Source organism: Bradyrhizobium sp. Ash2021 (genome assembly GCF_031202265.1).
Lineage (GTDB): Bacteria > Pseudomonadota > Alphaproteobacteria > Rhizobiales > Xanthobacteraceae > Bradyrhizobium.
In genome coordinates this window covers 5350692-5408362 of record NZ_CP100604.1, presented here as the reverse complement: position 1 = coordinate 5408362, position 57671 = coordinate 5350692, and the positions used below count along the sequence as shown (strand labels likewise).

Genomic DNA, 57671 nt, shown 5'->3' with positions numbered 1-57671 from the left:
CTGGTCAATAAACGTCACCTCGACCGAAGCCAAATTGCTGCGTGACGGCACCTATACGGTGACGGCTGACGTTTCGGATTCGGCCGGCAATCCGGCGCCAGAAGCAACGCAAGCGATCGCGGTCGACGAGACGCTGCCGACAGTGACCTGGTTGCCGCCGGCTGAGAGCGGCATCGAGGGCACGGCGATCGCATTGGGCACGATCACGGCGACCGTGAACAGCCTGCCGGGCCACAGCAACAGCGTGCAGTCGCTAGTGGTGAGCGGCATCCCGGTCGGAGCAGTGCTCACCGACGGCGCGAACAACTTCATGGCGACGAGCGGTAACACCTCGATCGACGTGAAGAGCTGGAATCTCTCGAACCTGAAGATCACTCCGCCGAACGACACCAATTTCATCCTGACCATCACGGCGACCGACCAGGATGCCAACACGGCGAGTACAAGCGAGCTGGTGACGGTCGTCCCCCTGGCGCCCGACCTTCACCCGGTCGCCGCGCAGGGCAATGAGGACACGGCGATTGCGCTGAACCTTGGCGTGACGGTCACGAGCCTGCAGGGCGTCAACGGCGACGCGTCCCTGAACAGCCTCAATACGCTTGTCGTGAGCGACATCCCTGTGGGTGCTACGCTGAGCGACGGCACCGGCTTGCCCGGTCATAGCTTTACGGCGGCCGCGGATAACACCTCGTTCGACGTGGCCAACTGGAACCTGTCGAGCTTGAAGATCACGCCCCCGGCGGAATTCGAAGGAAGCTTCACGCTGACGATTGCGGCGACCGAGCACGATTCGGAAGGCAATATCAGCGCGACGGTGACGGCAACCGAGGTCGTGACGGTCGCCCCGGTTGCCGAGCCGCCGACGGCAAGCGCGCCGGCGACGCTGGCGCTCAACGAGAACGCCACCGGCGCGGCGGTTGCCGGGGTGAACGTCGGGCCGCTGGCGGAGGACAATGACGACACGGTGAGTGCGACGCTGACGGTATCGCATGGGACGCTGCGCGTCGCCAGCCTGAGCGGGGTGACGGTGAGCGGCGACGACAGTGCGACGCTGACGCTGTCGGGGAGCGCGGCGGCCGTGAACATGCTGCTGGCGGGGCTGACCTATACGCCGACCGTGGGCTACGAAGGCTCCGACACGCTGCATCTGTCAGTGACGTCGAGCGACGGCTCCAACACCTCCCCGACGGCGGCCACCGCCTCGACCGCGATCACGGTGAACCCGATTGCCGAGTCGCCGACGGCAAGCGCGCCGGCGACGCTGGCGCTCAACGAGAACGCCACCGGCGCGGCGGTTGCCGGGGTGAACGTTGGGCCGCTGGCGGAGGACAACGACGACACGGTGAGTGCGACGCTGACGGTATCGCATGGGACGCTGCGCGTCGCCAGCCTGAGCGGGGTGACGGTGAGCGGCGACGACAGTGCAACGCTGACGCTGTCGGGGAGCGCGGCGGCCGTGAACACGCTGTTGGCGGGGCTGACCTATACGCCGACCGTGGACTACGAAGGCGCCGACACGCTGCATCTGTCAGTGACGTCGAGCGACGGCTCCAACACCTTCCCGACGGTGGCCACCGCCTCGACCGCGATCACGGTGAACCCGATTGCCGAGTCGCCGACGGCAAGCGCGCCGCCGACGCTGGCGCTCAACGAGAACGCCGCCGGCGCGGCGGTTGCCGGGGTGAACGTTGGGCCGCTGGCGGAGGACAATGACGACACGGTGAGTGCGACGCTGACGGTATCGCATGGGACGCTGCGCGTCGCCAGCCTGAGCGGGGTGACGGTGAGCGGCGACGACAGTGCGACGCTGACGCTGTCGGGGAGCGCGGCGGCCGTGAACACGCTGTTGGCGGGGCTGACCTATACGCCGACCGTGGACTACGAAGGCTCCGACACGCTGCATCTGTCAGTGACGTCGAGCGACGGCTCCAACACCTACCCGACGGCGGCCACCGCCTCGACCGCGATCACGGTGAACCCGGTTGCCGAGCCGCCGACGGCAAGCGCGCCGGCGAGGGCCACCACCGCCGTGAACACCGCGATCGACATCAGCGGCGTCGTCGTGGGTCCGGCCGCGGAAGATGCCGACGATACGGTAATCGTACTGCTGACCGTCGCGCACGGGGCATTGGCGGTGAGCCCCGTGGCGGGCGTCACGGAGACCGTGAATGGCCTGGGATCGCTGACGGTGTCGGGGACGGCGAGCGACGTCAACACCGCGCTGGCGAGCCTGGTCTACACGCCCATCACGCATTTCATCGGGAGCGACACGCTGAACGTTTCCGTGACGTCCCAGGATGGCAGTGAGACCTACCCGACGCAGGCGACCGCGGCGACGGCGATAGCAGTCACCCTGAATTCGGAGTCGTTGATAGTTGGCGGGCCGGGGCCAACGCTCGACTGGAACGACCCGGACAATTGGAGCGGCGGCGTTGTTCCCACCTTGAGCATCAACGCAACCATCAATGCGCCTTCCAATTACAAGGTCATCATCACGGGCACACCGGATGCCCAGGCGGCGTCGCTTACTATACCGCACGGCGCGGCATCGACGGACATCATCGTCAATGGAACCCTGCAGCTCGCCGGCGACCTCAATGTAAGCGACTCGGGAAAACTCGAGAACGACGGGAAATTGGAGGAAGAAGTCAACGCCACTTTCATCGGGCCTATCACCAACAATGGCACCATCATCGCAGATCCCAATGTTTACCTGCACGTGACAGGCACCATTACCGGAGTCGGAAACGTCTGGATCGACAGCGGGTCCACGATCGAGTTTGCCCCGGGCAGTAAGCTTGCTCCGGGCACGACCGACAGTCAGATAGTTTACTTCGAGCAGGGCGCGGGTAAGCTGATCATCGATGACTGGGGAAAATTCGCGGGGGTCATCACGGGCACCGACATCGGCACGCACCTCACGTCAGCCGATTTGATCGACCTCACGCAGCTTCCCTTTGTGGGGGGAAGCATGTCCGCCTCGGTCTCGTACAATTCGGGCACCAACATCAGCACGATTACCTTCAGTGACGGCAATAGTGCGAATAATGTGACACTGCATTTGTCCGGGAACTACACCGGTACCACGTGGACTTTCACGAGCGTCAACGGAGGCGCCGGCACCGAAGTCAGGGACCCCCCGACGGATTCCGGCACCGTGACGGTCGACAGCGGCGCCACCGTGGAGATCGCAGCCGCAAGCGCTCAGACCATCGACTTTGCCTACGGCAGCAAAGACGCGGCCATCATTTCCGGCGCCGCGACCGGCTCGGTGATCGGCGGCGTCGCCAACGCCACGCCCGGCACGCCGCTGGCTACCGGCAAGCTCGCCGACACCGACGTCGACAATGCGCTCAACACCTTCACCGCGGTCAGTTCGCCGACGGCGAGCGATGGCGGCTACGGCGCCTTCACCATGACGGCGGCCGGCATGTGGACCTACACGCTCGACAACAACAACAGCGTGGTGGATGCCACCAAGGTCGGCGACACGCTGACTGACACCTTCACGGTGCACAGCGCAGACGGTACTGCACAGGCGGTGACGATCGCCATCCACGGCGCCAGCGACGCCGACCCCAACGATTTCGACAACCAGGCCACAGGGACGCACGTCATATCCGATCCGCCGTTCCTCTTCGGGACTCCGGGACACGACAGCATCGCGGGAGGTGGTGACCAGGGCCAGACCATCTACGGCGGCGCCGGTGACGACACCATCAACGGCACCGGTAAAAGCGACGTTCTCTACGGTGGCTCCGGCAAGGACACGATCAAGGGCAATGACGGGGATGACACGATCTGCGCCGGCTCGGGAAGCGATACGATCAACGGCAATAACGGGAACGATACCTTCATCGGTGGTTTTGCGGCGAACCTTCTCGCAGGCGGCAATGGAAACGACCGCTTCGTTTATTTGTCGGCGACGGATTCACATGCGGGCCCGTTCAACACCATCACCGATTTCAGGTCGGGGTCCGACAAGATCGACCTGACGGCGCTCGGCGCACTTGCCTTCGCCGTTCTGGCGTTGACTTCCACAAGCACTTCCGTGCCGGCGCACACCATTGCCTGGCTCTATGACGGCACGAGCAATGAAACCATCGTGTACGTCAATCCAACCGACCAAACCCTGAGTATCGGAAGTTCCAGCCTGCTGGAGATCCATTTGCAGGGGATCTCGACCGTTGAGCCGTCGGATTTCGTCATCGAGCCTGCGACGGCGCCCGCCGCCGTAGCCAGCGACCCGGTCAATCTTGATCTGGCCGCAACAGCGGTAACCGACGGGGCTGTCGTCGCGACGACCAGCGCCGATGCCACCTCCAACTGGACCGCCAATGACGGAGCGCTCCTCGCCGACGGGAACGGGACGGTGCCTACGACCGACGTGGGCAACAACTTCTTTGCCGATCGAGGCTGGTTTGATTCGATCGGCTACGACAGATTTATCAGCTTCGGCGAAATCCAGACGCACGCGACCGAAGATGCCAACGATAACGCCGTTATCACTCCGGCAAGCGGACCCTCGATCGCACCGCATAGCGTTCATCTTGCTGGGCCGATGGCGAATAACTTCACGTTCAGTCCGGCGCCGGTGCTCGATAACGTCAGTGCGATGACGATCGGCGACGGAGCAGCGGTGCCCCTGAATGGTGCGGTGAGCAACATCAATATCACCGCGTCGAACGCAGCTGTCGACAGTGCCGAGCAACAACACGCGGGCAACGGCGAATTGATCCCGACAAATGCCGGCACAATTAATGCTGCCGCCACTCATGGCCACACAATCGATACCGGCTCAAGCGTTGAGCATCATTCGGGAGGCCCGGAGGCGTCGGGGAATCACGGGCTCGCGGTTGCGGGCTCGATCGCGCATTCGGGGCACCCGCAGAGCGACGGCGGCAGTCAGACGGTTTCAGGCGAAGCAGACGGGCACGGCGTTGCCGCCATGCATGGCACCGGCGAGCATCATTCCGAAGCATCCTCAATTTCTGATATGGTGTTTGGCCCGGTGGCTGGCCGTGGGCACGGTCTTGGAGACTCATTCCACTTCAACAGCGCGATTTCCGCTTCTGATGGTCCAGGCGTCGTCAATCTCGCTGACTTGGATCTGACCCCAGGGTCGGCCAGTCACCACGAAAACGCCGCAGCCCACGGAACGCCGATGATTTCAGAGGAAGCACAAACGATTGATGCGTCTCTGCCGGGGCACCACTCAACTCACATTGCCGCTCCGGACCATGCCCACGTGCCGCATGATCTCGTGGTGTGACGCAGTTGCCCCGCCGCTCGCGTTGGCGAACGCGCTGCGCGAGCATCGGCGGATAGCCCAGGCGATCAGGTGGAAATCTGCGCCGTGCGCGTCATCCGCCACCAGCGATCGTATCGGGTAGCCCGACATAGAGAAATTTCAGATCGTAAGCCGCCGGCGCGGCGGGAGTCTCGCTTGGACTCGCCGGCGCCGGGACTTGGATCAATTGGCGCTCCGGAAATCTGCTATAGTCTGCCCACAATCGCGATGGCCGGGAAACGGCCGGGTATTTTGGGGAGAATGGCGATGCCGGGCCGCAAATGGTCGAGACGCGACGTGCTGAAGGCTTCCGCCGTATCGGCCACAGGCCTGGTGTTTGCCGAACCGCTGAAAGCCGCCGCGCCGCCGCCGACGGCGGTCACGCCCGCCTTGATCGAGGCCGCGCGCAGGGAAGGCAAGGTCTCGTTCTACTCGGCACTGGAGCTCAACACCGCCGAGCGGCTCGCCAGAACCTTCGAGGCAAAATATCCGGGGATCAGCGTTCGCGTCGAGCGCTCCGGGGCCGAGCGGATTTACCAGCGCATCGCGCAGGAGCAGGGCAGCGGCATCAACGCAGTCGACGTCGCCAACTCGACCGATCCGTCGCATTACCTCGACTGGAAGAAGAACGACTGGCTGCAGCCTTACATGCCGGACGACGTCGCGAAGCATTTTCCCGCCGACCAGGTCGACCCGGACGGCACGTATGCGACATCCTGCGCGTGGCTGGAGGTGATCGGCTACAATACCGATCTGGTCAAACGCGAGGACGCGCCGAAGAGCTACGCCGATCTGCTTGATGCCAAATGGCAGGGCAAGATGGTCAAGGCGCATCCCGGCTACAGCGGCGCGATCCTGACCGCGACCTTTGTGCTGGCGCGCGATCTCGGCTGGCCGTATCTGGAAAAGCTCGCGCAGCAGAAGGTCATGCAGGTGCAATCGGCAGCCGATCCGCCGAAGAAGATACTGGTCGGCGAGCGTGCCATCATGGCCGACGGCAACGATTATAATCTGGTGCTGCTCAAGGATCAGGGAAAACCGGTCGAGGTGGTCTACGCCGCCGAAGGCTCGCCCCTGATCATCGTTCCCTCCGGGATCTTCCGCAGCGCGCCCAATCCGAATGCGGCAAAACTGTTCCAGAGCTTTTTCTTCCAAGCTGAAACCCAGCAAATGCTGGTCGACGTCTTTGCCCATCGCTCGTTCCACGCCGAGGTGAAGGAGGAGGGGGCGCACGTTCCGCTGGCCAATCTGAAACTGCTCAAGGCCGATCCCGCCGCGGTACAGGCGCAAAGCGAAGAGATCAAGGCGCGGTATTCCCGGATTTTCAAGGTGTGAGCGATCCTGCAGACCTTCCAGCCCCCAGTTCAGCCACTCGGAAAACATTCTCCGTACTTCTACGGGGCTGAAAGTTAGGGATCGCGAAGCCGAACTCGGCTAAGGAACTAGGCATTATCTGAAGGCGCCGCCAAAGAAATACCGGCCGTTTGCCGTTCCTGGCCGGAATCGGTTGCGCATCCATCCTTCTGGATTCGTTATGACTCTGTGGGGCCGCCTTGCGATTGCGATGGTGTTGCTGGTCGTGGCAACCGCATGCGCGCTCAGCCTGTTCGCACATTACTATTTGACCGGTGTGGCGATTGCGGCTGTTCTCGCCCTCGTGCTCGCGGCCGGGATCGCCAGGTCGTTGTCGAGGCCGCTGACGCAGATGACCCGGGCCGTCGAAGGCCTGTCGCGCGGCGAAACGGTCCCGATACCATCCGACGGCTGCGGGGAGATTGACGGTCTTGCCGCGGCCTTCGCTGAGCTTACGACCCAGTTCGGCACCAAGCGGGATCTGCTTGAGAAGACCGTCGAGAGCATCCGTGACTCCGTCGTCGTTGCCGACGAGAACGGCGTGGTCGTCGTTGCCAACGCCGCGGCGCGGAGGTTGCTCGGCGTCGCCCCCGGTTTCAACAGCCTGACGGGAACGCGAACCTTCGCCTGTTTCCTTGCCGACGACGTCACCCCGATGCCGATTCCGGATTCGCCGCTGGCACGCGCGTTGCGTGGCGAGAATGTCGACGATTTCGAACTCGCCGTGCAACCCGAAGCGCCGGCCGCGCGGGCGTACATCGTCGCCAACGCGCGGCCGTTGCGCGACGAACGTGGCAAGCTTCGCGGGGCGGTCACGGTTCTGCGCGATATCACCGGGCAAAGGCGGGCCCACCAGGCGCTGGTCGACAGCGAGCAGATGGCGCAGTCCATCATCAAGACCGCGCTCGACGCCTTCGTCCAGACCGATGAAAACGGCGTCATCCTCGACTGGAGCCCGCAGGCGGAGTCCCTGACCGGGTGGACCCGGGCGGAGGCGGTCGGCGTCAATGTGGCGGAGCTGGTTTTTCCCGAACCGGACCGCGCCGCGCACAGGGAGCGGATCGCCCGGTTCCTGCACGAGGCCACGGCTGGCGCCACCGGCATGCGATACGAAGCCCGCGCGCTGCACCGGGACCGCCACGAATTCGTCGTCGAAGCGTCATTGACGGCGCTACGCCGCGGTGACCGTTACATCATCAACGCCTTTGTCAGGGACATCACGCAACAGCGCGCCGCCGAAGAGCAGTTGATCCAGGCGCAAAAGATGGAGTCGCTCGGGCAACTGACCGGCGGCATCGCCCACGACTTCAACAACATGCTGACCGTGATCACCGGCACGATCGAAATCCTCGCCGACGGCGTCAGGGACGTTCCGCATCTGGCCAAGGTGACGCAGTTGATCAGCGAAGCAGCCGACCGCGGGGGGCAGCTCACGGCAAGCCTGCTTGCGTTCGCCCGGAAGCAGCCGCTGCAGCCGGCCGAGATCGACGTCAACGAGCTCATTCGCGAAGCCGTCCGCCTGCTGTCGCCACCGCTCGGCAAGCAGATCGAAATCGAGACCGCGCTCAGCGGCGAGGTCTGGCCGGCGTTCGTCGACAGCAGCCAGCTTACCTCCGCGCTCGTCAATCTCGCGATCAATGCCCGCGACGCCATGCCGCTCGGCGGCCGGCTGACCTTTGCGACCAGCAACGTCACATTGGGCGTTCCGGAAGCGGTGGCCAGCGGCGTCGAACGCGCCGGCGACTATGTCGCGATCGAGGTCAGCGACACCGGCACCGGCATGCCGCCGCGCATTCTCGACCGGATTTTCGATCCGTTCTTTTCCACCAAGGAAGTGGGGCAGGGGACCGGGCTCGGGCTCAGCATGGTGTTCGGCTTCGCCAAGCAGTCCGGCGGAAGCGTCGAGGTCCGCAGCGCGGAGGGCCGCGGCACCACGTTCAGGATTTATCTGCCCAAGGCGGACGCGAGCGTGCTGCAGCCGCGGGCGCAGGACGATCCGCCGGTGCAGGGCGGCCACGAAACCATCCTGTGTGTCGAGGACGACCGCAAAGTTCGCGACTATGTGACGATCCAGCTCGAGAGCCTTGGCTACCAGGTCATGGTTGCCGCTGATGCCGACGAGGCCATCGCCATCATCAATGACGGCGCGGCGTTCGATCTGCTGTTCACCGACATCGTGATGCCCGGCAGCATGAACGGCCGGCAGCTTGCGGAATCGGTCATGGCCGGGCGGCCGTCGCTCAGGGTGCTCTTCACGTCAGGATATACCGACGGCGCGCTGCCGTTGCAGGGCCGCGTCGGGCACGGCATCCCGCTTCTGACCAAGCCTTATCGGCGGGCGGAGCTCGCACGCATGTTGCGCCGCTGTCTCGATCCGGCGGTCGACCCGGCGGGCGATCCGATTCCGCTGCCTTACTCGGTGCAGCCGGACCTCAATCGCTTCCTGCGGCAAAATCTGCCGGAAGAAACTTAGCCGGTTTCTCGCAGCTGGCAGCTTCAGTTTATTCGCAATCGGGACCGTCTTCAAACTTCACAGGGATCGCGCCTGCGCTGCAAACCAGGATCCGGACGTTGCTGATCGCGATGCTCCTCTCGTCAACGAAAACGAGGTTCGTCGTTCCAGGGTTCAGCGGCTCGAGAATAACCGAGCGGTCGCTACGGGCATGTACATCGACGATATCGGGATCTCCGATCAGGACGGTTTTGAACGGCCGCTCCACCTCAAGTGCGGACCCCGCACCGAGCATTAAGGTGACCGACCGATCCGCCGCCCGAGTCACGCAATTCGTGGTGATCAGGAGGAGCAGTCCAAGGACGAAAGTTCGAAAAGTCGAGGTCATTGCCAATCCTCCGAACCCGTTGACGGTCCTCGGTCGGATTTCGACCGAACAAACCGACGTCAAGTCGGCGTGATCGGGGCGGAAATCACCATGCGTTTCCTGTTGAAGTTGGCGACGTCCTTTTCCGCGACGCCAAAATTATTGGCGAGCAGATGGCGCGGCGCCTTCGCCAGCCATTCTGACAGAGAGCTTTCGTGGTAGGTGCCGCTGTCCAGCACGCCGACGATTTCAGCGTCCTCCGGACCCACGTTTTGAATGGAGTGTCCGCAACCGCGAGGTATGTAGGCGCACTCGCCCGGCGAAAGCTCGGCCACAGCGACCCGCTTGTCGGGCGCGAACAGCGTGACCCGCGTTCGCCCCTTTAATACATAATGCCATTCATTGGCATCGGTGTGCCAATGCGGTTCGTGCATCGCAGCGTGCTTCAACTTCAGAACCATTCCCGTCAACGTCGTCGACATCGGAAATTCCTTTGAAGACGCGATGTAGAGCGCGCCGCCCGGCGTGCTCACTTTCGGCTTCTGCGCCATCATGGCGTGGCGATGGGTTCGCGCGTGCTCCAACTCGCGGGCGGAACGCGCCTGCGGACCATCGAGAGCCAGCAGCTCGCCCTGCATGATGTAGGTCTCGGCCTTGGGGATCTGTGCGAAAGCCTCATCCGAGACGCCGAATGCCTGCGAAAGGGCCTTTGTATCGTAACGGCTCATCCAGTCGCTGATGCCGAACGTGCCGTGTTCCGAATACAGTCCATCGTCGAAGGCAAGGATCGCGTGACACGGCGACGGGCCGAGGGTCTGGATTGCGTGGCTGTGGCCTTTGGGGAAGTACCAGAGATCACCCGGCCCGAGATTGACGACCTCGGCTACACCCTCGGGGTCGACCACCGTCACCTGGCAAAGGCCATCGACGACGTAGGCCCACTCGGCTGAATTGTGCCAATGCATCTCGCGGGCACCGCCCGCATTTATGAACAGATGCGCGCCGGCGATATCGGTGGCGATGGGCAGTCCGCGCATGGTGACTTCACGTGCCCACCCCCCGGATGTTGCCTTGATCGGCCCCTTGTCGAGGGAGGCCGTAAAGACCACGGGATCGCCGGATTTGCGCGGAATCGTCTTCAGGTATTCCGAGGCGGCGGAAACGTCATATCCGGCTGCATGTCCGTCGTTTCCAACGGCAAAGGATTGTGAGGCGGCGAAGGTACCGGCGCCGACGGCAATCGACTGAAGGATAATCCGGCGATTTGGTTCAAACATGGTGCGCGCTCCAATTTTCGTTGTGATTCGAAAAGCCTGGAACCTGGCGCAACGCGAAATTGCTGAAACGAAACTATAATTGGTCGCGCGTCGCGCTCGACAATCTCAAAGCCATACGCCCTGCACACCGGTGCACACCGCGATCAGCGCCACCAGCAGTCCGATGCCGCCGAACAGGACTACCGCACGGAAATCATCACTGAGAAATTCCGCGGGCTCCTCAAGTTCGGCGACCATTCTGACGAATGTGGGCATGGCATCCTCGCATTGTTGTTGTCTTCGCCAAACCGAACCCGAATGGCGAAGTCTGATTTCATATTATCAAGCTTGGCCGATTTGCTTTGTGAGGTCGTTCACAGTGCGACACAAGCGTAGTGCGGAAGACGACAATCGTCTCGGTCAATCGGCGTCAATAATTGACGCGCAAGTTTTGACGATGCAAGTTTTGACGATGATCGTGTTCAACGTTGGGATGATTCGAATATCATCGTCGCGAACATCATCGTCATCGACTTCAGGGTTTCGTCGAAGATTCATTTGTCGCCGCTCGCTGCCTGGTAGGTCGTCCTATTTGGACGGCTGATTGTCGGCCGGCTTGTGATCCGCAGGTGCGAGCCTGGCCGCGGGCGCAGGCTTTGCCGCCGCGGGCGGTCTGGCACCATTTGCGGCAGGCTGTTTTTGCGCAACGGGTGGCTCGGGTGGCGTCGGTGCGGCGGGCGCGCTCGGTCCGGTCGAGACCGAGATGCCGAACAGCCGCCAATGCCCGTTCACCGGCGCGAACGCCAGATCGAAATTGACCTGGGTCGGCACCGACGGAAAGAAGCCCGCCATATGCATCAGGCCGTTGGCTTCGATCTGCGGCAGCAAATTGAGCTGCGGATCGATCACGGCGACGCCCGACAGGTCGAGATTGTCATTGCGTAGCTTGGCAAAGATCTCGCCGAGCCGTGCGGCCGTGTTGGATTGAAAGCCGGGCGCACCAATGTCGCGCAGCACCGTGTAATTGCCGGTCTTGTTGGCCTGATCGAGCGCCAGCAGCGACGACCGGATCAGGATCAGCACGCCATTGCGGTCGATTTGCGCCGGCTTTGGAACTGGTGCAGGGGTTTCGGCCCGCGCGCCGGAGCAGCCCATCGCGACGATGGTTAGCATCGCGAACAGCAGCACACAGCGAGCGGGGCCACTGGCCATCACCACGCGAATGTTGCGCAATGTTGAAAATTCGCCGGCACCGCCGCTACTGTCAGGGGCCAGCTTCGGTGCCCCTTCAGTTGAGTGTGAACGACGCACCGGCGACGACCCCGTAATCATTCACCTGCGGCGCGGATGTGAAAGCCGCATTGACGCGCCAGCGGTCCGAGACCGCATAGCCGAGGCCCACCGCGACGCCCGACTGCCCCTTGTAGTTGGCAACGGCGGTCGCGATCGACGCTTTGCCGGGCCGCTGGTCGTATTGCAGGCCGGTCGCGGCGAGTGCCAGCGCGGTCCCTGAACGTGCCTCGCGCTGATTGTTGGTGACCTCGGCCTGCAGTCCCGTGAACTGGGACTGGAAGCCCGAGGTCAGGCCGCTGAGCTGGCTGACATTGACGGCGTCGGTCGGGTTGATGCCGGCGGCTACGTTGCTGAGCCGTCGCTCGTTGCCGGGGGTGCCGAACGACACGGTGTTGGCGAGCGTCGCCACCGAGCCGGAACCGATCGCGACCGAGTTGATCCCGAGCGCCTGAGCGCCCTGGCCGATCGCCGTTGCACCGGCAGCATTCGCGACGCTCGCTTGTCCGATCGCAGTCGTGGCAGCGCCACTGGCCACGCTGCCGTGACCGTAGGCACTCGCGGTCGCGCCATTCGCGGTGCTGAACGCGCCCGTCGCAGTCGCGAAAATGCCGGTCGCGGCGCTGTTTTGACCTGTCGCCGTCGCGGCAGCGCCATTGGCCGCGCTTGATGAGCCAGTAGCGGTCGCGAAGATGCCGTTGGCGGTGCTGTTCGCACCCGTCGCTGTTGCTCCGGTACCGTTGGCGATGCTGTTCGCGCCTGTCGCGGTCGCGTTGAGACCGGTCGCAGCGCTGTTCAGGCCAGCCGCTGTCGCGGCGTCGCCGACCGCGTTGCTAGCCACACCTGTCGCGGTTGCGCCAATACCACTGGCGAAACTGTCTCCCCCCGCTGCGGTCGCGTTGGCGCCAGTCGCGACGCTGCCTACGCCGTTTGCGGTCGCGAAATCGCCGGTCGCTCTGCTGTTCTGCCCCGTTGCCGTTGCGAACTGGCCGTTCGCGATACTGCCTTCGCCGGTGGCGGTGGCATTGGCGCCAAGCGCGGAACTATTTGCGCCCGTCGCGGTCGCCTGAGCGCCATTTGCGTTGCTACCCGAACCAATAGCGGTCGCGCTTGCTCCAGATGCGATGTTAGCGGCGCCTACCGCGGTCGCACCGTTGCCGAACGCGGTTGCGCTGGCGCCGAAGGCGGTCGCGCTGGTTCCGAGCGTGCTGGCACCGGAGCCAACCGCCGTGGCAAAACCCGAGGGGGCGTTGACGACGCCGCCGCCAGCAGAGTAATCGGCGGCCGAGGCGAAGTCGCAGCCAAGAGACACGATTGCCGCGAAACACGCGACCAAAACCAAACCTCGCAACATGCGCCCCAACCTAGCGCTGTCGGCCGGCAGCCACGCCCGGCGGCGGTGCGGATAAACCAAATCAGAGGTGCGCTGCAACGCGTTTGTCCGCAATTTATCGGTCATCATTGGCCCCAGTTTCCTTTGCGATCGGGGTGCGCGGAAAAATCCGGTAGCCCAACAACCAAAGATCGCTACAGTCGAATCTGCTCTGCTCGTGCGTTCGTTGAAACAAATCTAGTTCGGGAGTCGGCAAGCGTCGCCGTCAATCAGCGTCAATAACCGTTGCGGCAGTTTTGACGGTGATTGTGTCCGCCGCTGCGATGTTCCGGGCGTAATGTTCAGCAGTTCTCTCGCCGGACCGTCCGGCAAAAGCCGGCTGCATGGTTAGGTTTTCACCGCTGAGACGAGCAAAACGCAATGGCGCGCCCCATCACGATCAATATCCTGGGTCCATTCGAGGCGCTTGATGCCCGGGGCAACAGGCTGGAGGTGCGCAGCCGGCGTTCGCGCGCGCTGTTCGCATGCCTGGCCATGGAGACCGGCGAGAGCTGGACGCGAGCGCGGCTCGCGACGTTGTTGTGGGATAAGCGTTCCGAACAGCAGGGACGTTCGAGTCTTCGCCAGGAGCTCGTGCAACTCAGGAAAGATATCGGCGTCACGTCACCGAGCGATTGGGGGCATGATCCCTTTGTCTGCCTGCCGGAGCAAATCCTGACCGATGTCGGGCTGTTCCGCTCGGCGATATCCAGTGGCGATGCCTTGCAAGCCGCGTCGATCTGGCGGGGCGAGTTGCTGCAGGCAACGGCTTTGACGGAGGGGCCATTCGCGGACTGGCTGGCGCTGTCCCGTTCGCGGTTGCGCGAGGCGGCGAGCGAATGTTTCGCAAGCGCATTGCGCGCAACGGACGATGGTGATGATCCGCTTCGGCTTGAGGGAGTGGCATTGAAGCTGGTTGCGCTCGCTCCCGGGAATGAAGAGGCGCACCGGTGCCTGATGCGCAGCTCTGCGTCGCGGCACGATCTTGCCGAGGTGATCGAACGATATCGGCTGTACGCCGCGAATGCCGGTCGGGAGCGTAGCGGCGAGCCTTCTGCCGCGATGAAGCGGTTGCTGGATGAGACGATAGCGGCGACATCGCGCAAAGGAATTTCGGCGCAGTCCGGGTTTTCGACGCGCTGGATCGCGGAGATTAACCGCCAGCATCATACGGCCGCCGCACCGCAGCCGACGCGTCCGCTCCCGATCGAGACGGCTACGGCGCTTGCCGTGATTCCGTTCGTCGATCTGAGCCCCGGCGCTGCTTCCAAAGTGGCCCTGGCGGACGGATTGACCGAAGAGACGACGACGGCGATGGCGCGTATTCCAGGCGTGTTCGTCACGGCCCGCCAATCCTGCATGGTCTACAAGGGCGCCGCGGTCGATGTGCGGACGATCGCGCAGGATCTCGGCGTAAGGTATCTTGTGGAAGGCAGCATCGAGGTGAGGGGCAAGTCCGTCCGGGTCAACGCGCGCCTGGTCGAGGGCCGCTCCGGACTTCACATCTGGGCGAACAATTACGAAGAGCAACTCGGAGAGTTTTTTGCGGTCCGAAACCGGATCGTTCTGGCGGTTGCCAGCCAGCTTCAGCCGGCTTTGATGATGGCCGATCTTGACCGCGCGCTTGACGCGGGCCCGAACAATTTGAACGCGTGGACCCGCCTTCAGCGCGCCAATGCGCATGTTCTCTTCAACCGCAGCGCTCAAGGGCTTTTCAACGCGATCGGCGAGCTCAAGCAGGCGCTGGCAATCGACCCCGACTATGCAATGGCGCAGGCGCTCCTTGCCGCGGTCTACACCTGGCGCGCGACCTGGTCGGCGTCGACGCGCGTTGCCGCGGAGCGCGCGCTGGCGCTGGAATATGCGGCGCTGGCACGGAAGACCGACCCCAAGAACTCGTTCGTTCTCGTCAATTGCGCTGACGCCGCGATCTACAGCGCGGGCAATATCGATCTGGCGCTGGAATTGCTCAACGAGGCCGTGGAGCGAAATCCCTATGATCCGCAGGGATTGGCGCTGCTTGCCAACGCAAATCGCGTCGCAGGAGCCGATCCTGCCGACAGCCTGCAGATGATCGCACGGGCGATCCGGATCAGCCCGCGTGACCCCCGAAGCCACCGCTGGTTTCACTATGCGGGCTGGTGTCATTGGAAATTGGGCGAATTGGGCAAAATGGAAGCGGCCGCCCGCAACGCGATCGAACTCTATAGCGATGCGCCCGCGCAATGGGTCGAGCTGACATGCGCTCTCGGACTGCAGGGAAAGAACGCGGAAGCAAGGGCGGCTGCGAAGGTGCTCAGAAAACTGTCGCCCGCCTTTACGCCCGACAAGTTCTTCGGGATCGCGCAGCAATTCTACGGCAAGCGCTTCGCGGGCCCCGTCAAAGCCGACTATCGGTCGCTCTGTTCGACGCTGCAGCGCGCGATGTAGTGTGGGCGACCCGCGACGTCCAGCTAGAAACCGGACTTTCTCCCGGGACGCACAAAACAAAAGGCGCTCGGTTGGGAGCGCCTTTCGCATTGTCAGGCCGTGACGGCAGCGGGGAAACCCCCGCAAAAAGTCACAGCGAGTAGTACATCTCGAATTCGACCGGATGCGGCGTCATTTCGCAGCGCGCCACTTCCGTCATCTTCAGCTCGATATAGCTGTCGATGAAGTCGTCGTCGAAAACGCCGCCGTGCTTGAGGAAGCCGCGATTCTTGTCGAGGTTTTCCAGCGCCTCGCGGAGCGAACCGCACACGGTCGGGATCGCCTTCAGCTCTTCCTTCGGCAGATCGTAGAGATCCTTGTCCATCGCCGAACCCGGATCGAGCTTGTTCTTGATGCCGTCCAGACCCGCCATCAGCATCGCGGCAAAGCCGAGATAGGGATTGGCCATCGGATCAGGGAAACGCACCTCGACGCGCTTGGCCTTCGGGTTGGACGTGTAGGGGATACGGCAGGAGGCCGAACGGTTGCGCGCGGAGTAGGCGAGCAGCACCGGGGCTTCGTAGCCGGGGACCAGGCGCTTGTAGGAATTGGTCGACGGGTTGGTGAAGGCGTTGATCGCCTTGGCGTGCTTGATGATGCCGGCGATGTAGGACAGGCAGGTCTCCGACAGGTCGGCATATTTGTTGCCGGCGAACACCGGCTTGCCGTCCTTCCAGATCGACTGGTGGCAGTGCATGCCCGAGCCGTTGTCGCCATAGACCGGCTTCGGCATGAAGGTGGCGGTCTTGCCGTAGATGTGCGCGACCTGATGGATGCAGTATTTGTAGATCTGCATCTGGTCGGCCATCAGCGTCATGGTGTCGAACTTCATGCCGAGTTCGTGCTGGGCGGAAGCGACTTCGTGGTGGTGCTTCTCGACCTTGACGCCCATCTTGGCCATGGCGCCGAGCATTTCGGAGCGCATGTCCTGCACGGAGTCCTGCGGCGGCACCGGGAAGTAGCCCGCCTTGGTGCGGATGCGGTGGCCGAGGTTGCCGCCCTCATATTCGGTGTCCGAATTGATCGGCAGTTCCGAGGAGTCGAGCTTGAAGCCGGTGTTGTAGGGCGTGGTCTGGAAACGGACGTCGTCGAACACGAAGAACTCGGCTTCCGGTCCGAAGAACACGGTGTCGCCGACGCCCATCGACTTGACCATCGCCTCGGCCTTCTTGGCCATGCCGCGCGGGTCGCGGTTGTAGGGCTCGCCGGTGGTCGGCTCCAGCACGTCGCAGGTGATGACCATGGTGGTCTCGGCGAAGAACGGATCGATCGTCGCGGTAACCGGGTCGGGCATCAGGCACATGTCGGATTCGTTGATCGCCTTCCAGCCCGCGATCGACGAGCCGTCGAACATCTGGCCCTCGGCAAAGGTGTCCTCTTCGATCATGCCGACATCGAAGGTTACGTGCTGCCACTTGCCGCGCGGATCGGTGAAACGCAAATCGACGTATTTAACGTCGTTGTCCTTGATCGATTTCAGGACATCTTTGGCGGTCTTCATGAATACCCCTTTTGGCTGCGGGACGGTTTCCAGGATTCAGCGACGTCGGTGAGATTTCAGAGGTGAGATTTCACAAACGAAATCAGGCCGCCGTAGCAGCCTTTTTTTGCTTTTAGGTCGCAAAATGCGAGATAGCACCCGGCTCAGATAGCGTCCAGCCCGGATTCTCCGGTTCTGATCCGGATCGCTTCTTCGATATTGGAGACGAAGATTTTGCCGTCGCCGATGCGGCCCGTCTGGGCGGCGCGGCGGATGGCGTCGATCGCTTTCTCGACCAAATCGTCACCGATCACGATCTCGATTTTGACCTTGGGCAGGAAGTCCACGATGTATTCCGCGCCCCGGTAGAGTTCCGCGTGACCCTTCTGCCGGCCGAAACCCTTGGCTTCGGTGACCGTGATGCCCTGCAATCCCACTTCTTGAAGCGCCTCCTTCACCTCGTCGAGCTTGAATGGCTTGATGATGGCTTCGATTTTTTTCACTGAGCGCCTCCCGGGCATTTCAAAACTTCTGAGTGCAGTTAGTTTAAACGTCGCCGCGTGGCGCTGTCTGTTCGATCCTTCGGTCCGGCAAGTCACCGGAAACGCTCACGATTGTCGCTGATGATGACGATCCTGAGACGGCTTTCTCGCCGGCTTCCTCAAAAGCAGGGTCTATGCCAAGTTGTTAACGCGTCCGATTTCGGAATGTTATCAGACTTTTAACAGGCAACCGGCGGAGGTCGAGGCGGGTGCAGCATCATACTGCGGCCTAGCAAATAGGCAAACAGGTCAATTCGCGTGCAATTGACGCCGGGCAGGCCATGTGCGGGGCGGCATGTGCCTCTGGAAAAGGCGGTTGGATCGAGGATTCGGCATGGAAGTTCTGACCACGACTGAGATGGAGCGCGCCGATCGGCTGACCATTGCCGCCGGCACGCCCGGCTTCGCGCTGATGATGAGCGCCGGGCAAGCGGTGGCGGAAGCCGCGATGGATCTGGTCGGGGAGGGGGCGATCGTCGTGGTCGCCGGACGCGGCAACAATGGCGGCGACGGTTTTGTGGCGGCGGCCGAGCTTGCGGCGCGTGGCCGCGAGGTCTCGGTGATCCTGTTGTGCGAGCGCGACAGCCTGCAGGGCGATGCGGCGCTGGCCGCGAAGGGCTGGAAATTCCCGGTGCTGCCGTTCAATCCGCAGGCGATCGGCAAGCCGGCGCTGATCATCGATGCCCTGTTCGGCGCCGGCCTGAACCGGCCGGTGAATGGCGAACCATATGAGATGATCGAGGCGATCAACGCCAATGGCGCGCCGGTTCTGGCCGTCGATCTGCCGAGCGGGATCAACGGAACCTCGGGCGCCGTCATGGGCGTTGCCATCAACGCCGTGGAGACCGTGACGTTCTTCCGCCGCAAGCCGGCGCATCTGTTGCTGCCGGGAAGGATGCATTGCGGCCGCGTGCGGGTGGCCGATATCGGCATCCAGGCGCAGGTGCTCGACGAGATCCGGCCGCAGACCTTTGAGAACGTCCCGCCAGCCTGGCAAAAATCCTTTCCGGTGCCGCGGATCGACGGCCACAAATACGCGCGGGGCCATGCGGTGGTCGTCTCCGGCGACATCGTATCGACCGGCGCGGCGCGGCTGTCGGCGCGCGGCGCTCTGCGCGCCGGTGCCGGATTGGTCACGCTGGCCTCGCCGCGCGAGGCGCTGGTGGTCAACGCCGCGGCGCTGACCGCGGTGATGGTTCGCGCGGTCGATACCGTGGTCGAATTCGCCGAATTGTTGAACGACAGGCGCTTCAACGCCTGCGTAATCGGGCCGGGCGCCGGGGTCGGGGGCCGTACGCGCGATCTCGTCCACACCGCGCTCTCGGCGAAACGGTCCCTTGTGCTCGATGCCGACGCGCTGACCAGTTTTGCCGAAGCGCCGGATCGCCTGTTCGAAGCGATCAAACAATCCGACGATCCGCAGGTGGTGCTCACCCCGCATGAAGGCGAGTTTCCGCGGCTGTTCAGCGATAGCAGCAACAAGCATCCCAACCGCTCAAAACTCGAACGGGTGCGCGATGCCGCCCAGCGATCCCTGGCGGTCGTGCTGCTGAAGGGCCCGGATACGGTGGTGGCGTCGCCGGATGGGCGCGCGACCATCGCCGCCAATGCGCCGCCCTGGCTCGCCACCGCCGGCGCCGGCGACGTGTTGGCCGGAATCATCGCCGGGCTGTTGGCGCAAGGCGTAGCGGCCTTCGAGGCCGCCTGCATCGGCGTCTGGATGCACGGCGAGGCCGCGCGCGAGGCTGGTCCCGGCCTGATCGCGGAAGATTTACCGGAAGTATTGCCCGCGGTGTTCCGGCGTCTCTATGACGAATTCGGCATTGAGTATTAGCTACCTACCGAACCGTGCCGCGGACTACGTCACCAGATATTTCGCAACAGCGCTCTCGTTCCATTCGATCCCGAGCCCGGGACCGCGTGCGGTGACCGCGCCATCGACGATTTCGGCAGGCTTCGCCAGGATCGCGCCGGCAAAATCGAGGAATTCGAGCCAGTGCGCGGTCGGCGTTACTGCCAGCATGTGCGCGCTCGCCTCGGCGAACAGATGGCTCGACATCGGAATGGAGCCCGCGTCGGCCTGGCCCGCGACCTGAAGCCAGCCGGTGACGCCGCCGACCTTCATCAGATCGGGCATGATGAAATCGCTTGCGCCGGCTGCGATCGCTTCCGCAAAGCCGCGCGGGAACCACCAGTTCTCGCCGGCCTGGATCGGCGTCGGCGAGGTCTCGCGCACTTTTGCGTGACCCGACAGGTTTTCCTGCGGCACCGGTTCCTCGATCCAGTGCAGATCGTAGGGCGCCAGCCGCGCGATGCGGCGGGTCGCTTCAGCCGGATCGAGCGACTGGTTGAAGTCGATCATCAGCGCGATGTCCGGGCCGAGCAGGGCGCGCACGCCCTTGACCACCCGCTCGTCATTGGCGGCATCGCCGTCGCCGCCCTTGATCTTGATGCCGCGAAAACCCTGGTCGAGCGAGCGGCGCAGCGCCTTCTCATCGGCAACCGGATCGACCACGCCGTAGCTGTCATAGGCGTTGATCGGCCTCGGCGATCCGCCGAGCAACTCGGCCAATGGCCGACCCGCGATCTGGCCGAGCGCGTCCCAACAGGCCATGTCGAGGCCGGACACGGCCATGCCGACCAGGCCCTGCCAGCCGAGCAGCCGGAATTTTGCGTCCATCGCCTTCATCAGGTCGTAAGGCGCGACCGGTTTGCCGGTCAGTTCGCGCCCGATCTCCTCGATCAGAAGCACCAGCGGTTTCAGCGTCATTCGGGTGTAGGCAAAGATGTAGGAGCGGCCGGTAACGCCTTGATCGGTCTCGACATCGATCACGACCAGCGGGCCCACATCGATCACGCCGAACGCAGTCTTCACGGGGCGCTTGAGCGGCACGACGAGCGCTCTTGCTTTGATGCTTCGGATCGCTGGGACTGATTTGCTCATATTCGTTTCCTCACTCGACACTGTACCATCGCACCAGCCGCGGAGCCGCCCAGTCGGTGGCGACCTGCTCGATCAGCCAGCGTCCGCCATATTCGGCCAAAAAGGCGACACGCTGGGTCTGGCCGGGTTCGATCGCCAGCGTATCCAGCCAGAACGGCTTCCAGCCATCGTCGAGCCGATCGAGCAGCCTAAAATGGTGGCCGTGGAGGTGGAACACGGTGGCGATGTCGGCGCGGTTGGTCAGGGCCAGCACCACTGTGCGGCCAGTCTTGGCCCGGAAGGCGGGCGGGGCGGAGGCTGCGAAGTTGACCGGTTTGACCCAGTCGGTCGCGGGAGCGCCGAGCGTCATCTCGAAGCGCTGGGCGTTCCTGAGGTCGAGCTGCGCCGGCAGGCCGCTGGAGGGCAGCGACGGGGCCGGGGGCAGCGGGGCGGAGCGGATTGGCGGTTCGTTCGAGACGATCAGCTTGCCGATCGGGCGGGCCTCTTTTCCATCGTGCAGGAGAATCGATGAGCTGGTGCCCGCTGGCGCGGTTGCATCGATGAAGGCGTCGACCCTACCGCCTGGCGCTAGCACCAGTGCCCCGTTGCGGGCCTGGAACGGCTCCGCCGGTTGGCCATCGAGGGCCATGACGCGGACGTCGATATTTTCGAATTTTATAGCAAACGCAGATCGCTGGCAGGCATTGATGAGGCGAAACCTGAGACGCTCATTCGATCTCGCCACCAGTTCCAGCGATGTCATGCCGTTGACGGTGAAGACCGGCGAGGTGTCTTTGGGATCGGCGCCGGGCGCGATCGCGGTGCCGTCGGTGCGGACCCGCCATTCTTCGATCAACAACACCTCCTCGCGATCGACCGCGATCGCCTCGTTTTCTCCGACCACCAGTGCCCGCGCCTGCGATGGTCGCCCCGCTGCGTCGCCCAACAGGCTGAGATCGCACAGGTAGGTGCCGGCATGGCGGAGCGGCATCTGGAAGATGTCCTTGCCTCCCGTCACGATGGGGAGTCGGGCCGTCAGCGGTTCGGCGCTCGGGACGCCATCGATTCCTCGCCAGTTGAGGACCGCTGGTACCGGCAGTCCGTTCCCGAACGCGATTTCGACGGTGTCGCCGCGCTTGAACCTGAGATCAGGCGCTCCCAGCGACCAGACCGGTGTGCTCGGCCCGCCGGGGCGAAGCGCGATGCCGCCTTCTTTTGCCTGCAGGGCCAGCGATGAGCGCCGTTGCGCAAAGCCTATGGAGGGAAGCGCCGGGATCAGGGCCGTGGCCCCCAATCCGGCGATCAGCTCACGTCGATCCAGAGGAAATTTGGGGCTTGCCATCCGACCGATGCGGACCATTTTCTTACTGATCTGTCCAGCTGTGACGAGTTGGCTCGGGCAGCTCAAAATGGGCCATTTTTTTGCTGCGAACGGATTGGCCCATGTTATAAGCCCGCCGCCCGCGGCTTCGCGGCCGGATATGATGCTATCAGCCAGCGGGCGTGGCGGAACTGGTAGACGCGCTGGATTTAGGTTCCAGTGACGAAAGTTGTGGGGGTTCGAGTCCCTCCGCCCGCACCAAGCGCTTTCAGCGTTTGCCTGAAGAATACTGGAGGGCCAGCTTCCCCCTTGGGGATGCGGGTCAGCCGAACCACCGGCGCAGGCATTAGCCGCGCGTCGACCAATTGGACACTGCCGCGGCCAAAAGGCCCGGCGAAAGCGGAAGAAGATGGACGCCATGCAGGTCACCGAAACACTCGCCGAGGGATTGAAGCACGAGTTCAAGATCAGCGTTCCCGCCTCCGACCTCGATGCCAAGGCCGGCGCCAAGCTGGTCGACCTCAAGGACAAGGTCCGTCTCAACGGTTTCCGTCCCGGCAAGGTGCCGGTCAGCCATCTGAAGAAGGTCTATGGCCGCTCTGTCATGGCCGAGACCATCGACCAGACCATCCGCGACACCAACACCCAGATATTCACCGATCGTGGCTTTCGCCTTGCGACCGAGCCCAAGATCACCATGCCGACCGAGCAAAAAGAGGTCGAGGAATTGCTCGCGGGCAAGTCCGACCTGACCTACACGGTTGCGATCGAGGTGGTGCCGACGATCCAGCTCGCCGATTTCAAGAGCTTTTCGGTCGAGAAGCCGGTGGTCGAAGTGACCGATGCCGACATCGATGAAGCCATCAAGCGCATCGCCGACCAGAGCCGGCCCTATAACGCCAAGGACGAGGGTGCCAAGGCCGAAAACGGCGATCGCGTCACCATCAGCTTCAAGGGCACCATCGACGGCGTGCCGTTCGACGGCGGCACCGGCGAGGGCATCCAGGTCGTGATCGGCGCCGGCCAGTTCATCCCGGGCTTCGAAGAGCAGCTAATCGGCATCGCCGCCAACGAGACCCGTAACCTGAAGGTTTCCTTCCCCAAGAACTACGCCAGCGAAAAGCTCGCCGGCCAGCCCGCCGAATTCGAAACCACGGCAACGGCGATCGAAGCGCCCGGCGAGACCAAGATCGACGACGAGTTCGCCAAGACGCTCGGCCTCGAATCGCTCGACAAGCTGAAGGAAGCCGCGCGCGAGCGGCTGGTGGCGGAATTCGCCGGCGCGACCCGCCAGCGCGTCAAGCGCTCGCTGCTTGACCGTCTCGACGACAGCCACCGGTTCGAGGCGCCGCCGTCGCTGATCGAGGAAGAATTCAATCTGATGTGGAATTCGATCAAGGCCGAGATGGAGTCCTCCGGCAAGACTTTTGCCGACGAAGACACCACCGAAGAGGCGGCCAAGGAAGAGTACCACAAGATCGCCGACCGAAGGGTCCGGCTCGGGCTTGTGCTGTCGGAGATTGGCGAGAAGAACAAGATCACCGTCACCGACGACGAGGTCAGCCGCGCGGTGATCGAACGGGCGCGCCAGATGCCCGGCCGCGAAAAGGAAGTCTGGGACTACTATCGCAACAATGCCAATGCGCTGGCCCAGCTTCGTGCGCCCATTTATGAGGACAAGGTGGTCGATTTCATCCTCGAACTCGCCAACGTGACCGAAAAGAAGGTGACGCGCGAGGACCTGTTCAAGGACGACGATGCCGAGAAAACTGCCGCCTGACCTGCAGGGCGTTAATGTCTTGCCGGCGTTAAGGTTGAGAAGCGAAAGCGGCTTCGCGGCGGCATCCGCCGCTATGAGTCCGCCTGCGAATCGGCTTGAACTTGTCTAATCCTGCTCGCCATTGCCCGGCCTTGTGGCCGGGAAATTGGCTCATATCTGTGAGTTCTGTTCTTGAAGTCCTGCATCACGGGACGTTCGTCCGCGCCCGGCACACCATGCCAAACCTTGCCGATGGATGTTCGCCCCCCGCCAACCGTCTACTAACCTTTGGGTGACTAATGCGCGATCCCGTTGAAACCTACATGAACCTCGTTCCGATGGTGGTCGAGCAGACCAACCGCGGTGAACGCGCCTACGATATTTTCTCGCGCCTTCTGAAGGAGCGCATCATCTTCGTGACCGGACCGATCGAGGACGGCATGGCGACCCTGGTGGTCGCGCAGTTGCTGTTCCTCGAAGCCGAGAATCCGAAGAAGGAAATCTCGATGTACATCAACTCGCCCGGTGGCGTCGTGACATCGGGCCTCGCGATGTACGATACGATGCAGTTCATCCGTCCGCCGGTCTCGACGCTTTGCACGGGGCAGGCGGCATCTGCCGGTTCGCTGCTGTTGTGCGCGGGCGCCAAGGACATGCGGTTCTCGCTGCCGAATTCCCGCATCATGGTACATCAGCCCTCCGGCGGCTTCCAGGGCCAGGCCACCGACATTCTGCTGCACGCGCAGGAAATCCAGAACATCAAGCGGCGGCTGAACGAGATCTACGTCAAGCACACCGGGCAGTCCTACCAGATGATCGAGGACTCTTTGGAGCGCGATCGCTTCCTGACCGCGGAACAGGCCCGTGAATTCGGCCTGGTCGACAAGGTGATCGACAAGCGCGCGGAAGACCTGGCCGTCGCCAAGACCTCGTAGAAGACCCCGTAATGACACGGGGCGGCCTGAAGCGTTGACGTCGACGGCTGAGGCAATCGGCGAATTTGGCCGCCGGCGGCGTGCTTATGCCCTGGCATGGGCAGAAAGTTCCGCTTTCGTGCTGGTTTCGCCGCGTTGCAAACGCGCAACGCTTTGGCGATTTCGACAACTTCTTTCCGTGCGAATGCCGGAAATCACGGTATTGTCACGATGTCCGATCCGCGCCCGGTTAGCGAATTCTTGATAGTCGGGTGCCAGCATGGTTGGCTGTCAGGGATCGGATATGATCGTGGGAGATTCCAATAAGCCGTGATTCGCACGGTGTGTATTGAGTAGGGTCTTTTTTGGTACGGAATTTGCTCTATCTATATTCATGTCCGGTTTGGTGCCGGAATGGGTCGATCGAGCGACTGGATCGAACGGCGGACGGAGATAAGAATGAGTAAGGTCGGCACGAGCGACTCCAAGAACACGCTTTATTGCTCGTTCTGTGGCAAGAGCCAGCATGAAGTCCGCAAATTGATCGCGGGTCCCACCGTATTCATCTGCGACGAATGCGTGGAACTGTGCATGGACATCATCCGCGAGGAGAACAAGTCCTCGCTGGTCAAGTCGCGCGACGGCATTCCGACGCCGAAGGAAATCTGCAAGGTCCTCGACGATTACGTGATCGGCCAGAGCCACGCCAAGAAGGTGCTCTCGGTCGCCGTCCACAATCACTACAAGCGGCTCAATCACCAGACCAAGCACAACGACGTCGAGTTGGCGAAGTCGAACATCCTGCTGATCGGTCCGACCGGTTCGGGCAAGACGCTGCTGGCGCAGACGCTGGCGCGAATTCTCGACGTGCCGTTCACGATGGCGGATGCGACCACGCTGACCGAAGCCGGCTATGTCGGTGAGGACGTCGAGAACATCATCCTGAAGCTGTTGCAGTCGGCCGACTACAATGTCGAGCGCGCGCAGCGCGGCATTGTCTATATCGACGAAATCGACAAGATCAGCCGCAAGTCCGACAACCCGTCGATCACCCGCGACGTGTCGGGCGAGGGCGTACAGCAGGCGCTGCTGAAGATCATGGAAGGCACGGTTGCATCCGTGCCGCCGCAGGGCGGCCGCAAGCATCCGCAGCAGGAATTCCTGCAGGTCGACACCACCAATATCCTCTTCATCTGCGGCGGCGCCTTCTCAGGGTTGGAGAAGATCATCTCCGCGCGCGGACGTTCGACCTCGATCGGCTTCGCGGCCCAGGTGCTGGCGCCGGAAGATCGCCGCACCGGCGAAATCTTCCGGCACGTCGAGCCGGAAGATTTGCTGAAGTACGGCCTGATCCCGGAATTCGTCGGCCGCCTGCCGGTGGTCGCGACGCTGGAAGATCTCGACGAAGCTTCGCTGAAGAAGATCCTGACCGATCCGAAGAACGCGCTGGTCAAGCAGTACCAGCGGCTGTTCGAAATGGAGAACATCGAGCTGACCTTCGCCGACGAGGCGCTTGGCGCGGTCGCCCGCAGGGCGATCGAGCGCAAGACCGGCGCACGCGGACTGCGCTCGATCCTGGAAAGCATCCTGCTCGAGACCATGTTCGATCTTCCGGGCCTGGAAGGCGTCGAAGAGGTCGTGATCTCGCGCGAAGTGGTCGAGGGAACTGCCCGTCCGCTCTACATCTACGCGGACCGTTCCGACCGTGCCGTCGAGAGCAGCGCCAGCGCCTGATTGCGCATAGCTGCCCTCGCATTTGTATCGCGATTGACGCGGCTGCCGGACGTTCCGGCGGCCGGTATGGCGCAGGTATTTCCTCGCGTTTGGCGGCGGCTGACGGGCATTTTTCCGTGACTTGACACCCCCGTACCCGATAGCCACCTAATGCAGTCGGTGGCGAAAATCGCGTTCGAGATTCGTCGCAGAAACGATCCGGAACAACAGGCTGCGAAGCCTGCGGCAACGGACCTCCCGGCACCTTGTGGCGGTTGCGCAAGCGAAGCGGACTGCGTGCAAGGGGGCACAACAAAAGGAATAGGCCATGACCACCCCGAAACCCCGGCCATCGATCGTTCACGGCGAAAGCCATTCTTATCCGGTGCTGCCGCTCCGCGATATCGTCGTTTTCCCGCACATGATCGTGCCGCTGTTCGTCGGCCGCGAGAAGTCGATCCGCGCACTCGAAGAAGTCATGAAGAATGACGCGCTGATCCTGCTCGCGACACAGAAGAATGCGTCCGACGATGATCCGAGTCCGGAGTCGATTTACGAGACCGGTACACTCGCAAGCGTGCTGCAGCTGCTCAAATTGCCCGACGGCACCGTGAAGGTGCTGGTGGAGGGGCTCGAGCGCGCGCGCGTGCAGAAATATTCCGACCGCACCGAATACTACGAAGCCACCGCGGTCGCGCTCGCCGATACCGATGCCAATTCGGTCGAGGCCGAAGCCCTGGCGCGCTCGGTCGTGTCCGACTTCGAGAGCTATGTGAAGCTCAACAAGAAGATTTCGGCCGAAGCCGTCGGCGTGGTCCAGGCGATCACGGATTTCGCCAAGCTCGGCGATAACGTCGCCGGCCATCTCGCCGTCAAGATCGCCGACCGCCAGGCCATCCTGGAAACGCTGTCCGTCACCGCGCGCCTGGAGAAGGTGCTGGGGCTGATGGAGAGCGAGATCTCGGTGCTGCAGGTCGAGAAGCGCATCCGCTCGCGCGTCAAGCGCCAGATGGAGAAGACCCAGCGCGAATATTATCTGAACGAGCAGATGAAGGCGATCCAGAAGGAACTCGGCGACGACGAAGGTCGCGACGAACTCGCCGATCTGGAAGAGAAGATTGCCAAGACCAAGCTGTCGAAGGAAGCCCGCGAGAAGGCGCAGCATGAGTTGAAGAAGCTGCGCCAGATGTCGCCGATGTCCGCCGAAGCGACCGTCGTGCGCAACTATCTCGACTGGCTGCTGTCGATTCCGTGGAACAAGAAGTCCAAGGTCAAGAAGGACCTCGAGGCGGCGCAGGCTGTGCTCGACAACGATCACTACGGACTTGAGAAGGTCAAGGACCGCATCGTCGAGTATCTCGCGGTGCAGTCGCGCGCCAACAAGCTGACCGGACCGATCCTGTGCCTGGTCGGGCCTCCCGGCGTTGGCAAGACCTCGCTCGGCAAGTCGATCGCGAAGGCGACCGGCCGTGAGTTCGTGCGCGTCTCTCTCGGCGGCGTGCGCGACGAGGCCGAAATCCGCGGTCACCGCCGCACCTATATCGGCTCGATGCCCGGCAAGATCATCCAGTCGATGCGCAAGGCGAAGACCTCGAATCCGCTGTTCCTGCTGGACGAGATCGACAAGATGGGCGCCGACTTCCGCGGCGATCCGTCATCGGCGCTGCTCGAGGTTCTGGACCCCGAGCAGAACGGGACCTTCAACGACCACTATCTGGAGGTCGACTACGATCTGTCCCACGTGATGTTCATCACGACCGCGAATACGCTGAATATTCCGGGTCCCCTGATGGACCGCATGGAGATCATCCGGATCGCGGGCTATACCGAGAACGAGAAGGTCGAGATCGCGCGCAAGCACCTGATCCCGAACGCGGTCTCCAAGCATGGCCTCGATTCCAAGGAATGGTCGATCGACGACGATGCGTTGCTGTTGATGATCCGCCGCTACACCCGCGAAGCGGGCGTGCGTAATCTGGAGCGTGAGCTGTCGACACTGGCCCGCAAGGCGGTGAAGGAGCTGATGATCTCCAAGAAGAAGTCGGTCAAGGTCACCGAGAAGTCCCTCGAGGAATTTCTCGGCGTGCCGAAGTACCGCTACGGCGAGATCGAGAGCGAGCCTCAGGTCGGCATTGTGACGGGTCTTGCCTGGACCGATGTCGGTGGCGAGCTGCTCACCATCGAAGGCGTCATGATGCCCGGCAAGGGCAAGATGACGGTCACGGGCAATCTGCGCGACGTGATGAAGGAGTCGATCTCGGCGGCGGCGTCCTATGTCCGCTCACGGGCGATCGTCTACGGCATCGAGCCGCCGCTGTTCGACCGCCGCGACATCCACGTCCACGTGCCGGAGGGGGCGACCCCGAAGGATGGACCGTCGGCGGGCGTCGCGATGGCCACCGCCATCATCTCGGTGATGACCGGCATTCCGGTCCGGCACGATGTCGCCATGACCGGCGAGATCACCTTGAGAGGGCGCGTGTTGCCGATCGGCGGGCTGAAGGAGAAGCTGCTGGCCGCCGCGCGTGGCGGCATCAAGACGGTGCTGATCCCCGAGGACAACGCCAAGGATCTCACGGAGATCTCCGATGCGATCAAGGGCGGTATGGACATCATTCCGGTCGCTCGCCTCGACGACGTCGTCTCCAAGGCGCTGGTACGCGCCCCGGTGCCGATCGTCTGGGAAGAGGACACCAAGGTGCCGGTCAAACCGGACGCCGGCGACGAAGCCGCCGGTGGCCTGACGGCCCACTGACCAGAGCCAATCGAGCAAGACCTTCTCGAGAATGATAGAACGGCGCTTTCGGGCGCCGTTCTTTTTGTGCGTCTCGTTCGAGCCGCCGCTGGAGTTGGAGCGATGAAGATCGATGGACGATGTCATTGCGGTGTCGTGACGTATGAGGCCGAGATCGATCCCGAACTTGTGTCGATCTGCCACTGCGCGGACTGCCAGACGCTCACCGGATCGCCCTACCGGGTGACGGTGATCTGCTCCGCTGAGCAGGTCCGGATGACGGGACAGCCGCCGAAGATCTACGGCAAGACCGGCGACAATGGCCGGACGCGTTTTCAGCACTTCTGTGGCGTGTGCGGTTCTCCGCTGTTCACCAGCGGCGAGGGCGGGCCCGACGATTGGGGCATTCGCTGGGGCAGCATCCGCCAGCGCGACCAATTGCAGCCGATGCGGCAGATCTGGTGCCGGTCGGCGGTGCCATGGATCAACGATCTCAAGGGGTTGCCCGGTCGGCCGACCGACTGAGGGATGGGATCCGACCTTGCACCAAGGGGGTCCCCAAGGCTAAACACAGGGCGAGGGCGGCTAGCTCAGCTGGTTAGAGCATCTCGTTTACACCGAGAGGGTCGGCGGTTCGAATCCGTCGCCGCCTACCAGCCTTCGCGCTGCGCTTCGGCTCGGCATGCCAGCCGCGCGTGGAGCGCGAGGGGTGTCGCGCCGTAGCTCGAAAAGCGAAGGCGGACCGACAGCGAGTATCCATCAATGGACATCCCCACAGGCCACGAACAAAACGCCGACCAGATTGCTTACTGGAACGGTCCGGGCGGCCAGCGCTGGGCTAATCGGCAGCAGGCGCAGGACGTCGTGCTGGCGCCGATCGCCGACCTTCTGATCGATCGCACCAGGCCTAAGGCCGGCGAACGGGTCATCGATGTTGGGTGTGGCAGTGGCGCCACGACGATTGCATTCGCACGAAAGGTCGCGCCATCGGGGCATGCCTTCGGCGTCGACATATCAGGCCCGATGCTGGCGCGGGCGCGGGAGAGCGCGCCCAAGGAATTGCCGGTCGATTTCGTGCTGGCGGACGCCACCGTGTATCCGTTCGATCCGACAAGTTTCGATTTGCTGGCCTCGCGGTTCGGCGTGATGTTCTTCGCCGACCCGGCGCTGTCGTTTGCGAATATGCGAAAGGCGCTGCGGCCGTCGGGCCGGCTGGCGTTCGCCTGCTGGCGCGAGCCGCGCGAAAACCCGTTTTTCATGGCGCCGCTTCAGGCCGTCTACCAACACGTCCCGAAACTGCCGCCGCAGGGACCGGAAGATCCCGGGCCGTTCTCATTTGCCTCGGAGGCGCGCGTCCACCATATCCTGGGCGAGGCCGGCTTCACCGGGATTGAAATGGAGCCGTGCGATCTGGCGCTCGATGTCGCCATCGGACGCGGGCTCGATGCGGCGGTCCAGGGCGCGCTCGAAATCGGCCCGGCCAGCCGTGCGCTGGAGGGCCATCCGGATGAGGTTCGCGCCGCTGCGACAAATTCGATCCGCGAGGCGCTCGCGGCCTTTGCCAGGGGGCAGACGGTGCCGCTTCCGGCATCGATCTGGATCGTGACCGCGCGGGCTTCGTGAGGCGGAACGCGCCAGATGACGCGTCATTGCGAGGAGCGAAGCGACGAAGCAATCCATACCGCGGTTGCGGCGACATGGAGTGCTTCGCGGAGCCTGTCATCGGGCGCGCATTCGCGCGGCCCGTTGGCTCGCAATGACGGGCGGCGCTACGCCCGCTCTTCCCAGATCATCGCCAGATGCACGATGGTCTCCGCTGCCTTTTCCATGTCCTGCCGGCTGACCCATTCCAGCCGCGAATGGAACGCGTACTCGCCGGCAAAGATGTTGGGGCAGGGCAGTCCCATGAACGACAGCCGCGAACCGTCGGTGCCGCCGCGGATTGAACTGCGCACCGGCGTCAGCCCGGCGCGGCGGATCGCCTCGATGGCGTAGTCGACGATCTCAGGGTGAGCGTCGATCACCTGCTTCATGTTGCGGTATTGCTGCTTGACCTCCATCCTGTAGGTCGAGCGCGGATAGGCCTTCATCACATCCTTGACGATGCCTTCGAGCAGCGCCTCTTTTTCCTTCAGGCCTTCGTCGGTGAAATCGCGCACGATGAAGCCGACCGTCGCCTTCTCCAGCGCGCCGGAAATGCCGATCGGGTGCAGAAAGCCCTGCTTGCCGTCGGTGGTTTCCGGCGAGCAGGTCTCTTTCGGCAGGCGGTCGACAATCGCGGCCGCGATCTTGATCGCGTGCTCCATCTTGCCCTTGGCAAAACCTGGATGGGTAGAGACGCCTTCGATGGTGATGGTTGCGCCGTCGGCCGAAAACGTCTCGTCCTCGATATTCCCGGCGGTTTCGCCGTCCATCGTATAGGCGAAATCGGCGCCGAGCTTTTTCAGATCCACCTTGTCGACGCCGCGGCCGATCTCCTCGTCGGGCGTGAACAGGATCTTGATCGTGCCGTGCTTGATTTGCGGATTGCGGATCAGGAACTGCGCGGCATCCACGATCTCGGCGAGCCCGGCCTTGTTGTCGGCGCCCAATAGCGTGGTGCCGTCCGTGGTGACGATGTCGTTGCCGATCTGGTCGGCGAGCGCCGGGTGCTCGGCGACGCGGATCACCTGGGTGCGATCTTTCGGCAGCACGATGTCGCCGCCGCGATAGTTACGCACGATCTGCGGCTTGACGTCCTTGCCGGTGCAGTCCGGCGAGGTGTCCATATGCGAGCAGAAGCAGATCACCGGCACCTGCTTGTCGGTATTCGCAGGAATCGTCGCGTAGACATAGCCGTGCGCGTCGAGATGGGCGTCACGCAGTCCCATCGCCTGCAATTCGGAGGCGAGCAGGCGGCCCAGATCCTTTTGCTTCTCGGTGGAAGGGCAGGTCGGCGAGTCCGCATCCGACTGGGTGTCGATCACGACATAGCGCAGGAAGCGTTCGGTGACGGTATGCGTGAACGAGAGCGACGAAGCCGACATGATGACCGGAGCAAACTGAGAAACGGGAGGGCTCTATAACAGAAAAGCGCCATTCCGGGGCCGCTTGACGAGCCGGAATGGCGCTTCACGTCGGGAACAGAAAAGGCGTCTTAGACGGCTTCCTTGAGTTCCTTGGCCGCACGGAAGGCGACCTTCTTGCTGGCCTTGATGTGGATCGCTTCGCCGGTGGCGGGGTTGCGGCCCATGCGGGCGGCGCGCTTGCGGACCTGGAGGATGCCGAGGCCGACGATGCGGATGCGCTCGCCCTTCTTCAGGTGCTTGGTGATCATGGTGACCACGTCGCTCAGGATGGACTCGGCCTGCTTCTTCGACAGTTCCTGATCCTCGGCGATCGCCGCCGCCAGGTGCTTCAGCGTAACGGTGGCTGGGGTCGCTGCTTTCTTCGCCATATCTGGCCCTCCTCGTGGTTGATGGCTTTGGAACGTATTCGAGCGGAATGGGTACCGGTTCGCGCGCGTAAAACACGTCAAATGGAGGCCTGGTGCCAAGGTTCTGATGCAATCAGAACGGAGCGGACGCCAGGAAACCAAGACGTATCAGGCCTTAAATGATTCGGGTGGCGACTGACTACGCTGATTTGCCTGAAAATAGGCCATTATTTGCATCGACGTCGCAAAAAGGCCCGGATAGCGCGGGGATTCGCAACGTCCTTGACTAAGGAGGGGCAGGCCTTTATGCCCTCCCTTCTGCGCGGATCAGTATCTGATTTCGGCATCCGCGGGAGTAGCTCAGTTGGTTAGAGCGCCGCCCTGTCACGGCGGAGGCCGCGGGTTCGAGTCCCGTCTCTCGCGCCATTTTATCAATGGCTTAGGTCCCGATGGCTTAGTTCCACTCTGCCAACACCGCCCAACAAAAAGGCCGCCCACAGGCGGCCGTTTTTATTTCAACCAGGTCTGGATGGTTTAGCGGATGGTCGAGACATCCGAACTCGTCACCGCCACCGGCTTGCCCGCCTTCATGACGTGGGTGCTCTGGGCGGTCTGGGTGAAATCCGCGTTGGAGCGGGCCGAGATACCAAAACCCGCCACCGCGATGCCAGCCACGAGGGCGACGACCACGATCTTCAGGTGGGTCGAACGGTCCGCTGAATGAATTGAGTGGTTCATGTGATGCCTCCGAGGCGTCTATGCGCCGTCTGTTGGTGACGGTGTACGCCCGGTCTGTTTCGGGATGGTTTCATGGTTTCCGCAAAATGGTTTCGTGGATCGGCTGGATCGGTTTCGTCCCCGGCTTGCGGCGGAGGCCGGTTCGGCTGAAACTGCGGCCAGGCGCGGTACCGTGCCTGGGAGAAAAACAATAATGAAAACAACGACGATCACCCGCCGGGGTCTGCTGGGTGCGGCTTCCGCCGCCTGGGCCAGCACCATCCTCGGCAAGCCCGCCCAAGCGGCGGCCGAGTTCGACTTCAAGCTCGGCGTTAATACGCCGGAAACCCATCCACTGACGATTCGCCTGACCGTAGCTGCCAAGGCGATCGGTGCGCAGTCGTCCGGGCGGCTGAACGTCACGGTGTTCGCCAACAGCCAGCTCGGCGGCGATCCCGAAATGCTGTCGCAGCTCCGCGCCGGCGGCATCGAGCTGCTGGCGGCGCCAAGTCTCACACTGTCCACGCTGGTGCCGCTGTCGGGCCTGCCGAGCGTCGGCTTCGCGTTTGGGTCCTATGACCAGGTCTGGGCGGCGATGGATGGCGGCGTCGGCGACGTCGTGCGCGAGGCCATCGGCAAGACCGGGCTCGTGCCGATGAAGAAGATCTGGGACAACGGTTTTCGCCAGATCACCTCGTCATCGAGCCGGCAGCTCACCAGCGTCGAGGATCTCAAAGGCTTCAAGATCCGCGTTCCCGTGACCGCGCTGCTGACGTCGCTGTTCTCGGGGCTCGGCACGCTGCCGTCGAGCATCAGCTACAGCGAACTCTACTCCGCCTTGCAGACCCACATCGTCGAAGGCCAGGAAAACCCGCTGGCGCAGGTCTCGACCGGCAAGCTCTACGAGGTGCAGAAATACTGTGCGCTGTCGAACCATTGCTGGAGCGGCTACTGGATCCTCGGCAATCGCCGCGCACTATCGGCCCTGCCGCCGGATCTGCTCGATATCGTCAACAGCCACTTCGACGCCGCGGCGATCAAGGAGCGCGCCGATCTATTGGAGATGGAGCGCTCGCTGCAGGCCGAACTCACCGGCAAAGGCATGACCTTCAACAAACCCGATCCCGTGCAGTTCAGGGCGGCGCTGGTAAAGGCCGGCTTCTACGCGCAGTGGCAGAAGACTTATGGCGCGGAAGCCTGGGCTGCGCTGGAGAAATATACGGGCAAGCTGACGTAAGGCCGGATCAGGCAGTCCGCTGGATATCGGCGCGGATCGTCCGCGCTGCCCACACGAACAGCAGCGCGCCGAGTGTAGTCGTCACAGCGGCTGACAGCAGCGAGTAACGCACGGCATTGGCGCCGTAGTCGTTCTTCAGCGCGTCGTTGATCACGCCGACCACCAGCGGGCCGACGCCCTGGCCAAAGCAGGTCGCGGTCAGCGCGATGATCGCGGAAGCCAGCGCGCGCATGCTGGGCCGGGCGACGGTCTGCGCGATCGCAAAGATCGGCCCGAGGTGAAAGCCGACCAGGAACGAGGTCGCCGCCAGTGCCGCGACCATCGTCGCAAAATGGTTGGTAAGCATGCACACGGCGAACACCGGGCCGGCGAGGCCCGATGTGATCGCCGGCGCCCATAATTTCCAGCGGTCGTCGCGGCGGCTGATCTGGGCCACCACGAGGCCGCCGATCAGGGTACCCGCCATTCCGGCAAGGCCCTTGAAGGTGCCGGCATACGTGCCGATCTCGGCGCTGGAGAGATGATGCACGCGCGCCGGGAATGGCGGAATCCAGGCCGCGGTGGCGTAGTTGGTGTAGGTCGTGAGGCAAAAACCTATCAGCACGATGACAAAACTTTGCTGCGAAGCGAGGAAGCCCAGCGTCGGCCCGATCGGCTCCGGCGTGAACGTCTCCGCCATCGCGCCGCGCCTGGGTTCGGAGATGGTCAGCCACAGCACGGCGGCGAGGGCGATGCCGGGCAGGCCGGCGGTGAAGAACGCCATCCGCCAGCCGTAGTGCTGGTTGACATAGCCGCCGATGAAATAGCCGAGGAAAATCCCGAGATAGGTGCCGATGGCGTAGATGCCGAGCGCGCGCGGCCGTTCGTTCTTGTTGAAGAGATCGGCGACGATCGATTGCGATGCGGGCGGGCCCGCGGATTCGCCGATGCCGACCCCGATCCGTGTCAGCGTCAGCGTGGTCACGGTTTGCGCCATGCCGCACAAAAACGTCATCGCGCTCCAGAACGCAAACGCCAAAGCTACGATGTTGCGCCGGTTGAGCCGGTCGGCGAGGCGCGCGATGGGAATGCCGAGCAGCGAATAGAACAGCACGAAGCCGAAGCCCGCGAGCAGGCCCATCGTGGTGTCGCTGAGCGTGAACTCTTTTTTGATCGGCTCGATCAGGACGTTGAAGATGGTGCGGTCGAGGAAATTCAGCGCGTAGACGATCGTGAGCACGCCGAGCACATAGTATCGCCGGGTGGAGGGCTTTGCGACGACATCCGCTGGCGCGGCCACCTGCGGCGCGAGATCGACCATGGTTTCCCCTCGATTTATTTTCTTGAGTCGGGCGCGTTGTCTCACACCTCGCGAATGAAATTCCCCGCCTCGAATTCCACCGGTGCGGCGTTGGGCTCAAACGACACGCCGATCGGATCGCGCCCTGCGGCCATGGCCTCGAGCTGGTCGCCCAGCATGCGCCGGATCATCAGGATGCCGCGGTCGCTCTGGCCAAAGTGCTCTTCGGAATGCAGCGTCACCTCGCCCTGGCCGGTTTGCGCCTCGTAGTCGCCGGGAAATTGCTGGTGCTCCTGCTCGGTCATGTCCCACCAGAATTTTCCGTTGAACTTTGAGCGCATCCGCCCGATGTCGCCGGACGTCTTGACCCGGCCGGCGACGTAGATGCGGAACGAGGTGTCGTCGATCGGCAAGGTCCAGCCGATCGATTCCACGCGGGCGAATTGCGCGACGCGGGGATTGGGCACCACGCGCAAGGTGGGGAGGGCGGCTTCGGTCACCCGGTAGAACACCTTGCCGTCGTCCTGACGGCGGATCGAGCGCACGGTGACGCCGCGCGGCGACATCTCGAACTTCACCTCGGGCATCGAGGCCATCATGTCAGTGAATTGCGGCCCGCTGAACGAGCCGTGCAGCACCGGAACATGGTAGGGATCAACCACGTTCTCGAAATGCTGCAGCCAGTTGCAGGGGATGACGGCCGGGCCGCCGCCGCCGATCGATGAATCGTCGGCCTCGACGAACTCGCCGTCGTCCATCTTCTCCAGGCACTCGTAGCGCGGCAGCGCAGGCTTCTTCTCGGCCGGGCCCATATAGGCGAAGATCAGCCCGTACAATTCCTGCACGGGGTACCAGGGCTGGCGCACCTTGTCCTTGAACTGGCCGCCGTCGGGCTCGCAGGGCTGTTCGAGGCAATGGCCCTCGGTATCGAATTTCCAGCCGTGGTAGCAGCAACGGATGCCGTCTTCCTCGACCTTGCCGTAATAGAGCGTGGTGCCGCGGTGGCAGCAGCGGGCGTGCAGCAGGCCGACCCGGGCGTGCTTGTCGCGGAAAAGCACCAGATCCTCGCCGAGCACGCGCACTTTTCTGGGGATATCGGTGGCATCGGTCACCAGACCGACGGGGTGCCAGTAGCGCCGGAGCAGTTCGCCCATCGGCGTGCCGCGGCCGACCGACGTCAGTTCGGTCCGCGTCGTGGATGGCTTCATGGCGTAGGCGGTGCCGAGGTCGCGATCCCGCTGGGTGATATTCACTGCCGTTTCCTCCCGCCACGGCTTGGCGCCGCGGTCGTTTGATGTCTTGGGCAAAATGAAACGTGGATCGATGACAATGTCAACGATCTCGCTAAAACCTTGGCAGGCGCAAGCTTTGTTGGCAGAGCTTGGTTATGAGCCAGAAACCGAAGAGAGCGGACCCGCCTCGGCCGGTCGCCGCCGGCGACGCGGAATTGGCGCCGATCACGGCGATGGTGTCGTCGCGGCTGATGGTGCTCGCCAACCTGCTCAAGCGCGGCGCGATCCTGCGCTACAAGCGCCTTGCCGGTCTTTCGTCGGTGGAATTCGGCCTGGTCGCCTCGCTCGGGCGCCATCCGCCGATGAGCGTGGTCCGGCTGGCGGAAGCCGTCGGCATGGACAAGGGGCAGATCAGCCGGGCGCTGGCTGGACTGGTGTCGCGGAGGCTGGTCGCCAAGGCGGTCAACCCGAAGGATAACCGGGAGACCCTGGTTTGCCTGACCAAGGCAGGTCTCGCCGCGCATGACGCGATCGTGACGGGTGCCCAGGAGCGCAACCGGCGCCTGCTGGAACAATTGAGCCAGGACGATCTGGATTTGCTGCTCGGGCATATCGATCGCCTGACCGAGAGGGCTGCCCAAATGCTCGCCGCGGAGAAAGATTTGAACTGACGGCCGCCCGGAATCCGGGCACCTAATGGCCGGCAATGCGTTGGTTTGTGGAGGCCGGAACGCGCCCGCTTTTTCGGGTTATCCCGGTGCGGGAACGGCGGGCAGACCGTCAAAATAGCTTGTCTTGCGCCCTCTGTTGCGCTGCGCTAAGCCTCAAGAATAATTCCAATCAACGAATCTGCGGCGCTCCGAAACCGCAGGAAAAGGCCCCGCCGATGACCGGCATCCTGCAGAATTATCTTCCACTTGTGGTGTTTATCGGCGTCGCAAGCCTGATCGGTCTGGCGCTCCTGATTGCCCCGTTCCTCGTCGCGTTCCAGCAGCCGGATCCGGAAAAGCTCTCCGCCTATGAATGCGGATTCAACGCTTTTGACGACGCCCGTATGAAGTTCGACGTCCGCTTCTATCTGGTGGCGATCCTCTTCATCATCTTCGACCTCGAAGTGGCGTTCCTGTTCCCGTGGGCGGTCGCGTTCGGAAAGCTCGGCGCCACCGGCTTCTGGTCGATGATCGTTTTCCTCGCCGTCCTCACCGTCGGCTTTGCCTATGAATGGAAGAAAGGCGCGCTCGAATGGGATTGAGCCCCGCAGCCACCGCGCAGGGAACGTCTCCGGTGATCGCACCGGCAGCGACCGGCATTTTGGATCCCTCCACCGGCAAGCCGGTCGGCGCTACCGATCCGTACTTCCTCGAGGTCAATCACGAACTCTCCGACAAGGGCTTCTTCGTCGCCGCGACCGACGATCTGATCACCTGGGCGCGCACCGGCTCGCTGATGTGGATGACCTTCGGTCTGGCCTGCTGCGCGGTCGAGATGATGCAGGTGTCGATGCCGCGCTATGACGTCGAGCGCTTCGGTTTCGCGCCGCGCGCTTCGCCGCGGCAGTCCGACGTGATGATCGTCGCGGGCACGCTGACCAACAAGATGGCGCCGGCCTTGCGCAAGGTCTACGACCAGATGCCGGAGCCGCGCTACGTGATCTCGATGGGGTCATGCGCCAATGGCGGCGGCTACTATCACTATTCCTACTCGGTGGTGCGCGGCTGCGACCGCATCGTGCCGATCGACATCTACGTGCCCGGCTGCCCGCCGACGGCGGAAGCGCTGCTCTACGGCGTTTTGCTGTTGCAGAAGAAGATCCGGCGCACCGGCACCATCGAACGCTAAGGTTTTAGGTAATGGACAACGGCAAGCTCGACGCCTTGGGGCAGACGATCGTTAGCGCGCTTCCGGGCGCTGCGAGTGCGCACTCGGTCGCGTTCAATCAGCTCACGGTCACCGTGGATGCGACCAGGATCGTCGAGGTCGTCAAGTTCCTGCGCGACGATCCCGGCTGCCGTTTCGTCAGCATCATCGACGTCACCGCGGTGGATTATCCCGGGCGCGAAAAACGCTTCGACGTCATCTACCACTTCCTGTCACCGACGCTGAACGAGCGCATCCGCCTCCGCGCGGAAGCCGACGAGACCACGCAGGTACCGTCGATCATCGGCGAGTTTCCCGGCGCCGACTGGTTCGAGCGCGAGTGCTATGACCTCTATGGCGTGATCTTCACCGGCCATCCGGACATGCGGCGGCTGCTGACCGATTACGGCTTTGACGGCCATCCGCTGCGCAAGGACTTTCCGCTCACCGGCTTCGTCGAGGTCCGCTACGACGACCAGGAGAAGCGGGTGCTCTACGAGCCGGTCCGGCTCAACCAGGAATTCCGCAAATTCGATTTTCTCTCGCCCTGGGAAGGCGCGGACTATCCGTTGCCCGGCGATGAGAAGGCGGGACCGAAGGCCTGACCATGAACGAGCAGAACCTCCGTAATTTCACCATCAATTTCGGACCGCAGCATCCGGCGGCGCACGGCGTTTTGCGTCTCGTGCTCGAATTGGACGGCGAAGTGGTCGCGCGCGTCGATCCGCATATCGGCTTGCTTCATCGCGGCACCGAAAAGCTGATCGAGCAGAAAACCTATCTGCAGGCGATCCCGTATTTCGATCGGCTCGACTACGTCGCGCCGATGAACCAGGAGCACGCGTTCTGTCTCGCGGCCGAAAAGCTGCTCGACATTACCGTGCCGCGGCGCGGCCAGCTGATCCGCGTGCTCTACTGCGAGATCGGCCGCATCCTGTCGCACCTGCTCAACGTCACCACGCAGGCGATGGACGTCGGCGCGCTGACCCCGCCTTTGTGGGGCTTTGAAGAGCGCGAAAAGCTGATGGTGTTCTACGAGCGCGCCTCGGGCTCGCGAATGCACGCGGCCTATTTCCGCCTCGGCGGCGTGCATCAGGACCTGCCGCCGAAGCTGATCGACGATATCGATGCCTGGTGCGACCCGTTTCTGCAGGTCGTCGCCGATCTCGAAACCCTGCTCACGGGAAACCGCATCTTCAAGCAGCGCAACGTCGACATCGGCGTGGTCTCGCTGAAGCAGGCCTGGGAGTGGGGCTTCTCCGGCGTGATGGTGCGCGGCTCGGGTGCTGCCTGGGATCTGCGCAAGGCGCAGCCTTACGAATGCTACGCCGAGATGGATTTCGACATTCCGATCGGCAAGAACGGCGATTGCTACGACCGCTACTGCATCCGGATGGAAGAGATGCGCCAGTCGGTTCGCATCATGAAGCAGTGCATCGCCAAGCTGCGCGCTCCGGATGGCCAGGGCCCGGTCGTCGTCGAGGACAACAAGATCGCGCCGCCGCGCCGTAGCGAGATGAAGCGCTCGATGGAAGCGCTGATCCATCACTTCAAGCTCTATACCGAAGGCGTCCACGTGCCGGCCGGCGAGGTCTACGCCGCGGTCGAGGCGCCGAAGGGCGAGTTCGGCGTCTATCTGGTCGCCGACGGCTCCAACAAGCCCTACAAGTGCAAGATCCGGGCGCCGGGCTTTGCGCATTTGCAGGCGATGGATCACATCTGCCGCGGCCATCTCCTGGCCGACGTCTCCGCCATTCTCGGCTCGCTCGACATCGTGTTCGGAGAGGTCGACCGGTGATGGCGCAGGCGCCCATCCAGTTCGATCGCGCTTCAGGGGTTCTTGAGGGAGCCAACCTGTGGGAGCGGACGGCTGCGCTGGCGTTGTCGACCGGCTCGAAGATCGCGTCGCATTTTTCGCATCGCGGCTACAACATTTGCGCCAATCTGTTGCGCAGGACGCTGCCCGAGCGCGATATCGACATCAAGCTCAATTCGGACGCGAGCTTCGCGTTTCCCTATGGCGATGGTTACTGGAGCAAGCTGCTCAACCGCACCTTCTGCTATGAAAACGAACTGGAATTGCTGTTCCAGGATTCCGCCGATGTCGACTACACGCTGCTCGATTGCGGCGCCAATTACGGCTACTGGTCGGTATTGGTGTCGAGCGCGCCCTACGGTTCGCACAAGGCGATCGCGATCGAGCCGTCGTCACAGAATTTTGCCAAGCTCGCGAACAACGCCAAAATCAACGGCAATCGCTTCGAAGTCATGAAGTGCGCGATCGGCGTAGCGCGTGGCACCGCGCGGCTGTCCGGCACCAAGCATGAGGCTCTATCGATCGCTGGCGACGCCGCGGGCGGCGAGGAAGTGCCGGTTATCGCGCTCGATAATCTGCTGGACGACGGCAAGATAGCGGTCGGCGGAAAATTCCTGATCAAGCTCGACGTCGAAGGCGTCGAGATCGAGGCCATGAAGGGCGGTGCGCGCCTGCTGCAGGGCGACAGCGTCATCCTGTGCGAAGAGCACGGCAATGACCCGCAGCATACCGTATCGCGCTACATCCTCGAACAGACCCCGCTGAAGCTGATCGTGTACGATCCGCGCAGCAATCGCCTTGAAGCCGTGAGCGACCTCTCGATCCTCGATCGCATCAAGGTTTCATCCCACGTCGGCTACAACGTGTTCGGCACCGCAAGCGCATTCTGGCTCAACCGGATCAATGCGCTGAATGCGAACACCGCGCGCCGTGCGCAATGAGAGACTGAACGATGTCCGTCCGCCGCCTTGCCCCGAAGGAATTGCAGCCCGCCAGCTTCACGTTTTCGGACGAGAATTTGGCGTGGGCGAAAGCGCAGATCGAAAAATACCCGGCCGGACGCCAGGCCTCGGCGGTGATCGCGATCCTGTGGCGGGTCCAGGAGCAGCATGAGGGCTGGGTTTCGGAAGCGGCGATCCGCGCCGTCGCCGATCTGCTCGATATGCCCTATATTCGCGTGCTCGAGATCGCGACCTTTTACACGATGTTTCAGCTGCAGCCGGTCGGCAAGAAGGCTCATGTGCAGGTCTGCGGCACCACGCCTTGCCGGCTGCGCGGCGCCGGCGACCTGATCGAGGTGTGTCGGCACCGCATCAATCACGAGCCTTTCGAACTTTCGAAGGACGGCAATTTCAGCTGGGAAGAGGTCGAGTGCCTTGGCGCCTGCGTGAACGCGCCGATGGTGCTGATCTGGAAGGATACCTACGAGGATCTGACCAAGGAAAGCTTTGGCAAGGTGCTGGATGGTTTTGCGTCCGGCAATCCGCCGAAGCCGGGGCCACAGGTCGACCGTCAGTTCTCGGCGCCGGTGGGCGGGCCGACCACGCTGAAGGAGACCACATGAGGCGTGTCACAGTGCAGGCGGACGGGCCGGGGAGGGCCAGCGCGATGAAGAACTGGCGCTACATCGCACTCCACACCGTGGCCGCCGCGGCGTTCATCTTTTTGCTGCAGCGCTACGTGCTGCATGCATCGCTTGAATCCAGTTTGTTGTGGGCGCTGACCCTGGGCGGATGCGCCGCCGGTCTCGCTTACTCGCAGTCCAATCGCTGATCCCGGGAAGTTTTGGTCATGCTCGACGACAAGGACCGCATCTTTAGGAATCTCTACGGCTTCCACGACTGGGGGCTGGAGGGCGCGCGCCGCCGCGGCGCCTGGGACGGCACCAAGGCGATTATCGACAAGGGCCGCGACTGGATCATCAACGAGATGAAAGCCTCGGGGCTGCGCGGCCGCGGCGGGGCGGGTTTTCCGACCGGGCTGAAATGGTCGTTCATGCCGAAGGAATCCACCGACGGCCGCCCGAGCTACCTCGTCGTCAATGCCGACGAGTCCGAGCCCGGAACCTGCAAGGACCGCGAGATCATGCGGCACGATCCGCATTTGCTGGTCGAGGGTTGCCTGCTCGCGAGCTTCGCGATGGGCGCGCATGCCTGCTACATCTATGTCCGCGGCGAGTTCATCCGCGAGCGCGAGCACTTGCAGGCCGCGGTCGATCAGGCCTACGAGGCAAAGCTGATCGGCAAGGACAATATCAACGGCTGGCCGTTCGATCTCTACGTCGCGCATGGCGCCGGCGCCTATATCTGCGGCGAAGAGACCGCGCTCCTGGAAAGCCTCGAAGGCAAGAAGGGCCAGCCGCGGCTGAAGCCGCCATTCCCGGCCAATGTCGGCCTCTATGGCTGCCCGACCACCGTCAACAACGTCGAATCCATCGCGGCGGCGCCCGACATCCTGCGCCGTGGTGCGGCATGGTTCGCGGCCATCGGCCGGCCCAACAATGTCGGCACCAAGCTGTTTTGCATTTCCGGTCATGTCGAGCGGCCCTGCAACGTCGAAGAGGCGATGGGGATTCCGTTCCGCGAATTGATCGAGCGCCATTGCGGCGGCATCCGCGGCGGCTGGGACAACCTCAAGGCCGTGATCCCCGGCGGCTCCTCGGTGCGCATGGTGCCGGCCGAACAGATCATCGATACCCCGATGGATTTCGACAGCCTCGGCAAGCTGCGTTCCGGCCTCGGCACCGCCGCCGTGATCGTGATGGACAAATCGACCGATTTGATCCGGGCGATCGCGCGGATTTCCTATTTCTACAAGCATGAGAGCTGCGGCCAGTGCACGCCGTGCCGCGAAGGCACGGGCTGGATGTGGCGGGTGTTGACCCGCATGGCCGATGGCCGCGCCCACAAGCGCGAGATCGACATGCTGCTGGAGGTCACAAAGCAGGTCGAGGGCCACACCATCTGCGCGCTCGGCGACGCCGCAGCGTGGCCGATCCAGGGCCTGATCGCGCATTTCCGTCACGAGATCGAGGCGCGCATCGATCAGTATTCGCACAAGGCCGACATCGACGATGTCGGCGTCCGTGATCCCGTCAACATGGTCGCGGCGGAGTAGGGCGATGACAGATCAACCGGACAGCATCGTGCTGGCAATGTTGCGCAAGATCGATCAGCGCACCGAGCGGATGGCAGACGACCTGCAGGACTTGAAGGTCCGTGTCACTGGCGTCGAAGAAGGCTTGGCCGGTGTCAACCGGAGGCTGGATCGTCTGGAGCACCCCATGGAACGGATCGAAAAGCGTCTCGAATTGTCAGACTTGCCGCACTGAGATGATGAAACCGATGTCGCAACCGAGCATTTCCTGGTGGCAGAGATACGGGACGCTGGCGCAGATGGCGCAGGCGACTGTGGCGCTGCTCGGCTTTGTTGCGATCCTGTTCCAGATCAACGAGATCCGCTCCAACAACCGCGCCGCCAGCGCGAGGGCTGCGTTTCTGGGCTATACCGACCTCGCCTTCAAGAATCCGAAATTCTCGGCTCCGGACTACGATACGATCAAGGCCGGCAGCCGCGACGAGCGGGTTCAATACGAGAGCTTCGTCTCGTATTTCCTGTATGCCTGCGAGGAGACTATTGCAGCTTTCGCCGACAAGCGCGAATGGCAGGCCTCGTGCGATTACGACCTGAAGCCGCATCTGCCGTTCCTCTGCGAGAAGAACCGGGCGCAGCCCGCTTATCTCGCGACCTACGGCGCCGAAATCCAGCAATGGGTGAGGACGTCGATGAAGACCGCCAGCGTTACTCCACCAGATTGCAAGCTGGGAAAGACTTGACCGCAATGACCAAACTCATCGTCGATGGCAAAGAAATCGATGTGCCGCCGGAGTACACGCTGCTGCAGGCCTGCGAGGCTGCCGGCGCCGAAATCCCGCGCTTCTGCTACCACGAGCGGCTGTCGATCGCCGGCAATTGCCGGATGTGCCTGGTTGAAGTGAAGGGCGGCCCGAAGCCGGTCGCAAGCTGCGCCTGGGCCGTGCGCGACTGCCGTCCCGGTCCCAAGGGCGAGCCGCCGGAAATCTCGACGCGTTCGCCTATGGTGAAGAAGGCGCGCGAAGGCGTGATGGAATTTTTGCTGATCAACCATCCGCTGGACTGCCCGATCTGCGACCAGGGCGGCGAGTGCGACCTGCAGGACCAGGCGATGGGCTACGGCGTCGACACCAGCCGCTTTGCCGAGAACAAGCGCGCGGTCGAAGACAAATATCTGGGCGCGCTGGTCAAGACCTCGATGAACCGCTGCATCCAGTGCACGCGCTGCGTCCGCTTCTCCGCCGAAGTCTGCGGCGCGCCGGAAATGGGCGCGACCGGCCGCGGCGAGGACATGGAGATCACGACCTATCTGGAATCGGCGCTGACCTCGGAACTGCAAGGCAATCTCGTCGACATCTGCCCGGTCGGTGCGCTGACCTCGAAACCCTACGCGTTCGCGGCGCGGCCCTGGGAGCTCGGCAAGACCCAATCGATCGACGTCATGGACGGCGTCGGCTCGGCAATCCGGGTCGATACCCGCGGCCGCGAGGTGATGCGCATCCTGCCGCGTATCAACGAAGCGGTGAACGAGGAGTGGATTTCCGACAAGACCCGCCACGTCGTTGACGGCCTGCGCACCCAGCGGCTCGACCGCCCCTATATCCGCGAGAACGGCCAGCTCCGCGCCGCGTCGTGGTCCGAAGCCTTTGCCGCGATCGCGGCCAAGGCCGCGCGCACTGACGGCAAGCGATTGGGGGCCATGGCTGGCGATCTCGCCGCGGTGGAGGAGATGTTCGCGCTGAAGGATCTGCTGGCGAAATACGGCTCGTCCAACCTCGCTGTGCAGGGCGCCGACGCCTTCGACGCCAAAGCCGGCCGCGCGTCCTACATCTTCAATCCGACCATCGCCGGCATCGATCAGGCCGATGCGCTCCTGATCGTGGGCTCGAACCCGCGCAAGGAAGCCGCCGTTCTCAACGCGAGGATCCGCAAGCGCTGGCGCACGGGTCAGCTCAAGATCGGCGTGATCGGCGCCAAGGCCGACCTCACCTATGATTACACCTATCTCGGCGCGGGCACGGATTCGCTCGGCGAGCTCGCGGCCGGCAAGAACGCCTACGCGGACGTGCTCAAGAACGCAAAGCATCCGATCGTCCTCGTCGGCGCCGGCGCCTACGGGCGGCACGACGGTGCGGCGGTGCTGGCGCTCGCGGCAAAACTCGCCGTCGATTTTGGCGCGCTCAAAGACGGCTGGAACGGCTTTGCGGTGCTGCAGGATACGGCTTCACGCGCGGGCGCGCTCGATATCGGCTTTGCCGCCGGGGCGGGCGGCCTGAACGCGGCGCAGATGACCACGTTCGGTATGCTCGATGTGCTGTTCCTGCTCGGCGCCGACGACATCAAGGCACCCGATGGTACCTTCGTCGTTTATATCGGTACCCATGGCGATCGCGGCGCGCATCGCGCCGATGTGATCCTGCCGGGCGCGGCCTATACCGAAAAGTCCGGCATCTACGTCAACACCGAGGGCAGGGCACAGATCGCCAGCCGCGCCGCGTTCCCGCCCGGCGAGGCCCGCGAGGACTGGGCGATCGTCCGCGCGCTGTCGGACGTGCTCGGCAAGAAGCTGCCATACGACTCGCTGCAGGCGGTGCGCCAGGCGATCTCCAAGACTGCGCCGCACCTGATGCGGATCGACCAGATCGAGGCCGGCAAGCCCGAAGATATCAAGGCGCTGGCGGCCAAGGGCGGCAGCCTCGACAAGACGCCGTTCAAGACACGGATCGAGGATTTTTACCTGACCAACCCGATCGCGCGCGCATCGGCGGTGATGGCGGAATGTTCCCGGCTGGCGTCCGGGCAAATGCTGACGGCAGCGGAGTGAGCGTGACCTGATGGCTGAATTCTTCGCAAGCTCGTTCTGGACCGGCTTTCTCTGGCCGCTGATCATCATGGTCGCGCAGAGCCTGCTGCTGCTCGTGCTGCTCCTGATCGCGATCGCCTACATCCTGCTCGCCGACCGCAAGATCTGGGCGGCGGTACAAATCCGTCGCGGCCCCAACGTCGTCGGTCCCTGGGGCCTGCTGCAATCCTTCGCCGACCTCTTGAAGTTCGTGCTGAAGGAACCCGTCATTCCCTCCGGCTCCAACAAGGGCGTGTTCCTGCTGGCGCCGCTGGTCTCGTGTGTGCTGGCGCTGGCGGCCTGGGCCGTGATCCCGATGAGTCTCGGCTGGGTGATCGCTGACATCAATGTCGGCGTGCTCTACATCTTCGCGATCTCGTCGCTGTCGATCTACGGCATCATCATGGCCGGCTGGTCATCGAACTCGAAATATCCGTTCCTGGCCGCCCTTCGCTCCGCGGCGCAGATGGTGTCCTACGAAGTCTCGATCGGTTTTGTGATCATCACGGTGCTCTTGTGCGCGGGCTCGCTCAACCTTTCGAGCGTGGTCGAGGCGCAGAATACGCATGGGTTCGGCAGCCTGATCGGCCTGCCGCAGCTGACCATCCTGAACTGGTATGTGTGGCCGCTGTTCCCGATGTTCGTGGTGTTCTACGTCTCGGCGCTGGCGGAAACCAACCGGCCGCCGTTCGACCTCGTCGAAGCCGAATCCGAACTGGTTGCGGGCTTCATGACCGAATACGGCTCGACGCCGTATTTGCTGTTCATGCTCGGCGAATATGTCGCGATCACCACGATGTGCGCGCTCGCGACGATCATGTTCCTCGGCGGCTGGCTGCCGCCGGTCGCGCTGCCCCCGTTCACCTGGGTGCCCGGAATCATCTGGTTCGTGCTGAAGGTGTTCTTCATGTTCTTCATGTTTGCGATGGCGAAGGCGATCGTGCCGCGCTACCGCTACGATCAACTGATGCGGCTCGGCTGGAAGGTGTTCCTGCCGATGTCGCTTGCGATGGTGGTGATTGTGGCCGGCGTGCTGCAATTCGCCGGCATCGCGCCGAAGTGAGGTCGCCATGAGTGTCAATATCAACGCAACCGCCCGCTCGCTGCTGCTGTCCGAATTCGTGTCGGCGTTCATCCTCGCCATGCGCTATTTCTTCAAGCCGAAGCCGACGCTGAACTATCCCTTCGAGAAGGGGCCGATCTCGCCGCGCTTCCGCGGCGAGCACGCGCTGCGCCGCTATCCGAACGGCGAAGAGCGCTGCATCGCCTGCAAGCTGTGCGAGGCGATCTGCCCGGCCCAGGCGATTACCATCGAGGCCGGTCCGCGCCGCAACGACGGCACCCGCCGCACCGTTCGCTACGACATCGACATGGTGAAATGCATCTATTGCGGCCTGTGCCAGGAAGCCTGCCCGGTCGACGCTATCGTCGAGGGACCGAATTTCGAATTCGCGACCGAGACCCGCGAGGAACTCTACTATGACAAGGCGAAACTGCTCGCCAACGGCGACCGCTGGGAGCGTGAGCTTGCGAAATCTATCGAACTCGACGCGCCGTACCGGTAAGGGGACGACATGATCTTTCCCGCGCTGTTCTTCTATCTGTTTGCCGGCGTCTGTGTGGCGTCGGCCGTGATGGTGATTGTGTCGCGCAATCCCGTGCACTCCGTGCTGTTTTTGATCCTGGCCTTCGTCAACGCCTCCGGCCTGTTCATCCTGATGGGCGCCGAGTTCCTGGCGATGATCCTGGTGATCGTCTATGTCGGCGCGGTCGCGACGCTGTTCCTGTTCGTGATCATGATGCTGGATGTCGATTTCACCGAACTGCGCTCGGGCTTTCTGGAATATCTGCCGATTGGTCTCGTGATCGCCGCGATCTTCCTTGCCGAATTGCTGCTGGTCGGCGGCAGCTGGGTGATCAATCCCGGCACCGCCAAATCGATCACGGCGGCGATCCCGACCAATGTCAGCAACACCGAGGCGCTCGGCCTCGTGCTCTATACGAAGTACATCCATTACTTCCAGATCGCGGGCATGGTGCTGCTGGTCGCGATGATCGGCGCCATCGTGCTGACGCTGCGCCACAAGGCGAACGTCAAGCGGCAGGACATCAACGTGCAGAACGCGCGGACGCCCGAACTGGCGATGAGCGTGCGCAAGGTGGCCTCGGGCCAGGGCCTGCAGGACGCGGATGCGGCGGAGTGGGTGCAATGACGATCGGTCTCGGACACTATCTGTCGGTCGGCGCGATCCTGTTCACGCTCGGCATCCTCGGCATCTTCCTCAACCGCAAGAACATCATCGTCATCCTGATGTCGATCGAACTGATCCTGCTCGCCGTAAACATCAATCTGGTGGCGTTCTCGACCTTCCTCGGCGACATCGTTGGTCAGGTCTTCGCGCTGCTGGTGCTGACGGTGGCCGCGGCTGAAGCGGCGATCGGTCTGGCGGTTCTGGTGGTGTATTACCGCAACCGCGGTTCGATCGCGGTTGAAGACGTCAATCTGATGAAGGGCTAGGCAGCGCTATGGTTCAGGCAATTGTTTTCCTGCCGCTGCTCGGCGCCATTCTCGCGGCGCTGATCTCGATCTTCGGCGCGCATGCGCGCAATCCGGGCGGGGATAGGGTCGAGCATCACGACGGCGCGCATGGCGCTGACGCCCATGCGTCGGCGGCCCATGACGATCATGGCGAAGACGATCACGGCCACGACGACCACCACGTCGCCGAGCCGGCGGCGGCGGGCTCGCGCGCGGCCGAACTGATCACCACGGGCCTGCTGCTGGTGGCGGCGGGTCTGTCATGGGTCACGCTGGTCGATGTCGGCTTCATGCACCACGACGCTCGAATCGCGCTGTTCCCGTGGATCAGTTCAGGCGATTTGCAGGTCGCCTGGTCGCTGCGGGTCGATACGCTGACCGCCGTCATGCTGGTGGTGGTCAATACCATTTCGTCGCTCGTGCATCTCTATTCGATCGGCTACATGGACGAGGATCCCTACCGGCCGCGCTTCTTCAGTTATCTGTCGCTGTTCACCTTCGCGATGCTGATGCTGGTGACTGCGGATAATCTGGTGCAGCTGTTTTTCGGCTGGGAAGGCGTCGGCCTCATGAGCTACCTGCTGATCGGCTTCTGGTATCAGAAGCCCTCGGCGAATGCGGCGGCGATCAAGGCTTTCGTGGTCAACCGCGTCGGCGATTTCGGATTTCTGCTCGGCATTTTCACGATCTTCATGCTGATCGGCTCCATCGATTTCGAGACGATTTTTGCGGGCGCGCCGGGGCTGACCGGCAAGACCATCGATTTCTTCGGCTGGCACGCCGACGCGCTGACGCTGACCTGCCTGTTGCTGTTCATGGGCGCCATGGGCAAATCGGCCCAGTTCCTGCTGCACACCTGGTTGCCGGACGCGATGGAAGGCCCAACCCCGGTCTCGGCGCTGATCCACGCCGCGACCATGGTGACCGCCGGCGTGTTCATGGTGGCGCGGTTGTCGCCGCTGTTTGAACTCGCACCCAATGCGCAGGCCGTGGTGATGTTCTTCGGCGCCACCACCGCGTTCTTTGCCGCGACCGTGGGCCTCGTGCAGAACGATATCAAGCGCATCGTCGCCTACTCGACCTGTTCGCAGCTCGGTTACATGTTCGTGGCGATGGGGGCAGGGGCCTATTCGGTCGGCATGTTCCACCTGTTCACGCACGCCTTCTTCAAGGCGCTGCTGTTCTTAGGGTCAGGCTCGGTGATCTACGCGATGCATCACGAACAGGACATCCGCAATATGGGTGGGCTGTGGCGCAAGATTCCCTACACCTTCGCGGTGATGTGCATCGGCACACTGGCGCTGACCGGCTTTCCGTTGTTTGCGGGCTACTTCTCCAAGGATGCGATCATCGAATCCGCCTATGCGGCGCATAATCCGTTCGCGACCTATGCCTATCTGCTGACGGTCGGGGCGGCGGGCCTCACCTCGTTCTATTCGTGGCGTTTGATCTTCAAGACCTTCTTCGGCGAGCCGCACGATCCCGAGCACTACGAGGCGGCGCATGAGAGCCCGCTGTGGATGCTGATCCCGATCGGCGTCCTGGCGGCGGGGTCGATCCTGGCTGGCCTCCCGTTCAAGGAATTGTTCGCCGGCCATGGCGTCGAGGAATTCTTCCGCGAGTCCGTGAAGATGAACCCGCACATTCTGGAAGACATGGAGAATATGCCGCGCTGGCTCGTGCCGCTGCCAACCGTCATGATGGCGCTGGGTGCGGTGATCTCCTACATCTTCTATATCAGCCGGCCGTATTTGCCGGTCGAGCTCGCTCGCCAGCACCCGATGCTCTACCAGTTCCTGCTCAACAAATGGTATTTCGACGAGCTGTATGACTTCATCTTCGTGGGTCCGGCCAAGCGGATCGGCCGCTTCCTGTGGAAGAAGGGCGATGGTTACATCATCGACGGCTTCGGTCCCGACGGCGTATCGGCGCGGGTGCTCGACATCACCCGCAACGTCGTGAAGATCCAGACCGGCTATCTCTATCACTACGCCTTTGCGATGCTGATCGGGGTCGCCGGATTAATCACCTGGTTCATGTTCGGCTTGGGAGGCCAGTGATGACAACCTGGCCCATTCTTTCCGTCGTCACCTTCCTGCCGGTCCTCGGCGCGCTGGTGATCTATCTCAGCCGCGGCGAAGATGAAGCAGCGAAGCGCAACTCGCGCTGGATCGCGCTGTGGACCACGCTGGTCACGTTTGCGGTCTCGCTGATTTTGGTCTGGCGCTTCGATCCGGCGCAGCCGGACTTCCAGTTCGTCGAGAAGGCGTCGTGGGTGGCGAGCGGCATCACCTACCACATGGGCGTCGACGGCATTTCGCTGCCGTTCGTGATCCTGACCACCGCCTTGATGCCGTTCTGTATCATCGCGAGCTGGAAATCGGTCACGATGCGGGTGCGCGAATACATGATGGCGTTCCTGCTGCTGGAAACGCTGATGGTCGGCACTTTCTCCGCGCTCGACCTGATGCTGTTCTACCTGTTCTTCGAGGGCGGCCTGATCCCGATGTTCCTGATCATCGGGGTGTGGGGCGGTCCGCGCCGGGTCTATGCGTCCTTCAAGTTCTTCCTGTACACGCTGCTCGGCTCGGTCCTGATGCTGCTGGCGATTATGGCGCTGTATTGGAACGCCGGCACCACCGACATTCCGACGCTGATGCACACCGCGGTGCCGCGTTCCCTGCAGACCTGGGCTTGGCTGGCGTTCTTTGCCTCCTTTGCGGTGAAGATGCCGATGTGGCCGGTGCACACCTGGCTGCCGGACGCGCACGTGGAAGCACCGACCGCGGGCTCGGTGATCCTGGCCGCGATCCTGCTGAAGATGGGCGGCTACGGCTTCCTGCGCTTCTCGCTGCCGATGTTCCCGCTGGCCTCGCACGACTTCGCGCCGCTGATCTTCTCGCTGTCGGTGATTGCCATCATCTACACCTCGCTGGTGGCCTTGATGCAGGAAGACATCAAGAAGCTGATCGCCTATTCGTCGGTCGCCCATATGGGATTCGTCACCATGGGCATCTTCGCCGGCACCACACAGGGCGTGGCCGGCGGCGTGTTCCAGATGGTGTCGCACGGCATCGTCTCGGGCGCGCTGTTCCTTTGCGTCGGCATCGTCTACGACCGCATGCATACCCGCGAGATCACCGCCTATGGCGGCTTGGTCAACCGGATGCCGCTCTACGCGCTGGTGTTCATGGTCTTCACCATGGCCAATGTCGGATTGCCGGGCACATCCGGCTTCGTCGGCGAATTCATGACGCTGATCGGCACCTTCAAGGTCTCGATCCCGACCGCCACCTTCGCCACAACAGGCGTGATTCTGTCGGCGGCCTATGCGCTCTGGCTCTACCGCAAGGTGGTGTTCGGAGCGCTGACCAAACCGTCGCTGGCGAGCATCAAGGATCTGACATTCCGCGAAAGCCTGACGCTGTTCCCGCTGGTGGCGCTCACCATCCTGTTCGGCGTCTATCCGAAGCCGGTGCTCGACATGTCGGCGGCCTCGGTTCAGCAACTGGTAAACAATTACAACACCGCCGTGACTGCCGTGAAGGCAGCCGCGCTGGTCGTGCAATAAGGCGTCGCCATGAGCTTTTCGAGTGCAGGTTATCAGTTGCAGCCGGTGCTGCCCGAGCTCGTGCTCGCGGTCGGCGCCATGGCGCTGTTGATGATCGGTGCCTATCGCGGGCAGGGGACGACAAGGCTCGTCACCACGCTGGCGGTATGCCTCTTGGTCGCGACCGGCGCATTGGAATTGCTGTTGCCGGCCGGCAAGCTCACGACCTTCAGCGGCAGTTTCATCGTCGACGATTTCGCCCGCTTCCTGAAGGTCCTGGCGCTGATCGGCTCGGCGGCGACGCTGATCCTCTCCGCAGAATTCCTGTCCGATCCGTCGCGGCGCCTCTTCGAATATTCGATCCTGGTCGTGCTCTCGACGCTCGGCATGATGGTGCTGATCTCGGCCGGCGACCTGATCATGCTCTATCTCGGCCTGGAGCTGATGAGCCTTGCGCTCTACGTGGTCGCCGCCAGCAACCGCGACAACGCCAAGTCCACCGAGGCCGGCCTGAAATATTTCGTCCTCGGCGCGCTGTCGTCGGGCATGCTGCTGTACGGCGCTTCGCTGATCTACGGCTTTACCGGCACCGTCAGTTTTGCCGGCATTGCGGCCGTGGCGAAGACCGGCGACGTCGGGATCGTGTTCGGCATCGTGTTTCTGCTGGCCGGGCTTTGTTTCAAGGTCTCGGCGGTGCCGTTCCACATGTGGACGCCCGACGTCTATGAGGGCGCGCCCACACCGGTCACCGCGTTCTTTGCTTCCGCGCCAAAGGTCGCGGCCCTTGCGGTGTTCACCCGCGTCACGCTGACGGCATTCCCCGGCATCGTTCCGCAGTGGCAGCAGATCATCGTGTTCGTGGCCATCGCCTCGATGGCGCTGGGATCGTTCGCGGCGATCGGGCAGACGAACATCAAGCGCCTGATGGCCTATTCCTCGATCGGCCATATGGGTTTTGCGCTGGTCGGGCTCGCCTCCGGCACCGTCGAGGGCGCGCAGGGCGTGCTGGTCTATATCGCGATCTATGTCGCGATGACGCTCGGCACGTTCGCGGTCATCCTGACCATGAAGCGCAACGGCCAGGCGGTCGAGCAGATCAGCGATTTCGCAGGCCTCTCGCGCACCAATCCGCTGCTAGCCTTCTTCTTTGCGATGCTGCTGTTTTCGCTCGCCGGCGTGCCGCCGCTCGCCGGCTTCTTCGCCAAATGGTACGTCTTCGTCGCCGCGATCAAGGCGGGCCTGTTCACGCTCGCCGTCATCGGCGTCCTGACCTCCGTGGTTGGCGCCTATTACTATCTCAGCATCATCAAGGTGATGTATTTCGAGGAGCCGCTGCCCGCACTCGATCCGATGCGCATCGAGCTGCGCACGGTGCTGGCGGTTGCGGGTCTCTTCAACATCTTCTTCTTCGCCTATCCGGGGCCGCTTGTCAGCGTGGCGACGGCCGCAGCCAAATCGCTTTTTTAGATGGCCTTTTCGCTCGGTTCTCGAGCCCAATCGGCGGGTTACCATTTAGCCGCCTTCGACCAGATCGGTTCGACCAACGCGGAAGCGATGTCGCGCGCGCGCGAAGGCGAGCGGGGCCCGATGTGGTTCGTCACTTCCGAGCAGACCGCGGGACGCGGCCGGCGGCAGCGGGCCTGGATCGCGCCGCGCGGCAATCTCGCCAGCAGCATCCTCGAGGTGGTGGACGTATCGCCCGCGGTCGCGGCGACCCTCGGCTTTGCCGCCGGGCTGGCGCTGGAGACCGCGCTGCAGAAGGTCAGCATCGAGGCCGCGCTACGGATGGGCGGATCGGACCAGCTTAAATTCTCGCTGAAATGGCCGAACGATGTGCTGGCGGGACGGCAAAAGCTGTCCGGCATCCTGCTCGAGGCCGAAGCTGTCGCGGGCGATCGCCTGGCGGTCGTGGTCGGGATCGGCACCAATGTCATCGCCGCCCCCGAGGGCACGCCGACGCCAGCGACCTCGCTGGCGGCGCTCGGCGTCCATATCGGCGCCGAAGAGCTGTTTTCAGCGCTGTCGGACGCCTGGGTTGAATTCCGCGGCATCTGGGACAATGGCCGCGGCTTTGCGGAAATCCGCACCCTGTGGCTGGCGCGCGCCGCGGGGCTTGGCGAGCGGGTCGCGATCCAGACCGGCGGCCAGACGATCGAAGGCACCTTCGACACCATCGATGAAACCGGATGCCTGATCGTCCGGACACAGGAAGGCAAGCGCATGCCGATCGCCGCAGGCGAGGTATATTTTGGCTCAGCAGCCTCCGTGGGAGCAGCCTGATGGCGCGGCCGGATGAATTGACCTTTGCGCCGCTCGGCGGCGTCGGCGAGATCGGCATGAACCTGTCGATCTATGGCCTCGGCAACCGGCATCAGCGCGCCTGGCTCGCGGTCGATCTCGGCGTCTCCTTCGGCGACGAGGAGCATCTGCCGGGCATCGACTTGATCATGCCCGACATCCGCTTCCTGGAAAAAGAGCGCAAGAATCTGGTCGGCCTGGTGCTGACGCACGCCCATGAAGACCATTTCGGCGCCATTATAGACCTCTGGCCGAAGCTGCAATGCAAGATTTACGCGACCAAGTTCAGCGCCGCGCTGTTCGAGGCCAAATGTGCCGCCGAGCGCAACGCGCCCAAGATTCCCGTCACCGTGGTGCCGTCGGGCGGCCGCATCGACCTCGGCCCGTTCAATGTCGAATTCATTCCGGTCGCGCATTCGATTCCGGAATCGCATGCGCTGGCGATCCACACCTCTGCGGGCACCGTGCTGCACACCGGCGACTGGAAGATCGATCCGACGCCGATCATCGGCTTGCCTACCGACGAGCGGCGCCTGCGCGAGCTCGGCGACGCCGGGGTACTGGCGCTGATCGGCGATTCCACCAACGCGGTACGGGATGGGCGCTCGCCCTCGGAGACTGAGGTCGCCGCCACCATCACGAAGCTGGTGAAGGCCGCCAAGGGCCGGGTCGCCGTCACCACCTTTGCTTCCAACGTCGCTCGCCTGAAAGCGGTGGCGGATGCCGCGAAAGCCGCCGATCGTGAAGTGGTCGTGGTCGGCCGCGCCATGGAGCGCGTGGTGCAGGTCGCCCGCGAGACCGGCCATCTCGATGGCGTGCAGAATTTTCGCGGGGCCGACCTCTACGGCCATTTTCCGCCCGACAAGGTGCTGGCGCTCTGTACGGGAAGCCAGGGCGAGCCGCGCGCGGCGCTGGCGCGGATCGCCAATGACGACCATCCGCAGGTGACGCTGAACAGGGGCGACAGCGTGATCTTTTCCTCGCGCACCATCCCCGGCAACGAGAAGGCGGTCGGCGCCATCATCAATGGTCTGGTCAGCCAGGGCATCGAGGTCATCACCGACCGCACCGATCTCGTCCACGTCTCCGGCCATCCGCGCCGCGACGAGCTGCGCGACATGATTTCGTGGGTGCGGCCGCAGCTTCTGATTCCCGTGCATGGCGAGGCGCTGCATCTGTCGGAACACGCCAAGCTGGCGCGCGCGGCCGGTGTGCCAAAAGTCCTGATTTGCCGCAACGGCGATCTGGTCAAGCTCGGACCGGGCGATCCCGGCATCATCGACGAACTGCCTTCGGGGCGGCTCTACAAGGACGGCTCCATCCTGGAGGACTCCAAGTCGCGGGCGGTGGTGGAGCGGCGCAAGCTGGCCTTTGCCGGCTGTGCCTTTGTCGCCATCGCCATCACCGAAAAGGGCGAACTGGTTGACGATCCCGAGGTTGATCTCGTCGGCATCCCCGAGAAGAATGCCGCCGGCGAGGTCATCGACGAGATCGTGTTCGACGCCGTGGTCTCGACGGTCGAGGGCCTGCCGCGGGCGCGGCGGCGCGATCCCGATGCGATGGCGGAATCGGTGCGCCGTGCGGTCCGTGCCACCATCAACGAGCACTGGGGCAAGAAGCCGCTGTGCGTCGTACATGTTCTGACGGTTTAGCGCGTGTTCCGCAAAAGTGGCCGCCGGTTTTGCGGCAAGAACACGCGCAAGATATAAGGGAGATAGTTTCATGCTCGGCCGGCTCAATCATGTCGCGATCGCGGTCAAGGATGCGGAAAAGGCCGCCAAAATCTATGGCGGCGCGTTCGGTGCTGAAATCTCGGGAGCGGTGCCGCTGCCGGAGCACGGCGTGATCACGGTTTTCGTAACCCTGCCCAACACCAAGATCGAATTCATCCAGCCGCTCGGCGACGCTTCCCCGATCGCCAAATTCGTCGAGCGCAATGCCGACGGCGGCATCCACCACATCTGCTATGATGTGCCCGACATCATCGCCGCGCGCGACACCCTGATCAAGGAGGGCGCGCGCGTGCTCGGCGACGGCGTGCCCAGGATCGGCGCCCACGGCAAGCCGGTGTTGTTCTTCCATCCGAAGGATTTTTCCGGCGCGCTCGTCGAAATCGAACAGGCCTGACGCAAGATGGCTTATGCAATCTCCACCGCGTTTGCGATCTACTTCGTGATGTGGTGGATCGTGCTGTTCCTGACGCTGCCGTTCGGCGTGCGCAGCCAGCACGAGGACGGCGAGGGCGCCCCCGGCACCGATCCCGGCGCGCCGGTCCTGACCCGCATGGGCTCAAAGCTGATCTGGACCACGATCATCTCGGCGGTGATTTATGCCATCGCGATGTGGGCGTATTATCAGGGCTATCTGAATATCGAGCGGCTCTCGAAGCTGATGGGGATGCCGTTTTAGAGCGTTGATTTGAGGGGGAAGCAGGCAATGAATTTTCAGAGGATCGTCATCGCCCTTTTGGTCCTGGTCATCGCAGGCCTCGCGGGGGCGTTCTACGCGAACTGGAAGACCCTGACGCAGCTGCGAACGGTAAAGGCCTTCGTCGAAGGCGC

General features: G+C 63.1%; 50 protein-coding genes and 3 tRNA genes (2 of these 53 cut by a window edge). 39 read left to right on the top strand and 14 right to left on the bottom strand.

The annotated features are described in order from the left end of the window. The 3 genes from NL528_RS26015 to NL528_RS26005 form a co-directional block, all read left to right on the top strand. Positions 1–5272, top strand: partial view of a VCBS domain-containing protein gene (locus NL528_RS26015; protein ID WP_309177309.1) — the 3' portion only. The gene continues 1382 nt to the left of window position 1, outside the view; 5272 of the gene's 6654 nt are visible here — the last part of the coding sequence; its start codon lies off the left edge, out of view; its stop codon occupies positions 5270–5272. Between the two features lie 285 nt (positions 5273–5557). Continuing rightward, positions 5558–6625, top strand: a complete 1068-nt coding sequence (locus NL528_RS26010; RefSeq protein WP_309177308.1) for an extracellular solute-binding protein — start codon at positions 5558–5560, stop codon at positions 6623–6625. A gap of 199 nt (positions 6626–6824) precedes the next feature. Further along, a complete protein-coding gene (locus NL528_RS26005; RefSeq protein ID WP_309177307.1) occupies positions 6825–9116 on the top strand; it encodes a PAS domain S-box protein in 2292 nt (763 codons plus the stop codon). A gap of 28 nt (positions 9117–9144) precedes the next feature. Here NL528_RS26005 and NL528_RS26000 read toward each other — a convergent pair whose 3' ends face one another. The 5 genes from NL528_RS26000 to NL528_RS25980 all read right to left on the bottom strand — a co-directional run bounded on the left by NL528_RS26000 (position 9145) and on the right by NL528_RS25980 (position 13470). Further along, the gene (locus NL528_RS26000) at positions 9145–9483 is read right to left on the bottom strand and encodes a pilus assembly protein N-terminal domain-containing protein (RefSeq protein ID WP_309177306.1); all 339 of its coding nucleotides are present in this window, start codon (positions 9481–9483) and stop codon (positions 9145–9147) included. A 59-nt stretch (positions 9484–9542) separates the two neighbouring features. After that, positions 9543–10739, bottom strand: a complete 1197-nt coding sequence (locus NL528_RS25995; protein WP_309177305.1) for a cupin domain-containing protein — start codon at positions 10737–10739, stop codon at positions 9543–9545. Positions 10740–10844: 105 nt separating this feature from the next. Next, positions 10845–10994, bottom strand: coding sequence for a hypothetical protein (locus NL528_RS25990; protein WP_309177304.1), 150 nt, complete (start codon positions 10992–10994; stop codon positions 10845–10847). Between the two features lie 312 nt (positions 10995–11306). Continuing rightward, on the bottom strand, positions 11307–11873 hold the full coding sequence (locus NL528_RS25985) for a hypothetical protein (RefSeq protein WP_309185030.1): 567 nt from the start codon (positions 11871–11873) through the stop codon (positions 11307–11309). A gap of 133 nt (positions 11874–12006) precedes the next feature. Then, positions 12007–13470 (bottom strand): YadA-like family protein, encoded by a 1464-nt coding sequence (locus tag NL528_RS25980; protein ID WP_309177302.1) that lies wholly within the window; start codon positions 13468–13470, stop codon positions 12007–12009. 291 nt (positions 13471–13761) lie between these two features. Between NL528_RS25980 and NL528_RS25975 the strand changes: the two genes are divergently transcribed. Next, the gene (locus NL528_RS25975; RefSeq protein ID WP_309177301.1) at positions 13762–15810 is read left to right on the top strand and encodes a BTAD domain-containing putative transcriptional regulator; all 2049 of its coding nucleotides are present in this window, start codon (positions 13762–13764) and stop codon (positions 15808–15810) included. Positions 15811–15940: 130 nt separating this feature from the next. Here the strand turns inward: NL528_RS25975 and glnA are convergent, their stop codons facing one another. Then, a complete protein-coding gene (gene glnA, locus NL528_RS25970) occupies positions 15941–17350 on the bottom strand; it encodes a type I glutamate--ammonia ligase (RefSeq protein WP_309177300.1) in 1410 nt (469 codons plus the stop codon). Between the two features lie 143 nt (positions 17351–17493). Beyond that, positions 17494–17832, bottom strand: a complete 339-nt coding sequence (locus NL528_RS25965) for a P-II family nitrogen regulator (RefSeq protein WP_011441447.1) — start codon at positions 17830–17832, stop codon at positions 17494–17496. 373 nt (positions 17833–18205) lie between these two features. Between NL528_RS25965 and NL528_RS25960 the strand changes: the two genes are divergently transcribed. Then, a complete protein-coding gene (locus NL528_RS25960) occupies positions 18206–19705 on the top strand; it encodes an NAD(P)H-hydrate dehydratase (protein ID WP_309177299.1) in 1500 nt (499 codons plus the stop codon). Between the two features lie 24 nt (positions 19706–19729). Here the strand turns inward: NL528_RS25960 and NL528_RS25955 are convergent, their stop codons facing one another. Both NL528_RS25955 and NL528_RS25950 read right to left on the bottom strand, forming a co-directional pair. After that, entirely contained in the window at positions 19730–20815 is a 1086-nt protein-coding gene (locus tag NL528_RS25955; RefSeq protein WP_309177298.1) for an enolase C-terminal domain-like protein, read from the bottom strand. A gap of 10 nt (positions 20816–20825) precedes the next feature. Continuing rightward, on the bottom strand, positions 20826–22136 hold the full coding sequence (locus tag NL528_RS25950; RefSeq protein WP_309177297.1) for a multicopper oxidase domain-containing protein: 1311 nt from the start codon (positions 22134–22136) through the stop codon (positions 20826–20828). A gap of 155 nt (positions 22137–22291) precedes the next feature. Between NL528_RS25950 and NL528_RS25945 the strand changes: the two genes are divergently transcribed. The 8 genes from NL528_RS25945 to NL528_RS25910 all read left to right on the top strand — a co-directional run bounded on the left by NL528_RS25945 (position 22292) and on the right by NL528_RS25910 (position 30858). Continuing rightward, positions 22292–22376 (top strand) — tRNA-Leu (locus NL528_RS25945). 157 nt (positions 22377–22533) lie between these two features. Then, positions 22534–23895 (top strand): trigger factor, encoded by a 1362-nt coding sequence (tig, locus tag NL528_RS25940; RefSeq protein WP_309177296.1) that lies wholly within the window; start codon positions 22534–22536, stop codon positions 23893–23895. 278 nt (positions 23896–24173) lie between these two features. Further along, a complete protein-coding gene (locus tag NL528_RS25935; RefSeq protein WP_074276460.1) occupies positions 24174–24809 on the top strand; it encodes an ATP-dependent Clp protease proteolytic subunit in 636 nt (211 codons plus the stop codon). A 438-nt stretch (positions 24810–25247) separates the two neighbouring features. Then, positions 25248–26522: an ATP-dependent Clp protease ATP-binding subunit ClpX gene (clpX, locus tag NL528_RS25930; RefSeq protein WP_044542438.1), complete on the top strand. Its 1275-nt coding sequence runs from the start codon at positions 25248–25250 to the stop codon at positions 26520–26522. A gap of 307 nt (positions 26523–26829) precedes the next feature. Then, positions 26830–29256 (top strand): endopeptidase La, encoded by a 2427-nt coding sequence (lon, locus tag NL528_RS25925; RefSeq protein WP_309177295.1) that lies wholly within the window; start codon positions 26830–26832, stop codon positions 29254–29256. Between the two features lie 102 nt (positions 29257–29358). After that, positions 29359–29760, top strand: coding sequence for a GFA family protein (locus NL528_RS25920; protein ID WP_309177294.1), 402 nt, complete (start codon positions 29359–29361; stop codon positions 29758–29760). Between the two features lie 54 nt (positions 29761–29814). Next, a tRNA-Val gene (locus NL528_RS25915) sits at positions 29815–29891 on the top strand. Between the two features lie 106 nt (positions 29892–29997). Next, the gene (locus NL528_RS25910) at positions 29998–30858 is read left to right on the top strand and encodes a methyltransferase domain-containing protein (RefSeq protein ID WP_309177293.1); all 861 of its coding nucleotides are present in this window, start codon (positions 29998–30000) and stop codon (positions 30856–30858) included. Between the two features lie 146 nt (positions 30859–31004). Here the strand turns inward: NL528_RS25910 and pepT are convergent, their stop codons facing one another. After that, positions 31005–32261 carry a peptidase T gene (pepT, locus tag NL528_RS25905; protein WP_309177292.1) on the bottom strand — a complete coding sequence of 419 codons (1257 nt, stop codon included), beginning with the start codon at positions 32259–32261 and terminating at the stop codon, positions 31005–31007. 110 nt (positions 32262–32371) lie between these two features. Then, complete coding sequence (locus tag NL528_RS25900; protein ID WP_074276476.1) at positions 32372–32671, bottom strand: HU family DNA-binding protein; 300 nt, start codon at positions 32669–32671, stop codon at positions 32372–32374. A 328-nt stretch (positions 32672–32999) separates the two neighbouring features. Between NL528_RS25900 and NL528_RS25895 the strand changes: the two genes are divergently transcribed. After that, positions 33000–33076, top strand: a tRNA-Asp gene (locus tag NL528_RS25895). Positions 33077–33184: 108 nt separating this feature from the next. Here NL528_RS25895 and NL528_RS25890 read toward each other — a convergent pair. Next, positions 33185–33388, bottom strand: coding sequence for a hypothetical protein (locus NL528_RS25890; protein ID WP_309177291.1), 204 nt, complete (start codon positions 33386–33388; stop codon positions 33185–33187). A 193-nt stretch (positions 33389–33581) separates the two neighbouring features. Between NL528_RS25890 and NL528_RS25885 the strand changes: the two genes are divergently transcribed. After that, complete coding sequence (locus NL528_RS25885) at positions 33582–34604, top strand: TRAP transporter substrate-binding protein (RefSeq protein ID WP_309177290.1); 1023 nt, start codon at positions 33582–33584, stop codon at positions 34602–34604. Positions 34605–34611: 7 nt separating this feature from the next. Here NL528_RS25885 and NL528_RS25880 read toward each other — a convergent pair whose 3' ends face one another. Both NL528_RS25880 and NL528_RS25875 read right to left on the bottom strand, forming a co-directional pair. Next, entirely contained in the window at positions 34612–35904 is a 1293-nt protein-coding gene (locus NL528_RS25880; RefSeq protein WP_309177289.1) for an MFS transporter, read from the bottom strand. Between the two features lie 41 nt (positions 35905–35945). Then, positions 35946–37136: an aromatic ring-hydroxylating dioxygenase subunit alpha gene (locus tag NL528_RS25875; RefSeq protein WP_309177288.1), complete on the bottom strand. Its 1191-nt coding sequence runs from the start codon at positions 37134–37136 to the stop codon at positions 35946–35948. A 134-nt stretch (positions 37137–37270) separates the two neighbouring features. Here NL528_RS25875 and NL528_RS25870 point away from each other — a divergent pair, with 134 nt between their 5' ends. The 24 genes from NL528_RS25870 to NL528_RS25755 form a co-directional block, all read left to right on the top strand. Then, on the top strand, positions 37271–37786 hold the full coding sequence (locus tag NL528_RS25870; protein WP_309177287.1) for a MarR family transcriptional regulator: 516 nt from the start codon (positions 37271–37273) through the stop codon (positions 37784–37786). Positions 37787–38001: 215 nt separating this feature from the next. Continuing rightward, the gene (locus NL528_RS25865; protein WP_291560365.1) at positions 38002–38367 is read left to right on the top strand and encodes an NADH-quinone oxidoreductase subunit A; all 366 of its coding nucleotides are present in this window, start codon (positions 38002–38004) and stop codon (positions 38365–38367) included. Then, positions 38358–38954, top strand: a complete 597-nt coding sequence (locus NL528_RS25860) for an NADH-quinone oxidoreductase subunit B family protein (RefSeq protein WP_074276481.1) — start codon at positions 38358–38360, stop codon at positions 38952–38954. The genes NL528_RS25865 and NL528_RS25860 overlap by 10 nt, the downstream gene beginning before the upstream one ends. A gap of 11 nt (positions 38955–38965) precedes the next feature. Next, positions 38966–39577, top strand: coding sequence for an NADH-quinone oxidoreductase subunit C (locus tag NL528_RS25855; RefSeq protein WP_309177286.1), 612 nt, complete (start codon positions 38966–38968; stop codon positions 39575–39577). A 2-nt stretch (positions 39578–39579) separates the two neighbouring features. Further along, positions 39580–40770 carry an NADH-quinone oxidoreductase subunit D gene (locus tag NL528_RS25850; protein ID WP_309177285.1) on the top strand — a complete coding sequence of 397 codons (1191 nt, stop codon included), beginning with the start codon at positions 39580–39582 and terminating at the stop codon, positions 40768–40770. Further along, positions 40770–41729 carry an FkbM family methyltransferase gene (locus tag NL528_RS25845; protein WP_309177284.1) on the top strand — a complete coding sequence of 320 codons (960 nt, stop codon included), beginning with the start codon at positions 40770–40772 and terminating at the stop codon, positions 41727–41729. Before NL528_RS25850 ends, NL528_RS25845 begins: the two co-directional genes overlap by 1 nt. Positions 41730–41740: 11 nt before the next feature. Further along, entirely contained in the window at positions 41741–42352 is a 612-nt protein-coding gene (nuoE, locus tag NL528_RS25840) for an NADH-quinone oxidoreductase subunit NuoE (RefSeq protein WP_309177283.1), read from the top strand. Next, positions 42349–42561, top strand: a complete 213-nt coding sequence (locus NL528_RS25835; RefSeq protein ID WP_309177282.1) for a hypothetical protein — start codon at positions 42349–42351, stop codon at positions 42559–42561. Before nuoE ends, NL528_RS25835 begins: the two co-directional genes overlap by 4 nt. Before the next feature lie 18 nt (positions 42562–42579). Further along, a complete protein-coding gene (gene nuoF / locus NL528_RS25830) occupies positions 42580–43905 on the top strand; it encodes an NADH-quinone oxidoreductase subunit NuoF (RefSeq protein WP_309177281.1) in 1326 nt (441 codons plus the stop codon). A 4-nt stretch (positions 43906–43909) separates the two neighbouring features. After that, positions 43910–44119, top strand: a complete 210-nt coding sequence (locus tag NL528_RS25825) for a hypothetical protein (RefSeq protein WP_309177280.1) — start codon at positions 43910–43912, stop codon at positions 44117–44119. 13 nt (positions 44120–44132) lie between these two features. Continuing rightward, positions 44133–44624: a hypothetical protein gene (locus tag NL528_RS25820; RefSeq protein ID WP_309177279.1), complete on the top strand. Its 492-nt coding sequence runs from the start codon at positions 44133–44135 to the stop codon at positions 44622–44624. 5 nt (positions 44625–44629) lie between these two features. Beyond that, positions 44630–46705 (top strand): NADH-quinone oxidoreductase subunit NuoG, encoded by a 2076-nt coding sequence (nuoG, locus tag NL528_RS25815; protein ID WP_309177278.1) that lies wholly within the window; start codon positions 44630–44632, stop codon positions 46703–46705. 10 nt (positions 46706–46715) lie between these two features. Beyond that, positions 46716–47786, top strand: a complete 1071-nt coding sequence (gene nuoH, locus NL528_RS25810) for an NADH-quinone oxidoreductase subunit NuoH (RefSeq protein WP_309177277.1) — start codon at positions 46716–46718, stop codon at positions 47784–47786. A 7-nt stretch (positions 47787–47793) separates the two neighbouring features. Further along, the gene (gene nuoI / locus NL528_RS25805; protein WP_074276492.1) at positions 47794–48288 is read left to right on the top strand and encodes an NADH-quinone oxidoreductase subunit NuoI; all 495 of its coding nucleotides are present in this window, start codon (positions 47794–47796) and stop codon (positions 48286–48288) included. Between the two features lie 9 nt (positions 48289–48297). After that, entirely contained in the window at positions 48298–48936 is a 639-nt protein-coding gene (locus tag NL528_RS25800; protein WP_309177276.1) for an NADH-quinone oxidoreductase subunit J, read from the top strand. Next, positions 48933–49241: an NADH-quinone oxidoreductase subunit NuoK gene (gene nuoK, locus NL528_RS25795; RefSeq protein WP_074276494.1), complete on the top strand. Its 309-nt coding sequence runs from the start codon at positions 48933–48935 to the stop codon at positions 49239–49241. Before NL528_RS25800 ends, nuoK begins: the two co-directional genes overlap by 4 nt. Positions 49242–49249: 8 nt before the next feature. Next, positions 49250–51322: an NADH-quinone oxidoreductase subunit L gene (gene nuoL / locus NL528_RS25790; protein WP_309177275.1), complete on the top strand. Its 2073-nt coding sequence runs from the start codon at positions 49250–49252 to the stop codon at positions 51320–51322. Next, positions 51322–52833 (top strand): NADH-quinone oxidoreductase subunit M, encoded by a 1512-nt coding sequence (locus NL528_RS25785; RefSeq protein ID WP_309177274.1) that lies wholly within the window; start codon positions 51322–51324, stop codon positions 52831–52833. The genes nuoL and NL528_RS25785 overlap by 1 nt, the downstream gene beginning before the upstream one ends. A gap of 9 nt (positions 52834–52842) precedes the next feature. Next, a complete protein-coding gene (gene nuoN / locus NL528_RS25780; RefSeq protein ID WP_309177273.1) occupies positions 52843–54279 on the top strand; it encodes an NADH-quinone oxidoreductase subunit NuoN in 1437 nt (478 codons plus the stop codon). Then, positions 54280–55092 carry a biotin--[acetyl-CoA-carboxylase] ligase gene (locus tag NL528_RS25775; protein WP_309177272.1) on the top strand — a complete coding sequence of 271 codons (813 nt, stop codon included), beginning with the start codon at positions 54280–54282 and terminating at the stop codon, positions 55090–55092. It abuts the gene before it with no gap. Next, on the top strand, positions 55092–56762 hold the full coding sequence (locus NL528_RS25770; protein WP_309177271.1) for a ribonuclease J: 1671 nt from the start codon (positions 55092–55094) through the stop codon (positions 56760–56762). Before NL528_RS25775 ends, NL528_RS25770 begins: the two co-directional genes overlap by 1 nt. A gap of 70 nt (positions 56763–56832) precedes the next feature. Continuing rightward, positions 56833–57237, top strand: a complete 405-nt coding sequence (mce, locus tag NL528_RS25765) for a methylmalonyl-CoA epimerase (protein ID WP_309177270.1) — start codon at positions 56833–56835, stop codon at positions 57235–57237. 6 nt (positions 57238–57243) lie between these two features. Continuing rightward, on the top strand, positions 57244–57519 hold the full coding sequence (locus NL528_RS25760; RefSeq protein ID WP_309177269.1) for a DUF1467 family protein: 276 nt from the start codon (positions 57244–57246) through the stop codon (positions 57517–57519). A gap of 27 nt (positions 57520–57546) precedes the next feature. Further along, positions 57547–57671, top strand: partial view of a hypothetical protein gene (locus NL528_RS25755; protein WP_309177268.1) — the 5' end (the start) only. The gene runs 229 nt beyond the window's last position; only the first 125 of its 354 coding nucleotides appear in the window; it begins with the start codon at positions 57547–57549; its stop codon lies beyond the right edge, outside the window.

Excerpts from the sequence above, each read along its gene's own strand:
- NL528_RS25825 (WP_309177280.1), top strand. The coding sequence starts at position 43,910 with ATGACAGATCAACCGGACAGCATCGTGCTGGCAATGTTGCGCAAGATC.
- nuoK (WP_074276494.1), top strand. The coding sequence starts at position 48,933 with ATGACGATCGGTCTCGGACACTATCTGTCGGTCGGCGCGATCCTGTTC.
- NL528_RS25835 (WP_309177282.1), top strand. The coding sequence starts at position 42,349 with ATGAGGCGTGTCACAGTGCAGGCGGACGGGCCGGGGAGGGCCAGCGCG.
- NL528_RS25950 (WP_309177297.1), bottom strand. The coding sequence starts at position 22,136 with ATGGCAAGCCCCAAATTTCCTCTGGATCGACGTGAGCTGATCGCCGGA.
- NL528_RS25885 (WP_309177290.1), top strand. The coding sequence starts at position 33,582 with ATGAAAACAACGACGATCACCCGCCGGGGTCTGCTGGGTGCGGCTTCC.
- NL528_RS25775 (WP_309177272.1), top strand. The coding sequence starts at position 54,280 with ATGGCCTTTTCGCTCGGTTCTCGAGCCCAATCGGCGGGTTACCATTTA.
- NL528_RS25920 (WP_309177294.1), top strand. The coding sequence starts at position 29,359 with ATGAAGATCGATGGACGATGTCATTGCGGTGTCGTGACGTATGAGGCC.
- NL528_RS25870 (WP_309177287.1), top strand. The coding sequence starts at position 37,271 with ATGAGCCAGAAACCGAAGAGAGCGGACCCGCCTCGGCCGGTCGCCGCC.
- NL528_RS25955 (WP_309177298.1), bottom strand. The coding sequence starts at position 20,815 with ATGAGCAAATCAGTCCCAGCGATCCGAAGCATCAAAGCAAGAGCGCTC.
- NL528_RS25995 (WP_309177305.1), bottom strand. The coding sequence starts at position 10,739 with ATGTTTGAACCAAATCGCCGGATTATCCTTCAGTCGATTGCCGTCGGC.
- NL528_RS25900 (WP_074276476.1), bottom strand. The coding sequence starts at position 32,671 with ATGGCGAAGAAAGCAGCGACCCCAGCCACCGTTACGCTGAAGCACCTG.
- NL528_RS25910 (WP_309177293.1), top strand. The coding sequence starts at position 29,998 with ATGGACATCCCCACAGGCCACGAACAAAACGCCGACCAGATTGCTTAC.
- NL528_RS25760 (WP_309177269.1), top strand. The coding sequence starts at position 57,244 with ATGGCTTATGCAATCTCCACCGCGTTTGCGATCTACTTCGTGATGTGG.
- glnA (WP_309177300.1), bottom strand. The coding sequence starts at position 17,350 with ATGAAGACCGCCAAAGATGTCCTGAAATCGATCAAGGACAACGACGTT.
- nuoL (WP_309177275.1), top strand. The coding sequence starts at position 49,250 with ATGGTTCAGGCAATTGTTTTCCTGCCGCTGCTCGGCGCCATTCTCGCG.
- clpX (WP_044542438.1), top strand. The coding sequence starts at position 25,248 with ATGAGTAAGGTCGGCACGAGCGACTCCAAGAACACGCTTTATTGCTCG.
- nuoI (WP_074276492.1), top strand. The coding sequence starts at position 47,794 with ATGAGTGTCAATATCAACGCAACCGCCCGCTCGCTGCTGCTGTCCGAA.
- pepT (WP_309177292.1), bottom strand. The coding sequence starts at position 32,261 with ATGTCGGCTTCGTCGCTCTCGTTCACGCATACCGTCACCGAACGCTTC.
- NL528_RS25770 (WP_309177271.1), top strand. The coding sequence starts at position 55,092 with ATGGCGCGGCCGGATGAATTGACCTTTGCGCCGCTCGGCGGCGTCGGC.
- NL528_RS25865 (WP_291560365.1), top strand. The coding sequence starts at position 38,002 with ATGACCGGCATCCTGCAGAATTATCTTCCACTTGTGGTGTTTATCGGC.
- NL528_RS25975 (WP_309177301.1), top strand. The coding sequence starts at position 13,762 with ATGGCGCGCCCCATCACGATCAATATCCTGGGTCCATTCGAGGCGCTT.
- NL528_RS25980 (WP_309177302.1), bottom strand. The coding sequence starts at position 13,470 with ATGATGACCGATAAATTGCGGACAAACGCGTTGCAGCGCACCTCTGAT.
- NL528_RS25785 (WP_309177274.1), top strand. The coding sequence starts at position 51,322 with ATGACAACCTGGCCCATTCTTTCCGTCGTCACCTTCCTGCCGGTCCTC.
- NL528_RS26005 (WP_309177307.1), top strand. The coding sequence starts at position 6,825 with ATGACTCTGTGGGGCCGCCTTGCGATTGCGATGGTGTTGCTGGTCGTG.
- nuoE (WP_309177283.1), top strand. The coding sequence starts at position 41,741 with ATGTCCGTCCGCCGCCTTGCCCCGAAGGAATTGCAGCCCGCCAGCTTC.
- mce (WP_309177270.1), top strand. The coding sequence starts at position 56,833 with ATGCTCGGCCGGCTCAATCATGTCGCGATCGCGGTCAAGGATGCGGAA.
- NL528_RS25985 (WP_309185030.1), bottom strand. The coding sequence starts at position 11,873 with ATGGGCTGCTCCGGCGCGCGGGCCGAAACCCCTGCACCAGTTCCAAAG.
- NL528_RS26000 (WP_309177306.1), bottom strand. The coding sequence starts at position 9,483 with ATGACCTCGACTTTTCGAACTTTCGTCCTTGGACTGCTCCTCCTGATC.
- nuoN (WP_309177273.1), top strand. The coding sequence starts at position 52,843 with ATGAGCTTTTCGAGTGCAGGTTATCAGTTGCAGCCGGTGCTGCCCGAG.
- nuoH (WP_309177277.1), top strand. The coding sequence starts at position 46,716 with ATGGCTGAATTCTTCGCAAGCTCGTTCTGGACCGGCTTTCTCTGGCCG.
- NL528_RS25820 (WP_309177279.1), top strand. The coding sequence starts at position 44,133 with ATGTCGCAACCGAGCATTTCCTGGTGGCAGAGATACGGGACGCTGGCG.
- NL528_RS25860 (WP_074276481.1), top strand. The coding sequence starts at position 38,358 with ATGGGATTGAGCCCCGCAGCCACCGCGCAGGGAACGTCTCCGGTGATC.
- NL528_RS25845 (WP_309177284.1), top strand. The coding sequence starts at position 40,770 with ATGGCGCAGGCGCCCATCCAGTTCGATCGCGCTTCAGGGGTTCTTGAG.
- NL528_RS25890 (WP_309177291.1), bottom strand. The coding sequence starts at position 33,388 with ATGAACCACTCAATTCATTCAGCGGACCGTTCGACCCACCTGAAGATC.
- lon (WP_309177295.1), top strand. The coding sequence starts at position 26,830 with ATGACCACCCCGAAACCCCGGCCATCGATCGTTCACGGCGAAAGCCAT.
- NL528_RS26010 (WP_309177308.1), top strand. The coding sequence starts at position 5,558 with ATGCCGGGCCGCAAATGGTCGAGACGCGACGTGCTGAAGGCTTCCGCC.
- NL528_RS25990 (WP_309177304.1), bottom strand. The coding sequence starts at position 10,994 with ATGCCCACATTCGTCAGAATGGTCGCCGAACTTGAGGAGCCCGCGGAA.
- NL528_RS25850 (WP_309177285.1), top strand. The coding sequence starts at position 39,580 with ATGAACGAGCAGAACCTCCGTAATTTCACCATCAATTTCGGACCGCAG.
- NL528_RS25800 (WP_309177276.1), top strand. The coding sequence starts at position 48,298 with ATGATCTTTCCCGCGCTGTTCTTCTATCTGTTTGCCGGCGTCTGTGTG.
- NL528_RS25880 (WP_309177289.1), bottom strand. The coding sequence starts at position 35,904 with ATGGTCGATCTCGCGCCGCAGGTGGCCGCGCCAGCGGATGTCGTCGCA.
- nuoG (WP_309177278.1), top strand. The coding sequence starts at position 44,630 with ATGACCAAACTCATCGTCGATGGCAAAGAAATCGATGTGCCGCCGGAG.
- NL528_RS25960 (WP_309177299.1), top strand. The coding sequence starts at position 18,206 with ATGGAAGTTCTGACCACGACTGAGATGGAGCGCGCCGATCGGCTGACC.
- nuoF (WP_309177281.1), top strand. The coding sequence starts at position 42,580 with ATGCTCGACGACAAGGACCGCATCTTTAGGAATCTCTACGGCTTCCAC.
- NL528_RS25855 (WP_309177286.1), top strand. The coding sequence starts at position 38,966 with ATGGACAACGGCAAGCTCGACGCCTTGGGGCAGACGATCGTTAGCGCG.
- NL528_RS25935 (WP_074276460.1), top strand. The coding sequence starts at position 24,174 with ATGCGCGATCCCGTTGAAACCTACATGAACCTCGTTCCGATGGTGGTC.
- tig (WP_309177296.1), top strand. The coding sequence starts at position 22,534 with ATGCAGGTCACCGAAACACTCGCCGAGGGATTGAAGCACGAGTTCAAG.